Origin of the sequence: Methylobacterium sp. Leaf469, from assembly GCF_001424745.1 — a bacterium.
Taxonomy (GTDB): Bacteria; Pseudomonadota; Alphaproteobacteria; order Rhizobiales; family Beijerinckiaceae; genus Methylobacterium.
This window is the reverse complement of sequence record NZ_LMRE01000042.1, coordinates 1-54,684: the sequence shown is the minus strand read 5'-3', so window position 1 is coordinate 54,684 and position 54,684 is coordinate 1. Positions and strand designations below refer to the sequence as shown.

56 protein-coding genes, 3 tRNA genes and 1 pseudogene (1 of these 60 only partly in view) are annotated in these 54,684 nt (G+C 69.6%); 42 read left to right on the top strand and 18 right to left on the bottom strand.

The window, feature by feature from the left end:
• Positions 1-25: the beginning of an exodeoxyribonuclease III gene (locus tag ASG60_RS17150; protein WP_056175127.1), read on the bottom strand. It extends 785 nt beyond the left edge of the window; only the first 25 of its 810 coding nucleotides appear in the window; its start codon is at positions 23-25; its stop codon lies off the left edge, out of view.
• A 172-nt stretch (positions 26-197) separates the two neighbouring features.
• Between ASG60_RS17150 and ASG60_RS17145 the strand changes: the two genes are divergently transcribed.
• Together ASG60_RS17145 and ASG60_RS17140 are read left to right on the top strand one after the other, a co-directional pair.
• Entirely contained in the window at positions 198-953 is a 756-nt protein-coding gene (locus tag ASG60_RS17145) for a lysophospholipid acyltransferase family protein (protein WP_056386815.1), read from the top strand.
• Between the two features lie 159 nt (positions 954-1,112).
• Positions 1,113-2,180: a glycosyltransferase 61 family protein gene (locus ASG60_RS17140; RefSeq protein ID WP_162244807.1), complete on the top strand. Its 1,068-nt coding sequence runs from the start codon at positions 1,113-1,115 to the stop codon at positions 2,178-2,180.
• Positions 2,181-2,338: 158 nt separating this feature from the next.
• Here the strand turns inward: ASG60_RS17140 and ASG60_RS17135 are convergent, their stop codons facing one another.
• Together ASG60_RS17135 and ASG60_RS17130 are read right to left on the bottom strand one after the other, a co-directional pair.
• Positions 2,339-3,244: an outer-membrane lipoprotein carrier protein LolA gene (locus ASG60_RS17135; protein WP_056305198.1), complete on the bottom strand. Its 906-nt coding sequence runs from the start codon at positions 3,242-3,244 to the stop codon at positions 2,339-2,341.
• Positions 3,245-3,357: 113 nt separating this feature from the next.
• Positions 3,358-6,683, bottom strand: a pseudogene (locus ASG60_RS17130) (DNA translocase FtsK).
• A gap of 289 nt (positions 6,684-6,972) precedes the next feature.
• On the opposite strand from ASG60_RS17130, the gene ASG60_RS17125 reads away from it, so the two are divergent.
• From ASG60_RS17125 to ASG60_RS17115, 3 genes are all read left to right on the top strand, one after another.
• A complete protein-coding gene (locus ASG60_RS17125) occupies positions 6,973-9,057 on the top strand; it encodes an NAD(+) synthase (RefSeq protein ID WP_056386811.1) in 2,085 nt (694 codons plus the stop codon).
• Positions 9,058-9,155: 98 nt separating this feature from the next.
• Positions 9,156-9,383 carry a hypothetical protein gene (locus ASG60_RS17120; protein ID WP_056095294.1) on the top strand — a complete coding sequence of 76 codons (228 nt, stop codon included), beginning with the start codon at positions 9,156-9,158 and terminating at the stop codon, positions 9,381-9,383.
• Between the two features lie 91 nt (positions 9,384-9,474).
• A complete protein-coding gene (locus tag ASG60_RS17115; protein WP_056170772.1) occupies positions 9,475-9,882 on the top strand; it encodes a PilZ domain-containing protein in 408 nt (135 codons plus the stop codon).
• A 42-nt stretch (positions 9,883-9,924) separates the two neighbouring features.
• On the opposite strand, the gene ASG60_RS17110 is transcribed toward ASG60_RS17115, so the two are convergent.
• Entirely contained in the window at positions 9,925-10,356 is a 432-nt protein-coding gene (locus ASG60_RS17110) for an HIT family protein (RefSeq protein WP_056261349.1), read from the bottom strand.
• Positions 10,357-10,500: 144 nt separating this feature from the next.
• Between ASG60_RS17110 and ASG60_RS17105 the strand changes: the two genes are divergently transcribed.
• The gene (locus ASG60_RS17105; protein ID WP_056361320.1) at positions 10,501-11,475 is read left to right on the top strand and encodes a cation diffusion facilitator family transporter; all 975 of its coding nucleotides are present in this window, start codon (positions 10,501-10,503) and stop codon (positions 11,473-11,475) included.
• On the opposite strand, the gene ASG60_RS17100 is transcribed toward ASG60_RS17105, so the two are convergent.
• Positions 11,445-11,966 (bottom strand): glutathione peroxidase, encoded by a 522-nt coding sequence (locus ASG60_RS17100; protein WP_056386809.1) that lies wholly within the window; start codon positions 11,964-11,966, stop codon positions 11,445-11,447. The genes ASG60_RS17105 and ASG60_RS17100 overlap by 31 nt on opposite strands.
• Positions 11,967-12,018: 52 nt before the next feature.
• Positions 12,019-13,263, bottom strand: coding sequence for a GNAT family N-acetyltransferase (locus tag ASG60_RS17095; protein WP_056361314.1), 1,245 nt, complete (start codon positions 13,261-13,263; stop codon positions 12,019-12,021).
• 180 nt (positions 13,264-13,443) lie between these two features.
• On the opposite strand from ASG60_RS17095, the gene ASG60_RS17090 reads away from it, so the two are divergent.
• A complete protein-coding gene (locus ASG60_RS17090) occupies positions 13,444-13,851 on the top strand; it encodes a hypothetical protein (RefSeq protein ID WP_162239262.1) in 408 nt (135 codons plus the stop codon).
• Between the two features lie 51 nt (positions 13,852-13,902).
• Here the strand turns inward: ASG60_RS17090 and ASG60_RS17085 are convergent, their stop codons facing one another.
• Together ASG60_RS17085 and ASG60_RS17080 are read right to left on the bottom strand one after the other, a co-directional pair.
• A complete protein-coding gene (locus ASG60_RS17085) occupies positions 13,903-14,655 on the bottom strand; it encodes a glycerophosphodiester phosphodiesterase family protein (protein ID WP_056170797.1) in 753 nt (250 codons plus the stop codon).
• A gap of 9 nt (positions 14,656-14,664) precedes the next feature.
• The gene (locus ASG60_RS17080; RefSeq protein ID WP_056261335.1) at positions 14,665-15,138 is read right to left on the bottom strand and encodes a RidA family protein; all 474 of its coding nucleotides are present in this window, start codon (positions 15,136-15,138) and stop codon (positions 14,665-14,667) included.
• A gap of 236 nt (positions 15,139-15,374) precedes the next feature.
• Between ASG60_RS17080 and ASG60_RS17075 the strand changes: the two genes are divergently transcribed.
• From ASG60_RS17075 to ASG60_RS17065, 3 genes are all read left to right on the top strand, one after another.
• Positions 15,375-16,568 (top strand): aspartate aminotransferase family protein, encoded by a 1,194-nt coding sequence (locus tag ASG60_RS17075; RefSeq protein WP_056386807.1) that lies wholly within the window; start codon positions 15,375-15,377, stop codon positions 16,566-16,568.
• A gap of 41 nt (positions 16,569-16,609) precedes the next feature.
• On the top strand, positions 16,610-17,557 hold the full coding sequence (gene argF / locus ASG60_RS17070) for an ornithine carbamoyltransferase (RefSeq protein ID WP_056386805.1): 948 nt from the start codon (positions 16,610-16,612) through the stop codon (positions 17,555-17,557).
• A gap of 165 nt (positions 17,558-17,722) precedes the next feature.
• Positions 17,723-18,748 (top strand): Hsp33 family molecular chaperone, encoded by a 1,026-nt coding sequence (locus tag ASG60_RS17065; protein WP_056386803.1) that lies wholly within the window; start codon positions 17,723-17,725, stop codon positions 18,746-18,748.
• A 132-nt stretch (positions 18,749-18,880) separates the two neighbouring features.
• On the opposite strand, the gene ASG60_RS17060 is transcribed toward ASG60_RS17065, so the two are convergent.
• From ASG60_RS17060 to apaG, 4 genes are read right to left on the bottom strand one after another with little or no spacing between them, the layout of a single operon-like run.
• Positions 18,881-19,165, bottom strand: coding sequence for a YciI family protein (locus ASG60_RS17060; RefSeq protein WP_056170814.1), 285 nt, complete (start codon positions 19,163-19,165; stop codon positions 18,881-18,883).
• 23 nt (positions 19,166-19,188) lie between these two features.
• Positions 19,189-19,773 (bottom strand): spermidine N1-acetyltransferase, encoded by a 585-nt coding sequence (gene speG, locus ASG60_RS17055; protein ID WP_056170817.1) that lies wholly within the window; start codon positions 19,771-19,773, stop codon positions 19,189-19,191.
• A complete protein-coding gene (gene argE, locus ASG60_RS17050) occupies positions 19,770-20,936 on the bottom strand; it encodes an acetylornithine deacetylase (RefSeq protein ID WP_056386802.1) in 1,167 nt (388 codons plus the stop codon). Before argE ends, speG begins: the two co-directional genes overlap by 4 nt.
• Positions 20,937-20,940: 4 nt before the next feature.
• Positions 20,941-21,333: a Co2+/Mg2+ efflux protein ApaG gene (gene apaG, locus ASG60_RS17045; RefSeq protein WP_056170823.1), complete on the bottom strand. Its 393-nt coding sequence runs from the start codon at positions 21,331-21,333 to the stop codon at positions 20,941-20,943.
• Positions 21,334-21,478: 145 nt separating this feature from the next.
• Between apaG and ASG60_RS17040 the strand changes: the two genes are divergently transcribed.
• Together ASG60_RS17040 and ASG60_RS17035 are read left to right on the top strand one after the other, a co-directional pair.
• Positions 21,479-21,925 carry a hypothetical protein gene (locus ASG60_RS17040; protein ID WP_056261323.1) on the top strand — a complete coding sequence of 149 codons (447 nt, stop codon included), beginning with the start codon at positions 21,479-21,481 and terminating at the stop codon, positions 21,923-21,925.
• Positions 21,926-22,025: 100 nt separating this feature from the next.
• Positions 22,026-23,111: a 2'-deoxycytidine 5'-triphosphate deaminase gene (locus tag ASG60_RS17035; RefSeq protein WP_056170833.1), complete on the top strand. Its 1,086-nt coding sequence runs from the start codon at positions 22,026-22,028 to the stop codon at positions 23,109-23,111.
• A 5-nt stretch (positions 23,112-23,116) separates the two neighbouring features.
• Here ASG60_RS17035 and ASG60_RS17030 read toward each other — a convergent pair whose 3' ends face one another.
• Together ASG60_RS17030 and ASG60_RS17025 are read right to left on the bottom strand one after the other, a co-directional pair.
• Entirely contained in the window at positions 23,117-24,526 is a 1,410-nt protein-coding gene (locus ASG60_RS17030; protein ID WP_082531810.1) for a HAMP domain-containing sensor histidine kinase, read from the bottom strand.
• Positions 24,526-25,194 (bottom strand): response regulator transcription factor, encoded by a 669-nt coding sequence (locus ASG60_RS17025; protein ID WP_056386798.1) that lies wholly within the window; start codon positions 25,192-25,194, stop codon positions 24,526-24,528. Before ASG60_RS17025 ends, ASG60_RS17030 begins: the two co-directional genes overlap by 1 nt.
• A gap of 155 nt (positions 25,195-25,349) precedes the next feature.
• Between ASG60_RS17025 and ASG60_RS17020 the strand changes: the two genes are divergently transcribed.
• From ASG60_RS17020 to ASG60_RS16970, 11 genes are all read left to right on the top strand, one after another.
• Positions 25,350-26,003, top strand: a complete 654-nt coding sequence (locus ASG60_RS17020) for a hypothetical protein (protein WP_056386796.1) — start codon at positions 25,350-25,352, stop codon at positions 26,001-26,003.
• 68 nt (positions 26,004-26,071) lie between these two features.
• Entirely contained in the window at positions 26,072-26,422 is a 351-nt protein-coding gene (locus ASG60_RS17015; RefSeq protein ID WP_056305221.1) for a hypothetical protein, read from the top strand.
• Positions 26,423-26,599: 177 nt separating this feature from the next.
• Positions 26,600-27,013 (top strand): histidine kinase, encoded by a 414-nt coding sequence (locus tag ASG60_RS17010; RefSeq protein WP_056261319.1) that lies wholly within the window; start codon positions 26,600-26,602, stop codon positions 27,011-27,013.
• 224 nt (positions 27,014-27,237) lie between these two features.
• The gene (locus ASG60_RS17005) at positions 27,238-28,155 is read left to right on the top strand and encodes a branched-chain amino acid ABC transporter permease (RefSeq protein ID WP_056170850.1); all 918 of its coding nucleotides are present in this window, start codon (positions 27,238-27,240) and stop codon (positions 28,153-28,155) included.
• A gap of 72 nt (positions 28,156-28,227) precedes the next feature.
• On the top strand, positions 28,228-29,532 hold the full coding sequence (gene livM / locus ASG60_RS17000) for a high-affinity branched-chain amino acid ABC transporter permease LivM (protein WP_056170908.1): 1,305 nt from the start codon (positions 28,228-28,230) through the stop codon (positions 29,530-29,532).
• Positions 29,529-30,449 (top strand): ABC transporter ATP-binding protein, encoded by a 921-nt coding sequence (locus tag ASG60_RS16995; protein ID WP_082515252.1) that lies wholly within the window; start codon positions 29,529-29,531, stop codon positions 30,447-30,449. The genes livM and ASG60_RS16995 overlap by 4 nt, the downstream gene beginning before the upstream one ends.
• Entirely contained in the window at positions 30,446-31,228 is a 783-nt protein-coding gene (locus ASG60_RS16990; RefSeq protein WP_056170852.1) for an ABC transporter ATP-binding protein, read from the top strand. Before ASG60_RS16995 ends, ASG60_RS16990 begins: the two co-directional genes overlap by 4 nt.
• The gene (locus ASG60_RS16985) at positions 31,228-31,587 is read left to right on the top strand and encodes a DUF6867 family protein (RefSeq protein ID WP_056261316.1); all 360 of its coding nucleotides are present in this window, start codon (positions 31,228-31,230) and stop codon (positions 31,585-31,587) included. The genes ASG60_RS16990 and ASG60_RS16985 overlap by 1 nt, the downstream gene beginning before the upstream one ends.
• 69 nt (positions 31,588-31,656) lie before the next feature.
• Positions 31,657-32,775, top strand: a complete 1,119-nt coding sequence (locus tag ASG60_RS16980) for a branched-chain amino acid ABC transporter substrate-binding protein (protein WP_156398947.1) — start codon at positions 31,657-31,659, stop codon at positions 32,773-32,775.
• A gap of 50 nt (positions 32,776-32,825) precedes the next feature.
• Complete coding sequence (locus ASG60_RS16975) at positions 32,826-33,059, top strand: hypothetical protein (protein ID WP_056386794.1); 234 nt, start codon at positions 32,826-32,828, stop codon at positions 33,057-33,059.
• Positions 33,060-33,274: 215 nt separating this feature from the next.
• Entirely contained in the window at positions 33,275-33,478 is a 204-nt protein-coding gene (locus ASG60_RS16970) for a hypothetical protein (RefSeq protein ID WP_056095218.1), read from the top strand.
• Positions 33,479-33,746: 268 nt separating this feature from the next.
• On the opposite strand, the gene ASG60_RS16965 is transcribed toward ASG60_RS16970, so the two are convergent.
• Positions 33,747-33,822: transfer RNA gene (locus ASG60_RS16965), tRNA-Asn, on the bottom strand.
• Positions 33,823-33,986: 164 nt separating this feature from the next.
• Positions 33,987-34,062, bottom strand: a tRNA-Asn gene (locus tag ASG60_RS16960).
• A 325-nt stretch (positions 34,063-34,387) separates the two neighbouring features.
• On the opposite strand from ASG60_RS16960, the gene ASG60_RS16955 reads away from it, so the two are divergent.
• The 15 genes from ASG60_RS16955 (at position 34,388) to ASG60_RS16885 (ending at position 48,277) form a co-directional block, all read left to right on the top strand.
• Positions 34,388-34,461 (top strand) — tRNA-Cys (locus ASG60_RS16955).
• Between the two features lie 206 nt (positions 34,462-34,667).
• Positions 34,668-35,327 carry a protein-L-isoaspartate O-methyltransferase gene (locus ASG60_RS16950; RefSeq protein WP_056170857.1) on the top strand — a complete coding sequence of 220 codons (660 nt, stop codon included), beginning with the start codon at positions 34,668-34,670 and terminating at the stop codon, positions 35,325-35,327.
• Between the two features lie 227 nt (positions 35,328-35,554).
• Complete coding sequence (locus ASG60_RS16945; RefSeq protein ID WP_056170859.1) at positions 35,555-36,949, top strand: TolC family outer membrane protein; 1,395 nt, start codon at positions 35,555-35,557, stop codon at positions 36,947-36,949.
• 294 nt (positions 36,950-37,243) lie between these two features.
• Positions 37,244-37,873, top strand: coding sequence for a DUF2497 domain-containing protein (locus ASG60_RS16940; RefSeq protein ID WP_200918852.1), 630 nt, complete (start codon positions 37,244-37,246; stop codon positions 37,871-37,873).
• 111 nt (positions 37,874-37,984) lie between these two features.
• Positions 37,985-40,726 carry a valine--tRNA ligase gene (locus ASG60_RS16935; RefSeq protein ID WP_056386793.1) on the top strand — a complete coding sequence of 914 codons (2,742 nt, stop codon included), beginning with the start codon at positions 37,985-37,987 and terminating at the stop codon, positions 40,724-40,726.
• Positions 40,727-40,764: 38 nt separating this feature from the next.
• The gene (locus tag ASG60_RS16930) at positions 40,765-41,439 is read left to right on the top strand and encodes a DUF2459 domain-containing protein (protein WP_056386989.1); all 675 of its coding nucleotides are present in this window, start codon (positions 40,765-40,767) and stop codon (positions 41,437-41,439) included.
• A 106-nt stretch (positions 41,440-41,545) separates the two neighbouring features.
• Positions 41,546-43,096: a Do family serine endopeptidase gene (locus ASG60_RS16925; protein WP_056386791.1), complete on the top strand. Its 1,551-nt coding sequence runs from the start codon at positions 41,546-41,548 to the stop codon at positions 43,094-43,096.
• Positions 43,097-43,299: 203 nt separating this feature from the next.
• On the top strand, positions 43,300-44,595 hold the full coding sequence (locus tag ASG60_RS16920) for an aminotransferase class I/II-fold pyridoxal phosphate-dependent enzyme (RefSeq protein ID WP_056305234.1): 1,296 nt from the start codon (positions 43,300-43,302) through the stop codon (positions 44,593-44,595).
• A gap of 62 nt (positions 44,596-44,657) precedes the next feature.
• Positions 44,658-45,101, top strand: a complete 444-nt coding sequence (locus ASG60_RS16915) for a hypothetical protein (RefSeq protein ID WP_056386789.1) — start codon at positions 44,658-44,660, stop codon at positions 45,099-45,101.
• A gap of 54 nt (positions 45,102-45,155) precedes the next feature.
• Positions 45,156-45,428 (top strand): BrnT family toxin, encoded by a 273-nt coding sequence (locus tag ASG60_RS16910; protein WP_056361277.1) that lies wholly within the window; start codon positions 45,156-45,158, stop codon positions 45,426-45,428.
• Positions 45,415-45,741, top strand: a complete 327-nt coding sequence (locus ASG60_RS16905; protein WP_056170876.1) for a BrnA antitoxin family protein — start codon at positions 45,415-45,417, stop codon at positions 45,739-45,741. Before ASG60_RS16910 ends, ASG60_RS16905 begins: the two co-directional genes overlap by 14 nt.
• 41 nt (positions 45,742-45,782) lie before the next feature.
• Complete coding sequence (locus tag ASG60_RS16900) at positions 45,783-46,268, top strand: hypothetical protein (RefSeq protein ID WP_056386987.1); 486 nt, start codon at positions 45,783-45,785, stop codon at positions 46,266-46,268.
• Positions 46,269-46,277: 9 nt separating this feature from the next.
• On the top strand, positions 46,278-47,150 hold the full coding sequence (gene kdsA / locus ASG60_RS16895) for a 3-deoxy-8-phosphooctulonate synthase (protein WP_056261297.1): 873 nt from the start codon (positions 46,278-46,280) through the stop codon (positions 47,148-47,150).
• A 101-nt stretch (positions 47,151-47,251) separates the two neighbouring features.
• Entirely contained in the window at positions 47,252-47,575 is a 324-nt protein-coding gene (locus ASG60_RS16890; protein WP_056170882.1) for a hypothetical protein, read from the top strand.
• A gap of 213 nt (positions 47,576-47,788) precedes the next feature.
• On the top strand, positions 47,789-48,277 hold the full coding sequence (locus tag ASG60_RS16885; RefSeq protein WP_244476707.1) for a hypothetical protein: 489 nt from the start codon (positions 47,789-47,791) through the stop codon (positions 48,275-48,277).
• Between the two features lie 32 nt (positions 48,278-48,309).
• On the opposite strand, the gene queF is transcribed toward ASG60_RS16885, so the two are convergent.
• Positions 48,310-48,774: a preQ(1) synthase gene (gene queF, locus ASG60_RS16880; protein WP_056170890.1), complete on the bottom strand. Its 465-nt coding sequence runs from the start codon at positions 48,772-48,774 to the stop codon at positions 48,310-48,312.
• Positions 48,775-49,055: 281 nt separating this feature from the next.
• Here queF and eno point away from each other — a divergent pair, with 281 nt between their 5' ends.
• The 4 genes from eno to ASG60_RS16860 all read left to right on the top strand — a co-directional run bounded on the left by eno (position 49,056) and on the right by ASG60_RS16860 (position 53,087).
• Positions 49,056-50,345, top strand: coding sequence for a phosphopyruvate hydratase (gene eno, locus ASG60_RS16875; RefSeq protein WP_056261289.1), 1,290 nt, complete (start codon positions 49,056-49,058; stop codon positions 50,343-50,345).
• Positions 50,346-50,425: 80 nt separating this feature from the next.
• On the top strand, positions 50,426-50,836 hold the full coding sequence (locus ASG60_RS16870; RefSeq protein WP_056170896.1) for a DUF393 domain-containing protein: 411 nt from the start codon (positions 50,426-50,428) through the stop codon (positions 50,834-50,836).
• A gap of 125 nt (positions 50,837-50,961) precedes the next feature.
• On the top strand, positions 50,962-51,213 hold the full coding sequence (locus ASG60_RS16865; protein ID WP_056386788.1) for an acyl carrier protein: 252 nt from the start codon (positions 50,962-50,964) through the stop codon (positions 51,211-51,213).
• Positions 51,214-51,320: 107 nt separating this feature from the next.
• Positions 51,321-53,087 (top strand): HAD-IIIC family phosphatase, encoded by a 1,767-nt coding sequence (locus ASG60_RS16860; RefSeq protein ID WP_082531809.1) that lies wholly within the window; start codon positions 51,321-51,323, stop codon positions 53,085-53,087.
• Here ASG60_RS16860 and ASG60_RS16855 read toward each other — a convergent pair.
• Entirely contained in the window at positions 53,045-54,151 is a 1,107-nt protein-coding gene (locus ASG60_RS16855) for a hypothetical protein (RefSeq protein ID WP_056386786.1), read from the bottom strand. The genes ASG60_RS16860 and ASG60_RS16855 overlap by 43 nt on opposite strands.
• Positions 54,152-54,684 lie beyond the last annotated feature (533 nt).

The following is a 54,684-nucleotide window of genomic DNA, read 5'->3' as shown; positions in this document are numbered from 1 at the left end:
TCCAGGTGGTGACGGTGAGGCGCAACGATCGATCCGCTCGCGTGAGGCCGGAAAAGGTTTAAAGGAACCTGCGCGCGACGGCGCGGCGGCTTCGCCATAGCCCGAAACCGCCCCGGCCGTCGCCGTGGAAATGCCGCGCCCGGCCGCGATTCCCATCGGGATCGGGGAGGGCGCGCGATTCAGGGGTCGTCGTTACCGTGTCGCGCATCCGCTCCACGCTGTTCAATCTGTACTGGGCCGGCTGGACCGCGCTCTTCCTCGTGCCCCTGGTGGTGCTGGCCGCGCTCGGCTCGCCCACGGGCCCGATCCGTGCGGCGACGCGCCTGTGGTCGCGCGGGATCCTGTTCGGGTTGGCGCGCATCGTCCGCCTCACCTACGTGGAGGAGGGGCGCGCGCGCATCCCGGCCGAACCCTGCCTCATCGTCGCCAATCATCAGTCGGCCTGGGAAACCCTGGCCTTCCTCACCCTGGTGCCCAACGTGGCCATCGTGGCCAAGCGCGAGCTCGTGGCGATCCCCATCGTCGGTTGGTTCCTACGGCGCTCGCCGATGATCATCATCGACCGGGCCAACGGCACCCAGGCCCTGCGCGTGATGATCGACGAGAGCCGCGCGGCCATCGCGCAGGGGCGCTCGGTGCTGATGTTCCCCGAGGGCACCCGCGGGGGCATCGACGATCCGGTGCAGTTCAAGCGCGGCGTCGAGCTGCTCTACGCCAAGCTCGGCCTGCCCGTGCTGCCCGTGGCGGTGAATTCCGGCCTGTACTGGCCCCATGGCGGCTCACGCCACCATCCCGGGGCCATCACCGTGAGCTACCTCCCGGTCCTGTCCGCGGGACTTTCCGGTGCGGCGTTCATGGAGGGCACGCAAGGGGCGATCGATGCGGAGTTGAATCGCTGGAGGGAGGCGGACAGGTCGGTTGCCGAGAGCGACACAAGTCCTTCCGCAGGATAGGAGGAGCGGAGGCCGCGCATCGCTGTCCTCTAGGCAAGCGATCAAATGTCCTACGCCCTCAAAACTCCCTTGGTGTCTGCACCATCCGGTTCCCTAATCCGCCAAATTGAGTGCCCAACTGTCTACTACACTCCTCCTAAGATTATAGAGCTTGAGAAGATGCCACCAGACATCGCGAAGCTCATGGTCAATATTTGGCAAAATTCAGTTCACGCCGGAAGAAATATCGATATTTATGTTCTGAAAAACGTTTTTGTCTCGAACGAAGGATTGGTTTTCGACGAGAACGCACACCTTATTGCTTGCACGCGAACACTTCATTCCGACGAACAAATCGATTCCTCGGCCGAAGCGGTCCGGTCGATCCGAGATCGCGAAGGCGTCCGTGCCATCCGGAAAGCCGTCCTGGCGAAAAGCCGGGGTGCGGAGAACTACGGGCATTTCCTGATCGAGATGCTGACGCGGGCTTGGTTCGCGCGAACCTACCTCGCTCTGACAGATTGGCCCGTTCTCATTCACGAAAGCACAGCTGCAATCCGAAAGGTCGCGATTCAGGCGATTCAGCAGGCAGGATACGACCGAGATCAGATTCTGACCTGCGGTCAGGAACCAGTCTTTCTACAGGAATTGATCTACGTCGACGGCCTTGCTTCCCATTCTCAGTATATCTCGCCCTACGTCATGCAATGTCTCGATGCCGTTGCAGACGATGTCCAAGCGGGAACGGCCAGCATGATCTATGTGCCACGTAGACCCGCACCGACGCGGGATTTCGTCCACGAAAGGCAGATCTCAGCGGCCCTGGTCGCCGATGGTTTCTCTGAGGTCACGACGGCATCGCTCGATTTCCGTGATCAGATCGCCGCGTTCAAGGGCGCCAGCACCGTTGTGGGCTCCATGGGCGCGGCGTTGACGAACCTAGTCTTCTGCAGGCCCGGCACGGACGTGTTCGTGTTTATGCCGAGTAGCGCGGCGGAAGTCCTGTTCTGGATGATCTCCCAGATCAGGCGACTCAACTACTGCGAGATCCGAACCAAGGAGACTGGCCCTCAGACTGGGCCCCTCCCGTGGGACAGGGCGCTCGATATTCCTCCAAGGCAGCTCGCCAGAATTGTCGCCGGCAAGGACAGGGGCCTCCTCGAACGTTTCGGATGGCACCCGCCGCATGGCATAGGGGACGTCATGCGCCAGATCGTCCGTAGACGGTTCGTCGGTGGAGCAGCTTGAAACGCTGGCTCGACGCTGTTCAGCCACATCCGTCTCGGTTAGCGTTCCCTGGGATCGCTCGATTCGCGAACGCGACATCGTGGAGGAAGTGGCTTCCGCGTTCGCGACAGGGCGCCGGCTCGGGCACTTCATCGATGACGGCCGGCGATCTGCGCTCCTCACTGCGCCCGGATCTGCTTCTCCATCGCCTTGTCCTCGGACCGGCCGTAATTGATGAAGAACGCCGTGCCCTCGACGCTGCGGCCCTTCTGCAGATTCGAGAGCTGCACGATGGTCTGGTAGCCCTGGGGATCGGTGATCCGCCACTGGCTCAGGGTCTTCACCTCGGCATCGAAGAACAGCTGGATCTTCGAGGTGCCGCCGAGCGTCGAGCGGTCCTCCATCGAGATGCGGACGCCGCCCGGATCGTTCGAGACGTCCGAGACCGTGAGGTCGCGGGCGAGGTCGATCTTCTCCCGCAGGAGGAATTTCAGCGGGGTCTGCGAGATGAAGTACAGGTCCTGCGTGCCGAGCTTGCGGTCCTTCACGGCCACGGACGTGCCGTCGGCGACCACTTCCAGGGGGGAGGGCTGGTCGTAGTCGAAGCGCAGGCGGCCGGGCTTCGCCAGCGTCAGCTTGCCGCCGATGCGCCGCCCGTCGGCGCCGATCTGCACGAAGGTGCCGGTGAGGGTGGTAATGCCGTTGAAGTAGGCGTTGGCCTGCGCGAGCACGGCTGCGGCATCGGCCTCCTGCGCCAGCGGCGCACCGACGGCGGCCACCCTGGCGGGCTCGGAGGCCTTGAGGGGGAGCTTGGGGGTCACGATCTTGTCGCCCGCCACCGCCTTGGTGTCCTTCGTCGGCGTGTCCTTGGCTGGCTTTGCCGCCTGCGGTGCGGGCTTCTTCGGAGCGGCGGGGGCGGGAGCGGGCGGGGCCGGCGGCTCGACCGGCGCCGGGGCGGGCTCCTCCTTGCGGCCGAACAGGCCGTCGAGGAACGAGCCTTGGGCCGCGGCAGGCTGGGGCTGAACGAGGACAGCCGCCAGGACGAGCAGCGGGCCGGCGGCGAGGCGGTGACGGCGGCCGATCATCTGACGGTCTCCTGAAGGCGGTTCGAACGGGGAGGGCTCCGCTTAGAGTCCGCCCCTGTGGCGATTATGCGACGCATCCGGGCCGCGCTCCTCCCCAGAGGGAGGGGACGGACTCAGTCGTCGTAATCCATCATCGACGACGGACCGGGGCCGCCTTCCATGAGGATCTCGCGCTTGCCGGCATGGTTGGCCGGGCCGACGATGCCCTCGATCTCCATGCGCTCCATGATCGAGGCGGCGCGGTTGTAGCCGATCTGCAGGCGGCGCTGGATGTAGGACGTGGACGCCTTCTTGTCGCGCATCACCACCTGCACGGCCTGATCGTAGAGTTCGGCCCCCGGATCGATGCCGCCGGTGGCGGCGAAGGCGCCGCCGTCGAAGATCGGCACGTCGAGGTCCTCGGCCTCGAGGGCCTGGGATTTCTCGGCCTTGTCGGCTTTGGAGCCCTTGGCGGGCTTCTCGTCCGGGGGCGAATCGTCGGTGGTCACGGCCTCGAGGTAGGACGGCCGGCCCTGGCGCTTGAGATGAGCGACGACGCTCTCGACTTCCGAATCCGAGCAGAACGGCCCGTGCACGCGGGTGGTGCGGCCGCCGCCGGCCATGAACAGCATGTCGCCCTGGCCGAGCAGCTGCTCGGCGCCCATCTCGCCGAGGATCGTACGGCTGTCGATCTTGCTCGTCACCTGGAAGGAGATCCGGGTCGGGAAGTTCGCCTTGATGGTACCGGTGATGACGTCGACCGACGGGCGCTGCGTCGCCATGATGAGGTGGATGCCGGCTGCGCGTGCCATCTGGGCGAGGCGCTGGATCGCACCCTCGATGGGCGGTGATGACGTCGACCGACGGGCGCTGCGTCGCCATGATGAGGTGGATGCCGGCTGCGCGTGCCATCTGGGCGAGGCGCTGGATCGCACCCTCGATGTCTTTCCCCGCCACCATCATCAGGTCGGCCATCTCGTCGACGACGATGACGATGTAGGGCAGGGCCGAGAGGTCCATCTCCTCGGTCTCGTAGACGGCCTGTCCGGTCTCGCGGTTGAAGCCCGTGTGGATCTCGCGGGTGATGATCTCACCCTTGGCCCGCGCTTCGGCCATGCGGGCGTGACATCTTCTTGTAGCGCTCCTCCATCTCGCGCACGGCCCATTTGAGGGCGATGACCGCCTTCTTCGGGTCCGTGACCACGGGCGAGAGCAGGTGCGGAATACCGTCGTAGACCGACAGTTCGAGCATCTTCGGATCGACCATGATCAGGCGGCACTCCTCGGGCTTGAGCCGATAGAGCAGGCTGAGGATCATGGTGTTGATGGCCACCGACTTGCCGGAGCCGGTGGTGCCGGCCACCAGAAGGTGCGGCATCCGGGCGAGGTCGGCGATGATCGGCTCGCCGCCGATGTTCTTGCCGAGGCACAAGGCAAGCTTGTGCTTGCTCAGGCCGAAATCGGCCGAGGCGAGGAGCTCGCGCAGGTATACGGTCTCGCGGGTGTCGTTGGGCAGCTCGATGCCGATGACGTTGCGGCCGGGCACCACGGCGACGCGGGCCGAGACGGCGGACATGGACCGGGCGATGTCGTCCGAGAGCGAGATCACGCGGCTCGACTTGGTGCCGGGCGCGGGCTCCAATTCGTAGAGGGTCACGACGGGGCCGGGCCGTACGGCCAAAATGTCGCCGCGCACGCCGAAATCCTGCACGGTCTGCTGGAGGTTCAGGGCGTTCTGCTCCAGCACGTCGGCATCGACCTCCTCGGTCCCGCTCGGGTCGGGCTCGGCCAGGAGTTCGAGGGAGGGATGCTCGTAATCCTCGTTCTCCACGAGCGACAGGGAGATGTGCCGCCCGGCGGCGATGAGGGTCTGGCGCTCGGGCAGGATGGCGCGCGGGATGTTGAGGACCGGAACGGGAGGGGCGACCGCCGCGGCCAGTTCGGGCTCGGGCTGGGCCCGAAGCTCAGGCGCAACCTGCGCCTCAGGCGCAACCTGCGGCGCGAGGGTTCCTTCGGCTTCCGGCGTTTCGACCACGGGCTCGGGGGCAGGCGCGCCCTTGGGCGTGCGCAGCAGGACCGTCCGCGCCGGGATCGCCGCCGGAACGAAGGCCGACTCGGTGAAGATCACGGGTTCGGCGAAAGGCTTGGGGTCGGGGAAAGGCTTGGGATCGGGGAAGGGTTGGGATTCCGCGAAGGACCGGGGCAACGCCACTAGCTCGGCACGCGCGTCCGGCAGGGCCGGGACGATCGCGGCGAGCGGGAGCGGGGCAGGGGAGGGGGCCACCGGCGGGCGGGCCGAGCGAATGGCCGCGCGGGCGGCCATGGCGCTCAGCACGGGCGAACGCGGCGCGGCGGCGGCCACCCGCGCGACGGCGCACGCCGCATTGTCCTGACCGTCGGCGGGGGCGGGAGGCCTGTCGAACTGCAGCAGGCGGTCGAGGCCGTAGACCGGCGCCGGGCGCAGGAGCGCGAGATCGGCGGGCGCGGGGACGACGGTGTCCGGAGCCGGCGCGACCTCCGCCAGCGGCGGGACGACATCGGCAATCGGCGCGACGCCGGCCGAATCCGCCTGGATCTCCGACCACGCGTCGAGGGCCGCGGAATCGCGGTTGTCGAACCAGGCGTGCACCTCGGACCAGTCCGGAACCTCGGACCAGTCGCGATCCTCGGCCATGGGATCGGCCATGGGATCGGCCGCCGGGGCGTCGGCACGCGTCTCGGCGATGACCGACAGCTCCAAGACGGCCCCCTCCAAGCCGGGCCCCTCCAGAACGGGCGCCTCCAGAACGGGCGCCTCGACGGCGGGGCTGGCCTGCCGGCGGTCGGGGCTGCGGAAGAAACGGACGCCCTCCGGCACCACGAAGGGCTGGCGCCACAGGGGCTCGGCGGTGGCCGCCGCCGCCTCGCGGGTCGCCCGCTCGATGGCTTCGAGTTCGGCGGCCGCGCGCGCGGCGGCTTCGGCGGCGCGCTCGGCTTCGGCGCGGGTCCGGATCTCCTCGGCGGCGGCCTCGGCCTGGGCCAGGACGGCGCGCTCGGCATCCAGCGCGCGCTGGCGGCGCTCCTGCAGCACCGGATCGGGCGTGCGGGTGTAGCGCACGGCCGGGGCGGGGGCGGTGGTGGCCTGGACCGGGCGGGCCTCGTCGGCCTCCGGCACGATGGCGGCGGGCCGGCGCGGGGCGCGGATGAGGACGCGGGGTCCGGCCTCGCCGTCGCCGAGACCGTCCTCGGGCCGGGCGAAGGGGGCCGCGCGCGCCGGGATCATGTCGAGGGTGGCGCGGTCGTCGAAGACGTGGTCGGGCCAGCCCTGCACGGCGGGCGGGGTGCGGTAGGCCGCTTCCCGTCCGACGAGGGCGTGCGGACTCGTCATCCAGCTCGGCGCCGGCCGGGTCGCCGCCACGGTGTAGTCCGGGCGCTGCGGCGGCCCGGCGAGCCGGCGGGTGAGGGTGGCCCGCAGGTTCATGAGCCGATGCGCAAGGGCGCCTATGGACAGTCCGAGGCGGTCGCCGCCACGGACGGGGCGAGAGGGATCACGATGGGAGTAGGGGAGCCGTCCCGATGCGCGCATGATTGGCCGGATTTACTCGAAGCGGGTCCGCTGCCGGGAGGGGCGCGGTTCACCCACGAGTTAGGACCATCGTCGTTAACAGACGCTTGCGCCACCGGCCGACGGCCGTTGGAGGGACGGGGCGGATCGGACTAGGATGGCTCACCAGATCCCTACGGCCCCTCCCCTACGGACCCCCAGCCCCTTGACCGCTCCCCCGGCCCAGACCAGCCCCGCCCCGACTTGCGCCGCCCAGCCCTTCCGCTCGCTCTACACCCACGGCTTCGCCCGGGCCGCGGCCTGCACCGGGCGCAGCCACCCGGGCGATCCGGCGGCCAATGCCGCGGCCGTCCTGGCGCTCGCGCGGGACTGCGACGTTCACGGCGCGGCGCTGGCGGTGTTTCCCGAACTCTGCCTGTCCGGCTACGCCATCGAGGACCTGCTCCTGCAGGCCACGATCCAGGGGGCCGTGGAGGCGGCCGTGGAGGCGGTGCGGGCGGGCTCTGAGGGGCTGGCCACGGTACTGGTGGTCGGCGCCCCCCTGCGGGCCGGCCACCGGCTCTACAATTGCGCCCTCGCCATCCACCGGGGCCGGGTGCTCGGGGTGGTGCCGAAGAGCTACCTGCCGAACTATCGGGAATTCTACGAGAAGCGCCATTTCGCGTCCGGGGCCGGCATCACCGGGCAGACGATCCGGATCGGCGGCCAGACCGTTCCGTTCGGCACCGATCTGCTGTTCGAAGCCGACGACGTGCCGGGATTCGTGCTCGGCATCGAGGTGTGCGAGGACCTGTGGGTGCCCGCCTCCCCCGGCATGGATCTGGCGCTGGCCGGCGCCACGGTGCTGGCCAACCCATCGGGCAGCCCCATCACCGTGGGCCGCGCGGAATCCCGCGCGCTGCTGACGCGCGCCGCCTCCATGCGGGGCCTGTGCGCCTACGTCTACGCTGCGGCGGGGATGGGAGAATCCACCACAGACCTGTCGTGGGACGGCCAGACCAGCATCGACGAACTGGGCGAGCGCCTCGCCGAGGGCGCGCGCTTCGCCGACACCCCCGTCGTCACCCTCGCCGACATCGACCTCGACCGGCTCGCCCAGGAGCGGCTCCAGACCGGAAGCTTCGACGACAACGCCCGGGCCCGCGGGTCGGCCTGTCGCCGCGTCGGGTTCCGCCTCGATCCGCCCAGGGGCGACCTCGGCTTGAAGCGACGGGTCGAGCGATTTCCGTTCGTCCCGGCCGATCCGGCCCGCCTCGCCCAGGATTGCTACGAGGCCTACAACATCCAGGTCGCGGGCCTCGCCCAGCGCCTGGCGGCGACGGGCACGAAGCGCGCCGTCATCGGCGTCTCGGGCGGCCTCGATTCGACCCACGCCCTCATCGTCGTGGCCCAGGCCTTCGACCGCCTCGGCCTGCCGCGCTCGAACATCCTGGCCTATACCCTGCCGGGCTTCGCCACCTCGGACGAGACCAAGGCCAACGCCTACGCCCTGATGGCGGCCCTCGGCACCACCGCCCGGGAAATCGACATCCGCGACACGGCGACGAAGATGCTCGCCGACATGGACCACCCGTTCGGGCGCGGCGAGCCCGTCTACGACGTCACCTTCGAGAACGTGCAGGCGGGCCTGCGCACGGATTACCTGTTCCGGCTGGCCAACCAGCAGGGCGGCATCGTCATCGGCACGGGCGACCTGTCGGAACTGGCCCTCGGGTGGTGCACCTACGGCGTCGGCGACCAGATGAGCCATTACGGCGTCAATGCCGGCGTGCCCAAGACCCTGATCCAGCACCTGATCCGCTGGGTGGTCGGCACGGGACAGTTCGACGGAGACGTGGGCGCGACCCTGGAGGCGATCCTCGGCACCGAGATCTCGCCGGAACTCGTGCCGGTGGATGCGGGTGCCCGGCCGCAGAGCACGCAGGATGTGATCGGCCCCTACGCCCTGCAGGATTTCAACCTGTTCCATATCCTGCGGTACGGCTTCCGGCCCTCGAAGATCGCCTTCCTGGCGCTCCACGCCTGGGGCGACGCGCGCGCGGGGGCCTGGCCGCCGGACTTTCCGCGCGGCGAGCGCCGGGCCTACGCGCTGCCCGAGATCCGCGGCTGGCTCGCCTTGTTCCTGAAACGCTTCTTCGGCTTCAGCCAGTTCAAGCGCTCGGCCCTGCCGAACGGGCCGAAGGTCTCGGCCGGGGGCGCCCTGTCGCCGCGTGGCGACTGGCGGGCGCCCTCCGACGGCTCGGCCCGAGCGTGGCTGGACGAGTTGGAGCGCAACGTCCCCGAGCGCTGAGCCCGAGACCGAAAGGGCCGCCGGACCGGGAGCCGACACAAACCCGTCCGATTGTCCGGCTACGTCTCCCGGTGGGTGGGCGAATCGGAGGTTGACCGATGCAGAACTACAACGTTTTCTGCCTCAGGACCGTCGAGGGCCTCTGCTGCGCCGTGCCCGAGAGCCGCGCGGTGCCGCACTTCCTCGGCGGCGGGCACTGGTCGTTCGGGGGCAAGATCGCGGATCTCGGCGCGGCCCCCATCGAGTTCGACGACCGGGCGGCGGAGACGGCCGTGCGATTCAACGGATTCTACCTGTTCCAGACCATGGACAGCCGCTTCCACTGAGACGCGATCGAGTCGCCGATCCCGGCGATCATTCCTTAAGGGGCGCGTGTCAGGATCCGTCATCGCGAGCGGTGAACGGAGATCGCGCCCCATGTCGGAGCATCGCAGGGAAGTACGGCAGAGGACGTTCCTCAAGGGCCGGATCCTGTTTAACAAGGGTGCGTCGAGCATGGATTGCCTCGTGCGCGACATGTCGGCGTCCGGCGCGCGCCTGGCCCTCAGCGAAACCACCACCCTTCCCGAATCCTTCGACCTCTACATCCCGCAGAAGGACAGGACCTACCGCTCGACCTTGGCCTGGCGCCGGGCCGACGGCGTCGGCATCACCTTTCTGGACGAGGCCGTGCCGGCGCCCATGCCGGCTCCCGCCGAGGATCCGGGCTCCATGCTGATGCTGATGCGCCGGGTCGGCGAACTCGAAGCCGAGAACGCGGCCCTGCGCCGCCTGCTCATGGGCGCGGCGGCCGCTCCGGCCGAGGGCACCGTCAACGCCGGCTGAGGCCGGCCCGAGCGGTCCCCCGGAATCCGGGGTGTGCAAGCGCTACGCCGTCTCCAACGCCGCCCGGATGCGCGCCGCGTGATCGGCCAGAACACCTTGATCGGCCATGCCGCCCGAGTGGCGCCCGAGCGCCACGCCGTCGAAGCGCGGCAGGATGTGGACGTGGAGGTGGAACACCGTCTGGCCGCCGGCCGGTTCGTTGTACTGGAACACGGTCAGACCGTCGGCGGCGAAGGCCGCCTTCACCGCGCGGGCGACGCGCTGGACCGTCGCCGCCACCGCCGCCAGCGAAGCCGGGTCGGCATCGAGCAGGCCACGGGCCGGGGCTTTCGGGATCACCAGGGTGTGGCCGTCGCCCTGGGGCATCACGTCCATGAAGGCGAGGGTGTGGTCGTCCTCGTAGACCTTCTGCGCCGGGATCTCCCCGCGCAGGATCTTGGCGAAGATGTTCTGGGGGTCATAGGCTGCGGTCACGGTCGCTCGCTCCGGTCGGGTCGTTTCGGGCGCCACGATGCACAGGCGTCCCCCGCGCGTCTACCGACCGAACCTTGGCCTTGCCCCATGCGTTGCAGGGTTCGACGCCTGGGCTTTCCCCGGCTTTTTCCGGACGAGACCCACATGGCCCACGAAAGCACGAGCGCCATCTACACCGCCGCCGGCGCCAACCTCGCCATCGCGGCGGCGAAGTTCGTCGGCGCGTTCTTCACCGGCTCTTCGGCGATGCTGGCCGAGGGCGTCCATTCGATGGTGGACACCACCAACCAGATCCTGCTCCTCGTCGGGATGAAGCGGGCCAAGCGCCCGGCCGATGCCCTGCATCCGTTCGGCTACGGCCGCGAGATCTACTTCTACGCCTTCATCGTCGCGCTGTTCATCTTCCTCGGCGGCGGCGCCTTCGCGGTCTACGAGGGCATCCACAAGCTGCACTATCCCGAGCCGGTCTCGGACGCGCACGTGTTCGGACACACGATCCCGGGCCTGTGGGTCAATGTCGGCATCCTGGGCTTCGCGGTTCTGGCCGAGGGCTATTCCTGCGCCGTCGCCCTGAAGTCGTTCTGGGCCGAGAAGGGCAGCCGCCCGCCGCTCACGGCCATCCGCCGCAGCAAGGACCCGGCCCTGTTCACGGTGCTCGTCGAGGATGTCGCCGCTCTCATGGGCCTCGTGGTGGCCCTCTCGGGCGTGATCCTGGCGCACGTGCTCGAGATGCCCGACCTCGACGGTTGGGCCTCCATCGCCATCGGGGCGATCCTCATCGGCATGGCGGGCTTCCTGATGATCGAGACCCATGGCCTGCTCATCGGCGAGGCGGCGGACCCCGCCCTCGTCGCGGCCATCCGCGAGGTGGTGCGCACGGAGCCGGGCGTCCACAACGTCAACGCCGTACTGACCCAGCACATGGGGCCGTCCGACATCCTGGTGAACGTCAGCCTCGACATGGACGACACCCTGAGCGCCGGCAACATCGAGGCGATGGTCGGCCGCCTGGAAGGCAAGCTGAAGGCGCGGAGCCCCGACGTCACCCGGGTGTTCATCGAGATCCAGTCGAAGGACACGGCGCCGGCCTACCCGGCGGCGGCACCCGCCGGGGCCTGAGGCGCCGGCGCGGCGAGCGCCTGCGCGATCGCCCCATCGAGATCGGCAGGCTTGGTCTTCGGGGCGTAGCGGGCGATCACGCGCCCGTCGCGCCCGACGAGGAACTTCGTGAAGTTCCACTTGATGCCGGTGAGCCCGAGGAGGCCCGGCTTCTCCCGCTTCAGATGGGCGAAGACCGGATCGGTGGTAGAGCCGTTGACCGCCACCTTGGCGAGAACCGGAAACGTGACGTCGTAGGTCAGGCTGCAGAACCGGGCGATCTCGGCGGCGTCCCCGGGCTCCTGGGCGCCGAACTGGTTGCAGGGAAATCCCAGCACCACGAGGCCGGCGTCGCGGTGCCGGCGCCACATCTCCTCCAGCCCTGCATACTGCCCGGTGAAACCGCATTGCGAGGCGGTGTTGACGACGAGGAGCACCCGGCCGCGATGCCGCGCCAGCGGATACGGCGTGCCGTCGGCGGCGCGTGGAACGAGATCGTACAGGCTGGTCATCGGGTCCCCTCGGGGGTGGATCTGGCGCCGGCGGGTCTGATCCCCGTCGGGCTCACGCGGGCTCCTCGGGCGGCCGCTCCGCCCCGTCGCGCCGGAACGGCGTCAGGGTGTCGAGGACGTCGGCCGCCTCGACCACGTGCGCGCGCTCGCGCGCGAGATAGTCGGCCACGGCGCGGCGCAGGGCCGGGTCGGCGATGTCGTGGGCCGAGTGCATGAGCACCGGTCGATAGCCGCGCGCAAGCTTGTGCTCGCCCTGCGCCCCGGCCTCGACCCGTTTCAGGCCATGGGCGATGGCGTAGTCGATGGCCTGATAGTAGCAGACCTCGAAATGCAGGAACGGATGATCCTCGACGCAGCCCCAGTTGCGGCCGTAGAGGGCGACGTCGCCGATGAAGTTGATGGCGCCCGCGATGATCTCCCCCTCGCGGCGGGCGAGGATCAGCAGCACTCGCTCGGGCATCCGTTCACCGACGAGATCGAAGAACTTCCGGTTGAGGTAGGGCCGGCCCCATTTGCGTGCACCGGTGTCGGAATAGAAGGCGTAGAACGCGTCCCAGTGCTCCGCCTTCAGATCGGCCCCGGTGACGTGCTCGATGGTGATGCCGCGGCTCAGGGCATCCCGGCGCTCCCGCCGGATCGCCTTGCGCTTGCGGGACGCCAGAGCCCCGAGGAAATCCTCGAAGCTCGCATACCCGGCATTGTCCCAGTGGAATTGCTGGTCGACGCGCTGGAGGAAGCCGAGCTCCCCGGCCTGCGCCCATTCCCGCTCCTGCATGAAGGTGACGTGGATCGAGGACGCCTTGGTCTCCGCCCGCAGGGCGCGCAGGCCGGCCACCAGAGCCGAGGCCGCCTCGTTCACGTCCTGCCCCGGAGCGATGAGGAAGCGCGCGCCGGTCACCGGCGTGAACGGCACGCTGACCTGAAGCTTCGGGTAGTAGGCGCCCCCGGCCCGCTCGTAGGCGTCGGCCCAGCCGTGATCGAACACGTACTCGCCCTGGCTGTGGGATTTCAGGTAGCACGGCGCCACCCCGACGAGGCGCCCTTCGCGCTCGACCGCCACGTGGAGCGGCAGCCAGCCGGTGTGGCGCGAGACGCAGCCCGAATCCTCCAGGGCCGACAGGAAGGCGTGGGAGGTGAACGGGTTGTGGGTCTCGTCGCCGGCCGACAGGGTCTCGGGCGAGGTCGCGCACGCATCCCACTCGGCCGCCGCGATCTGGCCGAGGCCCTGGACCGCACGCACCTGCAACGTGGTCACGGTTTCGGCCGGGGCGTCGGGTGCTGCGTCGGGCGTGTCCATGAGGAGGCAATCTAGGCCCCGCCGGCGGAGGGGCCAAGGGCGAGCGGAGCCGCGCACCGTCGCAGGGATGTCCGTCGTCACCGACGTCCGGCGTTGGTCGCTCGCAAGGTTGGTGGGGCTTGCAAGGACGGATCCGCAAGCTCAAGATGACGCGGTACGTGCCTTCGGAAGGGGCAGACGATGGGATTGATGGACGTTCATGCCGGGCAGACGCATCCGTCCCGCACGCCGCCGGACGATTTCGCCCAAGACGTCCTGATCGAGATGGCCAATCTCGACGAACAGGACACCAACATTCCTGGCACGATCTTCATCTCGACGGCACTGGGCGCGCATGGCCCTCGGGTGAAGTGGTATCCCGATCGCGCGGGCAGAACTCTGCCCTGCCTCATCGTCTCCATCGGCCCGGACCCGCAGCCCCGCGACGACTTTTTACCCGGCACCCTTTCGCGTGCTGCGCTTCCGCGCGTGATCGCATGGGTGCGCCTCAACCACGTTGCCCTGCTCAACTTCTGGAACAACGGTGCGTCGTGGAATCGCCGCGAGGTTTCCGCCTTCCTGGATGGGCTGAAGCCGCTGGCGCGGTAGTCCGCCGACGAGGACTTCTCGGGGCGGGAGTCTTCCCAGGGCAGACGCCGCTCAGGGCAGAAACCCCTCGAACACCATCTGGTCGGCATGCGCTTGCGCGTGACGCCGCTGGTCGGGTGTCCGCACGGTCCAGGTCATCACCGGGCGTCCGCCGAGCAGCCGGCAGAGATGGGTCGGCGCGCAGGGGAGGTCGTCCACCCGCCAGGACAGGAAGTCCGGCTCGGTCTCGCCGAAATGCAGCAGGTCCGACAGGGCGCGGCGCAGGCTCGGGGGCAGGGCGGCGTAGGCCGGGTCGTCCTGGCGGGTCTCGCCGACGATGCCACGCGGGATGCCGGGCGCGCGGTCGCGCAGGGCCGCCACGAGCTGCGGATCGAACGACTTGACCGCCACGGGGCCCGCATAGGCGGCTGCGAGTTCGGCGACGCGCTCGAGGAGGCGCATGTCGCCGTCGTAGCGCGACTTCACCTCGATCACGAGGGGCGTACGCCCGGCGATGGCGGCGAGGAAGTCGGGCAGGGTCGGGATGCGTTCGGACGAGCCGGCGACCGCGAGATCGCGCAAAGCCGCGGCCGACAGGCTCGCAACCGGGTCCGGAATCCCGGTCAGGCGGCCGAGCCCGGCATCGTGAAAAACCATCGCCTCGCCGTCGGCGCTGCGCTGCACGTCGCACTCGATGGCGTAGCCGCCGTGAATCGCGGCGCTCGCCGCCGCGATCGTGTTCTCCGGCACACCGGCCCCCCGGTCGTGCAGGCCGCGATGGGCGATGGGCCGGGCGGTGAGCCAGGCCGGTGCGTTGACGCTCAACTCAAACGCTCACTTGACCTCGAACATCGCCTCGACCTCGACGGCCGCGTCGAGGGGGAGTTCGGCGACGCCTACGGTGGCGCGGGCGTGGCGGCCCCGGTCGCCCAGCACCTCGACCATGAGATCGGAGGCGCCGTTCATGATGCCGGCGAGGCCGGAAAAGCTCGGCACCGCGTTGATGAAGCCGCCGAGCCGCACGCATTGCACCACGCCGTGGTCGAGGTCGCCCACGGCCGCCTGGACCTGGGCCAGGACGTTGATGGCGCACAGGCGCGCGGCCGCGATGCCGTTCTCAACCGAGACCTCGGCGCCGAGCTTGCCGAGATGGGCCGGGTCGAGCTTGCCGTCGGGCCCGAAGCAGATCTGCCCCGAGATCACCACGAGGTTGCCGGTGCGGACGAACGGCACGTAGTTCGCCACGGGGGCCGCCGCCTTCGGCAGGGTGAGGCCCATGGCCTCCAGGCGTTCCTTGGCCGTGCTCATGCGCGTCGCATCTCCTGAGAAACCGTTCCGAGGGGCTCTGACCATGTCCGCGCGTGGCACGCAAGGCACCTCCGCGAACGGCGTAGCGGGCCGTCATGTCGGAGGTGTGAACCCCTCCCGTCATTGACAGAATTGGGCTTTTCTCTAGTAATCGCGCGCGTGCCGCCCCCTTGCCGAGGCGGCACTTTCATTTGGTGCGGTCGCCTTCGGACGCCGCGAGACACGGAGTCGGGATCGTGACATCCGCTCTTCTGCCGACCTATGCCCGCGCCCCCATCGCCTTCGAGCGTGGCGAGGGCGCCTGGCTCGTGGCGCGCGACGGCGAGCGATACCTCGATTTCGGCGCCGGGATCGCGGTGAACGCCCTCGGCCACGCCCATCCCCACCTCGTGGACGCCCTGACCAATCAGGCGCAAAAGCTCTGGCACACCTCGAACCTGTTCGAGATTCCCGACGGCGAGCGGCTGGGCCGGCGCCTCGTGGACGCGACCTTCGCCGACGTGGCGTTCTTCGCCAATTCGGGCGCCGAGGCCAACGAGGCCGCCATCAAGATGGCGCGCAAGTACCATGCGGTCGGCGGCCACCCCGAGCGGTTCCGGATCATCACCTTCGAGGGCGCGTTCCACGGGCGGACGCTCGCCACCATCGCGGCCGGCGGCCAGGCCAAGTACATCGAGGGCTTCGGCCCGAAGGTAGACGGATTCGATCAGGTTCCGACGGGGGATCTCGCGGCGCTGGAGGCCGCCATCGGCCCGGAGACCGCCGCCCTGATGATCGAGCCGATCCAGGGCGAGGGCGGCGTCAGGGTGATTCCGCACGAGCACCTGCGCGCCCTGCGCGCCCTGTGCGACGCGCATGGCCTCCTCCTGATCATGGACGAGGTCCAGACTGGGGTCGGTCGCACGGGCCGGCTGTTCGCACACGAATGGTCCGGCGTGACGCCCGACATCATGAGCGCCGCCAAGGGCATCGGCGGCGGCTTCCCGCTGGGTGTCTGCCTCGCCACGGCCGAGGCCGCGCGCGGCATGACCGCCGGCACCCACGGCACCACCTTCGGCGGCAACCCGCTGGCCATGGCGGTGGGCAACGCCGTCCTCGACGTGGTGCTGGCCGACGGCTTCCTCGACCGGGTCGGACAGGTTGGCCTGCTGCTCAAGCAGCGTCTGGCCGCCCTGCAGGACCGCCACCCCGGGGTGATCCAGGAGATCCGCGGCGACGGGCTGATGCTCGGGCTCAAGCTCGGCGTGCCCAACACCGAATTCGCCGCGACGGCACGGGACATGCACCTCCTCGTCATCCCGGCGGGCGACAACGTCGTGCGCCTGCTGCCGCCGCTCATCATCACCGATGCCGACGTGACTGAGGCCGTGGCGCGCCTCGACGCGACGGCCACCGCACTCAAGACCCCGGCACAAGGGGCGGCCGCGTGATGGCCGGTCCCACGACGAACCGTCAGACGAAGAACGGATCCATGACCACCACCCTCAACGGGACCGGGCCCGGCCCGCGCCACTTCCTCGACCTCAAGGACTTCTCGGCGCAGGAGCTGCGCACGGTGCTGGACGCCGCGGCCGCCATCAAGGGTCGTCGGCGCAAGGGCGAGATCGCGGCCGAACGGCCGCTGATCGGCAAGACCCTCGCGATGGTGTTCGACCGGCCGTCCACCCGCACGCGGGTCTCGTTCGATGTCGGCATGCGCGAACTCGGGGGCGAGACCCTGATGCTGACGGGCGGCGAGATGCAGCTCGGCCGGGGCGAAACCGTGGGCGACACCGCCCGGGTGCTGTCGCGCTACGTCGACGCGATCATGATCCGCATCCTCGACCACGACCTGATGCTGGAACTGGCCGAGCACGCCGAGGTGCCGGTGATCAACGCGCTCACCAAGGTCTCGCATCCCTGCCAGATCATGGCCGACGTGCTTACCTTCGAGGAGCATCGCGGGCCGATCAAGGGCCGCACCGTCGCGTGGTCGGGCGACGCCAACAACGTGCTGGCGAGCTGGGTGCACGCCGCCGCGCGGTTCGACTTCACCCTGAACGTCGCCGCTCCGCCGGAGCTCTCGACGCCGCAGCCGCTCCTCGACTGGGCCCGCGCGCAGGGCGCCGCCGTCAACTGCACCACCGATGCCTACGCGGCCGTCGACGGCGCCGACGCCGTGGTGACCGATTGCTGGGTCTCCATGGGCGACGAGGACGACCATCACCGCCACAACCTGCTCTCGCCTTATCAGGTGAACGCCAAGCTCATGGCGGCGGCGGCCAAGGACGCGCTGTTCATGCACTGCCTGCCGGCCCATCGCGGCGAGGAGGTCACGGCCGAGGTCATCGACGGCCCGCAATCGGTGATCTTCGACGAGGCCGAGAACCGCCTGCATGCCCAGAAGGGCATCCTGGCCTGGTGCCTGCACGCCCTCTGACGGGACGCCCCGAGGCATCGTGTCCCCCGTCGCGCGAGCGGCGGTCGCGTCCTATATGAACGGCTCGAGCCGGACGACGGAGGGGCTGGAGCGCCGAGTGCCGAGGCAACGCCCCGCTCGGCGCTTCGGACGGCCCACGTTCGCCCGCCCCCGAAGGGAGATGCCATGACTGCCGGATACGAACGCCCCGCCGGACCCGACCCCGTCGCCCCGGCCCTCGTCATCGAGGGCGACGACGACGTGGTGCTGCCCTTCGCCGTCGAGGGGCTGGACGTGCGCGGCCGGGTGGTGCGCCTCGGTCCGTCCGTCGACACCATCCTGCGCCGGCACGGCTACCCGGACCCCGTGGCGCGGTTGCTCGGCGAGGCGGCGGCCCTCACCGTTCTCCTTGGCTCGTCCCTGAAGTTCGAGGGCCGGTTCCAGCTCCAGACCAAGACCGATGGCCCGGTCGAGATGATCGTCGTCGATTTCGAGGCCCCCGACCGGGTGCGGGCCACGGCGCGCTTCGATGCCGGTCGTGTCCAGGCCCTGGGAAGCTCCCCGTTGAAAAGTCACGACCTGATTGGGCAGGGGCACCTCGCCATGACCATCGACCAGGGGCCGCAGAGCAGCCGCTACCAGGGCGTCGTCGCCCTGGAGGGTCAGAGCCTGGAGGAGGCGGCCCACCAGTATTTCCGTCAATCCGAGCAGATTCCGACCCAGGTCCGCCTCGCCGTGGCGGAGGAATACGCGAACGGGACCACCACCTACCGGGCGGGTGGCCTCCTTGTGCAGTTCCTGCCGCAATCCATCGACCGGGCGCGGCTCGCCGACCTGCCCCCCGGCGACATCCCGGAGGGCCACGCCCATTTCGACGCCCAGGGCGTCTCCGAGGACGACGCCTGGGTCGAGGCCCGCAGCCTCGTCTCGACCATCGAGGACCACGAACTGGTGGATCCGGCGGTGTCGTCCGAGACCCTGCTCTACCGCCTGTTCCACGAGCGCGGCGTGCGGGTGTTCGAGGCGCAGGGGGTGCGCGAACAATGCCGGTGTTCGCCCGAGCGGGTCATGGCGATGATCGTGTCGTTCTCGCCCCAGGAGCGCCGGGACATGGTCGCCGACGACGGCCGCATCGGCATCACCTGCGAGTTCTGCTCGCGACGCTACGACCTCGATCCGGCCGAGGTGGAGGCGCAGGTCGCGGCCGACTGATACGGTGTCCGCCTGATCACTTCGGATCGAGCGGGCGCGACGGGCTCCCTCTCCTGGAAGGAGAGGGAGCCCGCATTATACCGCGTCACCGAACTGATCAGCCGGAAACCGTATGAGAACCGAGGACTGGGCTCAGCCTTTCAAGGCCTCCAGTCCCTCGATCGCCGTGGTCACGTCGATCTCGGTGATCTCGAAGTCGGCGATGCCGTGCTGGCGGAAAGGATCGGTCTCGATGAAGGCCTCGATCTCCGCGCGTGGGCCGCGGGCGAGGATTACCCCGCCGGTGCGCGGCACCTTGCGGCCGGAGGCGAGGAAGCCGTGCTCGGCATAGCCCCGCTTCACCCACGCCAGATGGTCCGCCATGTGGCGGTCGGCCTCCTCGGTGCTTTTGACGTAGGTGAGCGAGACGACGATCATACGCATATCCCTTGGCGGCGTCGTCAGGCCTTCAGCACCGGCTCGGCGATCTCGCCGCTGCCCCGGCGCGCCAGATATTCCGGCTGGAACAGGCACATCCGCACGGCGTCGCGGTACTTGCCGTTGACGAAGAACTCGTCCTTGAGAATGCCTTCGGGGACGAAGCCGCAGCGCTCGTAGATGCGCACGGCCCGGGCGTTGTCCTTGTCCACGTGCAGGTAGAGCTTGTGGATGTTGAGCACGCTGAAGGCGTAGTCCATGGCGATGCGGGTAGCGCGGGGGGCGTAGCCCTGGCCCTGGAACATCGGGTGGATCGCGATCTGGAACTCGCAGCGCCGGTGGAGGTGGTTGATCTCCACGAGCTCCACGAGACCGGCGGGCTCGCCGTCGGCATTGGCGATGATGAAGCGCCGCTCGGTCTGGTTGTGGATATTGCGCTCGTAGAGCTGCGCCAACTCGGCGAAGGACTCGTAGGCCTCCTCGAACCAGTAGCGCATGATGCTGTCGTTGTTGTTGAGCTGATGCACGAACATCAGATCCTCGCGCTCCAGCGGGCGGAGCTTGACCGGGCCGTCGGCGGCGATGGTGCGGGCCGTGACGGTTCTCATGGGACGCGGCATTCGTCGATCAGGCGGCGCATGAACGCCTCGCCGGCCTCCATGGCCGCGAGGGTGATGTACTCGTCGGGCTGATGGGCCTGGTCGATGGAGCCGGGGCCGCACACCACGGTCGGGATACCCGCCACCTGGAACCGTCCGGCCTCCGTGGCGTAGGGCACCGAGACCGTGTGGTTGCGCCCCGCCACCCGCAGGGCGAGGTGCTCGGCCGCCGAGCCGGGCTCGGGTGCGAGCCCGGGCACCGCCACCTCCTCCAGGGTCTCGATGCGCCCGTAATCGCCGTAGCGGTTGAGCCGCTCCCTCAGCACGCTGTCCACCTTCGCCTGGAACAGGGCCGGGATCTCGCTCATGTCGAGGTCGGGCAGGCCCCGGAACTCCCAGTGGAAGGTGCAGAGCTTCGGCAGGATGTTGCGGGCCGTGCCGCCGGAAATCGTGCCGACATGCACGGTGGTGGCGGGCGGATCGAACCGGCCCGACGCGTCGCCGCGCGCGATCATCGCATCGGCGATGCGGTTCAATTCGGAGACGAGGTCGGCCGCCGCCATCACGGCGTTGGCGCCGAGCATCGGCTTGGCCGAATGCGCCTCGTGGCCGTGCACCGTGGTCATATAGGTGACGATGCTCTTGTGGGCGTCGGCGACCTCGAGGTCGGTGGGCTCGCCGACGATGACGGCGCCGGGGCGCGGCAGGTCGGCGCCGAAGCGCGCGATGGTGTCGGCGACGCCGAGGCAGGTGGTCTCCTCGTCGTAGGACAGGAGGATGTGGATCGGGCGCTTGAGGTCGGCGGCGCGGAAATCCGGGACCGCCGCCAGCGCCAGGGCGCAGAAGCCCTTCATGTCGACGGCGCCGCGCCCGTAGGCCCGCCCGTCCGCCACGCGCAGGGTGAAGGGGTCGGTGCTCCAGGCCTGCCCCGTCACCGGCACCACGTCGGTGTGGCCGGAGAGCACGATGCCGCCGTCGATCATCGGGCCGATGGTGGCGAAGACCGCAGCCTTGCTGCCGGTCGCGTCGGGAATGCGCACGTGCGGGACGCCGAGATCGGCGAGGTAGCCGCAGACGAAGTCGATGAGCGCGAGGTTCGACTTCGAACTCTCGGTGTCGAAGGCCACGAGCCGCGCCAGCAGGTCGAGGGTCTCGGGGCGCGGGCCGGGCATGAGCTTAATGGACGCTGCGGCGGACGTGGGGCGAGTCGAGGGAGAAGGCGGGGATCTCGGCCTCGAAGCTCTCGCCGGCATTCGTCGCCATGGTGTAGCTGCCGGCCATGAGGCCGTCGGGCGTGGAGAGCGGGCAGCCGCTGGTGTAGCTGAACGACTCGCCCGGTTCGAGCACGGGCTGCTTGCCGACGACGCCGGCGCCCCGCACCTCCTGGGTCGAGCCGCGCCCGTCGACGATCCGCCAGTGGCGCGAGCGCAGTTGCACCTGCTCGGAGCCGTTGTTCACGATCTCCACGGTGTAGGCGAAGAAGTAGCGGCTTTCGTCCGGCGAGGATTCCTCCTCGACGAAGCGGGGCATCACCGTCACGCTGATCCCACGCGTCTGAGCCTTGTACATCGCCTTCAACGCCTCCGTGGCCGGGCCTGACCCGGGCGCGACCCAGGATCGCGACAAGCTCAGGGCGTCGTGGTACGGCCCGGCGAAAACCGCGTCAATCGTGGTGAATGCGGGGACACCCGCGGAAAAATGAGGACCAGCCTGCGTGGTCGACGAGACGGTTTCGCGGGGTTCTCCGCCGCTTCCGGGGGGAACCCCGACGCGGGGGCTTCTCGCCAGCCTCGCCATGGCCGGGCTCGCCGCCGCCTTCGCGTGGCACGCCCCGGATGCCAACACCTGGGCCGCCGCGGCGCTCGTTGCCGCCCTCGCCCTCGACGGGCTGTCGCGGATGGCCGGCGCCCGGGTCGCGCGGCGGACCGGGCCGTCGCCCCGCATGGTGGGCATGCCCTCGGTGGTGCTCGCCGTCGGGCCGGGCGCGGGCCTCGGCGCGGTGCTGTTCGGCTTCGGCCTGATCGTCTGGCCGGCGGGCTTTCCCGTCCTGGCGAGCGCGCTGGCCGGCCTCGTCACCATGGGGGCTCTCGCCCGCCTCGCCCTCGCGCGGATCGTGCTCGCGCAGATCGTGCTCGCGACTCCCGAGGAGCCGGAAGCTTAACGCGGCCTTAGGCCGTCGCCGCGACACTGCCGCGAATTCGGCGATCCTCATCGACACGAGGCGCCCGATCGAGTGCGGGCGAAGCGAAGGGCCGGACGTGATGCAGACAGAGGCGCGCACCGGCATCCTGGCGGCGCAGGGGATCGCGGCCCTGACGCAGGCCGGGGCGATCCGGCCGGACACGTCCTACGCCCCGGACCAGATCCAGCCCGCGAGCCTCGATCTGCGCCTCGGCGCCCGGGTGTTTCGCGTCCGCACGAGCTTCCTGCCCGGCGCCCGCACGGTCGCGGCCTGCATCGAGGCCTTCGTGCTGCACGAGATGGACCTGACCCAGGGCGCCGTGCTGGAAACGGGGTGCGTCTACATCGCCGAGTTGCAGGAGCACCTCGCCCTGCCGGCCGATCTCGCCGCCAGCGCCAACCCCAAGAGTTCGACGGGGCGCATCGACGTGTTCACCCGGGTCATCACCGATCGGGGTACGGCGTTCGATCAGGTCGAGGCCGGCTATCACGGCCCGCTCTACGCCGAGATCTCCCCACGCACCTTCCCGGTCAAGGTGCGCACGGGCTCGCGCCTGTCGCAGATACGCTTCCGCCGGGGCGATCCGCGCCTCACCGACGCTGCGCTCGCGGCGCTTCACGCCCACACGCCCTTGGTCGATGCGGGCCAGCCGTCGTTCCAGGGCGGCATCGCCGTCTCCATCGATCTCTCCGGCTTCGACGGGCTCATCGGCTACCGGGCCAAGCGCCACACCGGCCTCGTCGATGTCGACAGACCCGGCGCGCACCGGACGGCCGAGTTCTGGGAGCCGCTGGCCGCCGACGGCTCGGGCGCCCTGATCCTCGATCCGGGCCAGTTCTACATCCTGGCCTCGAAGGAATCCGTGCAGGTGCCGCCGGACCACGCCGCCGAGATGGTGCCGTTCGATCCCCTCGTGGGCGAGTTCCGGGTGCATTACGCCGGCTTCTTCGATCCGGGCTTCGGCTTTGCCGCGGCCGGCGGGGCCGGCGCCCGGGCCGTGCTGGAGGTACGCTCGCGCGACGTGCCGTTCCTGCTCGAGGACGGCCAGATCGTCGGCCGCCTCGTCTACGAGCGCATGGCCGAGGTGCCGGCGACCCTCTACGGGGCCGGGGCCGGTTCGAACTATCAGGCGCAAGGGCTGAAGCTCTCGAAGCACTTCGCCTGAGGGCGTCACACCGGCAGGGTCAGGGCCGCGCGGAGTCCCCCGAGGCCGGAGCGGTCGAGGCGGAGGCCGCCGCCGTAGAGTTCGGCCAATTCCTGGGTGATGGACAGGCCGAAGCCGTTGCCCGGCACGGTCTCGTCGAGGCGCCGCCCGGGCCGGACCGCTTCGGCGGCGGCCTCGGCAGCGAGGCCCGGCCCGTCATCCTCCACGGTGATCACCAGGCCGGATGCGGTGCTGACCGCACCAACGCGCACGTAGCCGCGGCACCATTGGCAGGCGTTGTCGATGAGGTTGCCGAGCATCTCGTCGAGGTCCTGGGCGTCGCAGGCGACGGCCGCGCCGGCCGGAAGGGTGACGTCGATGACGAGCCCTTTCTCGGCATAGAGCCGCGCGAAGGTGGTGCGCAGATCCGCGACGGGTCCGGCGAGGGGCGTGCGGGCGCGGGTGGCTCCACCGAGGGCCGCCGCACGCGCGCGGCGCAGATGGTGTCGGACCTGGGAATCCATCGAACCGACGAGGCTGGCCAGGGTCCCGTCGGGGTCGCGGGACCGGTCGGACAAGGCGAGGGACAGGGTCGCGAGCGGCGTCTTCAACCCGTGGGCGAGGTTGGCCACATGGGTGCGGGCGCGCTCGAGGTTGACCGCGTTCTGGTCGAGGAGCGCGTTGACCTCCGCCACCAGGGGGCGGATCTCGGCCGGCTGCTTGCCCGGCACGCGGGCACGGCCCCCGGCGCGAACCTCCGCGAGGTCGCGGCGGAGGCGCTCCAGGGGCCTGAGGCCGAGGCGGATCTGCGCGAGGGCTCCGGCCAGAAGACCGACACCGAGGAGGCCCAGGATGAGCGCCAGGGCGCCGGCCGCCTCGCGCAAGGGGCCGCGCAGGGCGGCGGACGGCGCCGAGGCCACGAGGATCGCGGGCGGCACGCCAGGCGCGGGCGGCAGGGTGAGGACGCGCAGGATCAGGCTCTCGCCCCACGGGCCGGTGCCGTCGGCCGGGCGCGGCCGATCCGTGTCGTCCCGCTCCGGGCGTCCCGCCTCGACGGCGAGGTCGCGGCCCTCCAGGGCGCCGGAGCGCAGGACGGTGCCGCCCTGGCGCACCTGCCAGTACCAGCCGGCCCGGTCCCGGTCGAAGGGCGGCCCGTCGAGGTTGCGCGCGAGCCGCAAGCGGTCGCCGGGGCCGCGTTCCAGGCCGGCCGCGAGGGCGACGAGCTGGCTGTCGAGCCGGCTGTCGAGCTGGCCCCGGACGAAGCGGTACAGAACGAGCCCGATGGCGACGCCCGCCACCACGAGGGCGACGGTGACGAGGACCAGGGCGGCGGCGAGCAGCCGGCGCTGAAGCGAACCGAGATGGAACGGCCCGGCCACGCCCTCGGCTTTCGGAGCGGGCGGGGCAGGGGGCTCCGACTCGCGCGGCGGCGGCATCAGGCCGCCTCGCCCGGCATCAGGCGATACCCGTGGCCGCGCACGCCCTCGATGCGGGCCGGGGCGATCTTGCGGCGCAGGCGGGTGATGATGACTTCGACGGAGTTCGAATCGACGTCGGCGTCGCCGTCATAGACTCGCTCGATGAGCTGGCCGCGCGGCACCACCCCGTCCTTGCGCAGCATCAGGCAGGACAGCACCCGCCATTCGAGGCCCGTGAGTTTCAGGGGCAGGCCGTCGCGCTCGAAGGTGCCGAGCCCTGAATCGTATGTCAGGGGTCCGCAGACGACGCGGTTCGCCCCGTGCGCGGTGGCGCGCCGCACCAGCGCCCGCAGGCGGATCACGAGTTCCTCGACCCGGAACGGCTTGACCAGGAAGTCGTCGGCGCCGGCCTTGAAGCCCGCCACCTTGTCGCTCCAGCCGTCGCGCGCCGTGAGGATGAGCACCGGGACCGTCCGACCGGCTCCGCGCCAGGCCTGGAGCACCCCAATGCCGTCGCGCTTGGGCAGGCCGAGATCGAGCACCACGGCGTCGTAGGTCTCGGTCTCGCCGAGGTGCTGGCCGTCCTCGCCGTTCACGGCGTGGTCGAGGGCGAAGTTCTCCGCCCGCAACGTCTTGGCGATCTCGGCGGCCAGCGGCGCGTCGTCCTCCACGAGCAGGATCTTCATCGGGCGCGGAATCCGTGGGCGGCGGCGGATGGGAAGGGGCGGGCTACGCCGTTGGGTTTAACCGGGGCTGAACCGCGCGGTTCAGATTGGATTGGCGGGGCTTCCCTAGAACGGCGTCAACCCGAAAGGGCAACGCCGACAGGAACACCGACACCATGAATACCGACACCATCGACCGGACCGCCACCGACCTGACCCCGAAGAAGGCCAAGCGTTCCAGGAAGCGTACCCTCGTGGCCGGCGCCATCGCCGCCCCCCTCGCCTTCGGCGCCGTCGGCCTGTCGCTGGCGCAGAACGACACCGCGACCCTCACGCCGGTGGAGCCCGTCGCGGTCTCGGACTTGAAGCCCTCCGCCGCCATCGCCGCGAAGGGGACGGTCGCCGAGATCTACGGCAACAAGTTCGTGGTGCAGGACGGCACCGGCAAAGCCCTGGTGGAGACGGGCAAGCGCGGCGAGGGCGGCACCCTGGTGACGACCGGCGAGGCCGTCACCGTCCAGGGCCGGTTCGAGAACGGCTTCCTCCATGCCGCGCTGATCACCCGCGCCGACGGCACCAAGGTCGTGGTCGGCCCCGCCGGCGGCCCGCCCCCCGGCACCCTCGACTGGGCCAAGGACAAGGTGGGCCTCGGCCCGAAGGCCGACGTGCCCGCCCTGACGGCCCAGGTGGAGGCCGCCGGCTATTCCGACATCCGCGTCACGGGCCGGGGACCACGCCACCTCGACGTCGCGGCCAAGGGCGCGGATGGCCGCGAGCGCCACCTCCATGTCGGCTTCGACGGTCAGGTGCGCGAGAAGCGCGTCTTCTGAACCCCGGCCTTCCGGTCCGCGTTCCTAGCCTCGGTGCCTCACGGGCACCCTCACCGAGAGTTCCACCCATGACCAAGACCCTCGCCCTGCTGAGCGCGGCCGCGATCCTGTGCGCGTCCGCCGCCGTGGCCCAGCCCGCTCCGCCGCCGCCCGGTGGTCCGAAAACCGGACCCGAAGCCGGCGCGCCGCCGCCTCCACCGCCCCATGGCGGCCCGCGCGGCCCCCGTGGCGGCCCCGACGCCCCGCCTCCGCCGCCGAAGGCCGCGCAGTTCCGCCTGGAGCGGGGCGACACCGCCCTCGACGTGAAATGCGCCGCCGACGAACCGATGAAGGCCTGCGCCGAGATTGCCCTGCAGATGCTCGACAAGCTCGCGGCGATGCCGGCACCGGCCGGTCCCGCTCCGAAACCCCGCGACTGACCGGGCGCGGGACGGGCGGCCCACCGCGCCGCCCGTCCCGAAGGTCGCCGAACCGGCAGGATTCTACCGGTTCACCCCGGGGCGGGGGTTGAAATATTGCACTGCGGCATGAAATAGATTTTCGACCGTTCGCCCGTGATGAAGTGGCAATGGCGATTGCCCGAGAGAGGTTCTTCCATGTCCAAACTGTTCCGTCTGACCGCCGCCCTCGGCGCCGTGGCGCTCACGCTCCCCCTGACGTTGCCGGCCTCGGCGAAGGAGCCGAGCGCGCAGAAGGTGCTCTCGATGGTCGACACCGACAACGACGGCACGGTCGATCTTAAGGAAGTCCAGGCCGTGGCCGCCGCGCGGTTCGACAAGCTGGAAGCCGACAAGGACGGCACCCTCGACGCCAAGGAGCTCAAGGGCCGCGTCAGCAAGAAGGCCCTGACGGCCGCCGATCCGGACAGCGACGGCACCCTCGACAAGACCGAGTACCTCGCCCTCGTGGAAGCCCGCTTCAAGGCCGCCGATCCGGACAACGACGGCACCCTCGACGCCAAGGAACTAAAGACCCCGGCCGGCAAGGCCCTGGTCTCCCTCCTGAAGTAAGCCTCCACCGCGAGCGGCTCTCGCGTCTCACTGCGAGGACGGCCCGGCACCCCTGTGCCGGGCCGTTCGTGTTTCAGGAGCCGGCGACCGTGCACGGAGGATGGGCACCGAGGATTGACCGTTGCCCCCCGTTCGGAACATGCCAAGCTGGCACGTCATTCGCGAGGCCTGTCCGCTCAAGCTGATCGGTCCCGCGATGGCGCCCGGTTCTGGAAAAGGCGCCCATGGAATTCTTCGCCCAGCAGTTCATCAACGGGCTGACCCTCGGGTCGATCTACGGTCTGATCGCGCTCGGCTACACCATGGTGTTCGGCATCATCGGCATGGTGAACTTCGCCCATGGCGACGTGTTCATGCTGTCGTCCTTCATCGCGCTGATCTTCTTCCTCATCCTCACGACCTGGCTCGGGCTGACCTCCGTCGCCCTCGTCTTCCTGATCGTGCTGATCCTCGCCATGGTGCTGACCGCCCTGTGGGGCTGGGCCATCGAGCGGGCGGCCTACAGACCGTTGCGCGGCTCGTTCCGCCTGGCGCCGCTGATCTCCGCCATCGGCGTGTCGATCTTCCTGTCGAACTTCGTCCAGGTGGTGCAGGGCGCCCGCAACAAGCCGGTGCCGCCCCTCGTGCGCGACGTGATCGTCCTCTACGAGAACGCGCAGTACACCGTGACCCTGTCCTACAAGCAGGCGATCATCATGACGACGACGGCGCTCCTGCTCGCCGGCTTCTGGTACCTCGTCCAGCGCACCTCCTTCGGCCGGGCCCAGCGCGCCTGCGAGCAGGACCGGCGCATGGCGGCCCTGCTCGGCATCAACGTCGACCGCACCATCTCGCTGACCTTCGTGCTCGGCGCCGCACTCGCCGCCGTCGCCGGCACCCTCTACCTCCTGTATTACGGCGTGGTCTCGTTCTCGGACGGGTTCGTGCCCGGCGTGAAGGCGTTCACGGCGGCCGTGCTCGGCGGCATCGGCTCCCTGCCGGGCGCCGTCCTCGGCGGCCTGATCATCGGCCTCATCGAGACGTTCTGGTCGGCCTACTTCTCCATCGAGTACAAGGACGTCGCCGCGTTCCTGATCCTGATCGTGGTGCTCATCTTCAAGCCGTCCGGCATCCTCGGGCGCCCCGAAGTGGAGAAGGTCTAGGTGGCTCAAGGTACGACGATCGGCCGGGTGGCCCCGACCGTGGCGCGCCGCTCCGGCGCCGCCTTGCCCGAAATGATCAAGGATGCCGCGCTCTTTGCCCTGGTGACCCTGGGCCTCGCCATCCCGGTGGTGGCCTACCGCACGGATCTCGGCCAGGGCACCGGCCTCGAACTCACCGGCCGCTGGGGCCTCGTCGCCGGCCTGTGCGCGGCGGTGTTCGTCCTGCGGCTCGCCCAGCGCCTCGTGCTCGGCGAGGTCTCGCGCCGCCGCGATATCCGGACCCTGGCGGAGGCGGAGTCGACGGCCCCCGCCCGCGTCGCACGTCCCGGCCGGATCATCGGGCCCCTCACCCTCGTGGTCGCCCTCACCCTGCCGCTGCTCGCCGCCCTCGGGTCGGGCGGCCTGTCGGAGGGGCGCTACTGGATCGATCTCGGCATCCTCATCCTCACCTACGTGATGCTCGGCTGGGGCCTCAACATCGTGGTGGGCCTCGCCGGCCTCCTCGACCTCGGCTACGTCGCCTTCTACGCCGTCGGTGCCTATTCCTATGCCCTGCTCTCGACGGTGTTCGGCCTGTCGTTCTGGGTCTGCCTGCCGCTGGCCGGACTGTTCGCGGCGGGTTTCGGCGTGCTGCTGGGCTTTCCCGTCCTGCGCCTGCGCGGCGATTACCTCGCCATCGTCACCCTGGCCTTCGGGGAGATCATCCGCCTCGTGCTCATCAACTGGGTCGACTTCTCGGGCGGGTCCGCCGGCCTGTCGTCGATCCCGCGGGCGAGCTTCTTCGGGATTCCGTTCACGGCCGGGGAGGGCGGGTTCGCCAACGTCTTCGGCCTCGCCTTCAACCCGATGCACCGGGTGGTCTTCCTCTATTACCTCATCCTCGTGCTCGCGCTCGTCACCAACCTCGTCACCCTGCGGATGCGCCGGCTGCCGCTCGGCCGCGCCTGGGAGGCGCTCCGCGAGGACGAGATCGCCTGCCGGTCGCTCGGCATCGACACCACCATCACCAAGCTCTCGGCCTTCGCGCTCGGCGCCATGTTCGCCGGGTTCGCCGGCTCGTTCTTCGCCGTGCGGCAGGGCTTCGTCTCGCCGGAAAGCTTCAACTTCCTCGAGAGCGCCATCATCCTCGCCATCGTCGTGCTCGGCGGCATGGGCAGCCAACTCGGGGTGGCCGTCGCCGCCATCGCCATGGTGGGGGCGCCCGAATTGCTGCGCAACCTCGGCTTCCTCAAGGCGGTGTTCGGCGAGGGCTTCGACCCCAACGAGTACCGCCTGCTGCTGTTCGGCCTCGCCATGGTGGCGATGATGGTCTGGCGTCCGCGCGGCCTCATCTCCGAGCGCACGCCCTCCGTGCGCCTGGGAGCGCGCGCCCGATGAGCGACGCCACCGGTCTCACCCGCCTCGCCACCCTGAAGGACGAGCCCCCGGCCGCCGTTCCCGGGGGCCCGGCCGATCCGATCCTCGTGGTCGATCACCTCACCATGCGCTTCGGCGGCCTCACCGCCGTCGGCGACGTCTCGTTCAAGGTCGGGCGCGGCGACATCACCGCCCTCATCGGCCCGAACGGCGCCGGCAAGACCACGGTCTTCAACTGCATCACGGGCTTCTACAAACCCACCGAAGGGATGATCCGGCTGCGTCAGTCGGGCGGCGAGACCCACCTGCTGGAGCGCCTGCCGGGACACGACGTCAATCGCCTCGCCCGCGTCGCCCGCACCTTCCAGAACATCCGCCTGTTCCCGCAGATGACCGTGCTGGAGAACCTGCTGGTCGCCATGCACAAGCCCCTGATGAAGGCCTCCGCCTTCAGCCTGGCGGGCATCCTCGGCCTGCCGAGCTACCGCAGGGCGCAAGAGGAAGCGATCGCGAAGGCCGCTGCCTGGATCGAACGCATCGGCCTCACCCGCCGGGCCGACGAGCCGGCCGGCGACCTGCCCTACGGAGATCAGCGCCGCCTCGAGATCGCCCGGGCCATGTGCACGGACCCGGTCCTGCTCTGCCTCGACGAGCCGGCCGCCGGCCTGAACCCGCGGGAATCGGCGGACCTCAACACTCTGTTGCGCCTCATCCGCGACGAGTTCGGCACTTCGGTGCTCCTCATCGAGCACGACATGTCGGTGGTGATGCAGATCTCCGACCGGATCGTGGTGCTCGATTACGGCATCAAGATCGCCGACGGCACGCCCGACGCGATCCGCAACGACACGCGGGTCATCGCCGCCTATCTCGGCGTCGACGACGAGGAAGTCGCCGCCGTCGAGGCCGAAGTCGGCCTTGCAGGAACCCATGCATGAGCGTCGCCGGCATCAACGTCCTCGTGGACGAGACCCGCGCCCAGGCGGCGGAAGCGAAGGCGCCGCTGCTCAGCGTGCGCGGCGTGTCGGCCTATTACGGCAGCATCCGCGCCCTGAAAGGCGTCGACATCGACGTGAACGAGGGTGAGATCGTCGCCCTCATCGGCGCCAACGGGGCCGGCAAATCCACCCTGATGATGACGATCTTCGGCCAGCCCCAGGCGCGCGAGGGCACCATCACCTTCGCGGGTCAGGACATCACGAAGCTGCCGACCCACGAGATCGCGCGCCTCAACCTCGCCCAGTCGCCGGAGGGCCGGCGCATCTTCTCGCGCATGACGGTCCGCGAGAACCTGCAGATGGGCGCGGCCGTCAACGGCGGAAAGCATTTCGCGGAAGATCTCGAGCGAATGTGCACCCTGTTCCCGCGGCTGAAGGAGCGCATCGACCAGCGCGGCGGCACCATGTCGGGCGGCGAGCAGCAGATGCTCGCCATCGCCCGCGCCCTCATGAGCCGGCCGCGCCTGCTCATGCTCGACGAGCCGTCGCTCGGCCTCGCCCCCCTGGTGGTCAAGCAGATCTTCTCCACCGTGCGCGAACTGAACCGCACGGAGGGTCTGACCGTGTTCATCGTCGAACAGAACGCCTACCATGCGCTCAAGCTGGCGCATCGCGGCTACGTCATGGTCACGGGCACCGTCACCATGAGCGGGACGGGCCAAGCGCTCCTCGACGATCCTCAGGTGAAGGCCGCCTACCTCGAAGGGGGACAGCATTGATGCCGGAGACCTTCGCGCTGACCGGCGCGACATTGGGCATCTTCCTCCTCGTCACCGTGGCGATGGGGGGCTCGGCCGCCTGGATGACCGGGAGTGGCATGGCACGCGGCTGGCGCCCGTTCTGGCACTGCGCCCTCGCGCTCCTGCTGATCGCGGCCGTGACGCGGTTCCTGCATTACGCCCTGTTCGAGGGGACGCTCCTGTCCGCGCCGGCCTACGCCGTCGATGCCGTGTTCGCGCTCGCCGTCGGGGCCTTCGCCTATCGCTTCACCCGCGCGGGTCAGATGACCCGACAATACGCCTGGCTCTACGAGCGCACCGGCCCGTTGAGCTGGCGCGACCGGCCGGCCGCGCCGTGACCTGAATTCCACGCGATCGTGCCGTCACGGGATGCCGGGCGGTACGACGCTTCGAGAGGGGAAACCAGCATGAAGTCAGTGTTGTCAGTGGGCGTCGCTCTGGGCCTGATGGTTACGGCGGCGCATGCGGAGATCAAGATAGGCGTGGTCGTCCCCGTCACCGGGCCGAACGCCGCCTTCGGCGCGCAGATCAAGACCGGGGCGCAACAGGCCATCGCCGACATCAACAAGGCCGGCGGCGTCAACGGCGAGAAGCTCGTGATGACGGTGGGCGACGACGCCTCCGATCCGAAGCAGGGCGTGTCGGTGGCCAACAAGTTCGCCTCCGAGGGCGTGAAGGCCGTGGTCGGCGCGTTCAATTCCGGCGTCTCGATCCCGGTCTCGGACGTGCTCGCCGAATCCGGCATCATCGAGATCAGCCCGGCCTCGACGGCGATCAAGTACACCGAGCGTGGCAATTGGAACACGTTCCGCACCTGCGGCCGCGACGACCAGCAGGGCGCGGTGGCGGGCGCCTACCTCGCGGACAAGTTCAAGGGCAAGAAGATCGCGTTCGTGCACGACAAGACGCCCTACGGCCGGGGCCTCGCCGACGAGACCCTGAAGGCGTTGAAGGCCAAGGGCGGCACCAACGTGATCTTCGAGGGCATCAACCCCGGCGAGAAGGACTTCTCGTCCCTCGTGTCGAAGCTCAAGCAGGCGGGCATCGACGTGATCTATTTCGGCGGCCTCTACACCGAGGCCGGCCTGCTGATCCGCCAGATGCGCGACCAGGGCCTCGCCGCCCCGCTCATGGGCGGCGACGGCATCGCCGACCGCGAGTTCGCGCAGGTCGGCGGCCCCGGCTCCGACGGCACCCTGATGACGTTCTCGCCCGACGCTCGCAAGAACCCGAAATCCAAGGCGACCGTGGACGCCTTCAAGGCGATCAACTTCGATCCCGAGGGCTACACCCTCTACTCCTACGCCGCCGTCCAGATCCTGAAGCAGGCCATGGAGATCGCGAAATCCTCCGACGGCCAGAAGGTCGCGGCCGTCCTGCACCAGGGCAAGCCGTTCGACACGGTGATCGGCGACATCGCCTACGACAAGAAGGGCGACATCACCCGGCCGGACTACGTCATGTACGTCTGGAAGAAGGGCGCCGACGGTTCCATCAACTACGCCGGCAACGAAGTGGCCCAATAAGGTCCCGCGGCGCCGGCCCCCGGGCCGGCGCCGGCATCGAGGAACAGATCATGGGAACGCCGAGGGACCTCAAGGTCCAGATGGCGGCCGAGACCCGGGCGCGCGAACGGGCACAGGCCCTGGCCAAGCTGGAGACGACCCGGGCCGACAGGGCGGAGGCCGCCCTGGCCGAAGCTCTGGCCGAGCGCGACGCCTGGCGTGCCCGGGCCTTGGCCGCACGGACGTCCGACGACGCCCGAATCACCGACGTGCGATCGTTAGCCGAACAGCCCCCGTCCGACTGAAGACCGCATCCGCCGGGATCGACCTCCCGGGAGACGATCACGCCCGACCGACCGCGAATCACCTGGGAGCGCGATCGCAGAACCCGCGCCGTGCATGGCCGGGGCGGGTGAAAAGGCCTGTCTCCGCGTGAGAAAATGCACCGAAGGGCCGTTTATCGATTTCTTGAACGCTCCGGTGTCTGGCGAGCGGCGCTCCCGCATGGCATAGTGCGCGGATGAGCGAGACAACCATCAACACCCATCCCTACACCCTCGAGATCGTGCCGCCGAAGGCGGAAGGCGCGCCTTACCAGTGGGCCATTCGCAAGAACGGCAAGCTGGTGCAGCGGTCCGACCGCAGCCTGCCCACCGAGGCCAAGGCCTACGGCAACGGCATGGAGCAGATCGAGAAGCTCCTTTCGGGAGCCGGCGACCGGTAGGTCCAACCGACCGACATCGCCACCCACCTCCTTCGACGCCGCGGACCCCAGGGTCTGCGGCGTTTTTCATGAGATCATCGATGGCTCGGCAGGGTGGGTGGCAGAACACAGCCGCACGCAGCCCGGCTCCGCGTCACGGCGGAACCCCGGAGGGGCCATTTCGGGCGGCCCGGCCGGGCAGGCGAGCATGAGGATGGCGGGGTGTGTCAGTCTCGGCACTCGGCGCCCCCAGGCACTTGGCCCGAGACACCCGGCATGGACGAAGGATTGGCTCCCCGAGCAGGACTCGAACCTGCGACAAAGCGATTAACAGTCGCTTGCTCTACCAACTGAGCTATCGGGGATCACCGCCACGGCTCCGCGCGAACCCGATGGGATGCGCAAGAGAGCGGCATGACCACCTGGATCGCGCCAAGGATTGCGCCGACCCAGGATGAAACGAAGGTCCGGAGGACCATGATCCTAACCTTGCACCACGAAGGCACAGCGCAAGATCGAGAGAAGAATTTGGCTCCCCGAGCAGGACTCGAACCTGCGACAAAGCGATTAACAGTCGCTTGCTCTACCAACTGAGCTATCGGGGACCGCGATCGGGTCTCTACACAGGGCCGCCGCCGGACGCAAGGCCCCGGGGACCGGCGTTTGACAAATCCGTCGCATTTCCCGAGCGCCACCCGCCTCGGCCGGACCGGATCGCGAGCGCCGGCTTGGAAGGGCCGGATTCACCACATCGCCCCCCCCGCGCGACTTCTCATAGGTGGACCGGGGAAACATGGGTGGACCGGGGAAACATGGATTGGCCGGCGAAACACCGTTGCCGATCGGCCCACCCCTCTGCTAGAGACCGCTCACCCCGGACGGACCGCCCGGCCGGGGGCGCCGCCCCGCTCGTTCGGGGCAGAGCGGGAAGGCCTCGTGGCGGAGTGGTTACGCAGAGGACTGCAAATCCTTGCACCCCGGTTCGATTCCGGGCGAGGCCTCCAAATCCTTCCCATTTCCCATCCCTTTCCGTCGCTGTCCCCGATATTCTCGCACGGGGACCGGCGAACGCGCGCCGGCGTGCCGGAACCTTGCGTTTTCAACGCCCATCCCCGACAACCCGCGGGCTTCGCGCGTCACCGAACGGCCTCCCACGAGAGGGGGTCCGGACCGGACGCCGGAACCGCCGTCGAAGGAAGAGACCGCATTCATGCTCGATTACGCGCAGGCGCGACGCCTCATGGTCGATTGTCAGTTGCGGACCTTCGACGTGAACAGCGTCCCCGTCCTCGACGCGTTCGAGGACGTGGCGCGCGAGCGGTTCGTCCCGCCCGGACGCGAGGACTTCGCCTATATCGACCAGACCCTGACCCTCGACGGCGGCGGTGGCGATGTTCGCGCGATGCCGGCCCCGATGCTGCTCGCCCGGATGATTCAGGCCCTGGACCTCAAGGCAGGCGCCAAGGCGCTCGATGTCGGCACTGGCTACGGCTACGCGGCCGCAATCCTGCACCACCTCGGTGCCGAGGTGGTCGCCCTCGAATCCTCCGCCACCCTGGCGGCCGGTGCGCGTGAGCGCCTCGGCGGTCTCGCGGGTACCGAGCTCGTCGAAGCCCCGCTGGAGGCCGGTGCTCCGGCGAGCGGGCCGTATGACGGGATCCTCGTCAACGGTCGCGTCGAGGTGCGGCCGCAGGCGCTCCTGGAACAGCTGAAGGAGGGCGGACGCCTCGTCTGCGTCATCGGGCAACCGCGCGCCGCCAAGGCGACGCTGTTCGTCCGGACCGGCGACGCCTATGGCGCCCGCCCGCTCTTCGACGCGACGCTTCCGGTGCTCGGTCCCTTCGCGGCCGCGAACGACTTCGCCTTCTAGGACGCGTCGCGCCGCCTTCCTTCCGGGGCGACCACGCCCCGTCGACGACCGGCCGGTGTCGCTTTTTTGTGGCACTGCCGTCCATTCAACACCCGGCCAGTCCCCACCCCGATGCCCGCGACGCCAAGTTCGGCTAGACTTGCCCATGGGCGGGCAACCCGGATTGCGCGAATGCGCGGCGCCGCAGGATAGCGGCCGACCGGTTCATCGTGAAACCGCAAGGGCTGATGAACGTGAGAGAACGGAAACCAGCGATGCGCCATGGGCTTCGATGCGCTGGCATCGTCGCAGTGACGCTGGCGGTAGGGCATCCGGCCAAGGCCGAGACGCTGGAGAGCGCGCTGTCGCGCGCCTATGCGGCGAACCCGACCCTGAACTCGAACCGCGCCGCCTTGCGTGGCGTCGACGAGAACGTCGCGCAGGCGAAATCCGGCTATCGCCCGACGGTGAGCGGATCGGCCGATATCGGTCTCGCTCGGACCGAGGGACGGGTCCAGACACTGGACATCAACAACGTGACACGGCCGGGCGGCGCATCCCTGACCGTCAACCAGACGCTGTTCAACGGATTTCAGACGGACAACCAGACCCGCCGGGCGGAATCGAACGTGCTCAGCACGCGCGAAACCCTGCGCGCCGTCGAGATGAACACCCTGTTCAGCGCGGCGCAGGCCTACATGTTCGTGCTCAGCGACACGGCGAACCTCGAACTTCGCCGCAACAACGTCGAGGTCCTGGAAGAGCAGCTGCGCCAGACCCGCGACCGCTTCAACGTCGGCGAGGTCACCCGCACCGACGTCGCCCAGGCCGAGGCGCGCCTCGCCGGCGCCCGCTCCGAAGTCAGCGGCGCCGAGGCGACCCTGCGCGCCAGCATCGGCACCTACCGCCGCTTCATCGGTGTCGAGCCGCGCCAGCTCGCCCCCGGCCGCCCCCTCGACCGCTACGTCCCGGCCAATCTCGACGCCGCCGTGACGATCGGCCTGAAAGAGCACCCCCAGATCCTGGCATCGATGCATGCGGTCGACGTGGCCGAGGCCAGCGTCAAGGTGCTCGAAGGCCAGCTCTACCCCACGGCGGGCCTGTCCGGCACGGTCCAGCAGCGCTTCGACAGCCAGTTCCCCGGCGACCGCAGCCTCAACGCCCAGATCGTCGGCCGCATCTCCGTGCCGCTCTACGAGGGTGGCCTGACCTATTCGCAGATCCGCCAGGCCAAGGAGCTCGTGGGCCAGCGCCGGATCGAGGTCGAGGACGTCCGCGACCAGATCCGCTCGGCCATCGTCACCTCCTGGGGCCGGCTCGAAGCCTCCAAGGCCCAGGTCATCGCCTCGCAGGCGCAGGTGCAGGCCAACGAGGTCGCCCTCAATGGCGTACGCGAGGAAGCCCGCGTCGGTCAGCGCACGACTCTCGACGTGCTGAACGCGCAGCAGGAACTGCTCAACTCCCGCGTCAACCTCATCCTGGCCCAGCGCGACCGGGTGGTGAACTCCTACGGCGTGGTCCAGACCATCGGCCGCCTCACCGTGCGCTTCACCGCCCTCCCTGTGGCGGCCTATAGCCCCAAGGAGCATTTCGACCAGGTCAAGGATCTATGGTTCGGCGTCCGCACCCCCGATGGGCGCTGATCGGGCGTCCGGTCTTAGGGGATCCGGCGCTGCACCGATGCAGTCCGGTTTAACCTAGATTGGTTAACCGACCGTTGCTCGGGCCGTCGCGTGGGTCTCCCGCGGGGGCGTGCGCTTCGGAAGGGGCGGCGCCGGGCGATCCCGGGGGTCGCCCTCCGGCCACACGGGCCAAGGGAATCGCGGCGGCGGACTTTATCCCGTACCCCGTTCCGCCGGGCGCTTGTGTCGGGATGGGAGCGTGAAATAGTGGCGGATAGCGTGAACCGTTATCCTTGAGAGCCGAGCGTCGTCCGGATGAGTGCAGCCAGCCCCAAGGTGCCGGACAAGGCGCAGGAACCCTCGATGGAGGAGATCCTCGCCTCCATCCGCCGGATCATCGCCGACGACCAGAACGCCAAGGCCGAGGTGGTGGAGCCCGTGCGCGCCGCTCCGCCGCTCCCTGAGAACGACGACATCCTTGACCTCGCCGAGGTGGCGCAGCCCGTCCGCAAGGCCCCGGCGCCCGCGACCTTCGAGGAGCCCGATATCGGGTTCACCAACGAAACCCTCGATTTCGACGCGATCTCGTTCGACGACGATCCCGAGCCGGAGCCCGAACCGGTTCGCATGGCCGCCCCGGAGCCGCCGCGTCCGGCGCCGCAGCCGGCCTACGAAGCGCCCCGCACGGAGTATCGCGAGCCGCAGCCGGCGTATCGCGAGCCCGAGGCGGCCGAGCGCCTGACCTCGTCGGTGACCGATGCCAGCGTCGGCCAAGCGTTCCACATGCTGGCCAATACGGTACTGTCCAACAATCCCCGCACCCTGGAAGACCTCGTGCAGGACATGCTCCGGCCGATGCTGAAGGGCTGGCTCGACGAGAACCTGCCGCCCCTGGTCGAGCGCCTCGTGCGGGCCGAGATCGAGCGCGTCGCACGCGGGCGTTGAGGGATCGCGGGCGGGGAATATCCGCCCTCGTGTTGACGCGGCGGGCCTGACGGGTTGAAAGCGGGCCAACCCGCATAGACCCGCAATGCTCGAACTGGCCCGACCCCGCCCATGATGGACAAGACCTTCGACCCCGCCGCCGTCGAGGCGCGCGTCAGTGCCGCCTGGGAGGCGGGCGACGCGTTCAAGGCCGGACGGCCCGACCGGGCGGACGCCCGGCCCTTCACCATCGTGATCCCGCCGCCGAACGTCACCGGCAGCCTTCACATGGGCCACGCCCTCAACAACACCCTGCAGGACATCCTGGCCCGGTTCGAGCGCATGCGCGGCCGCGACGTCCTGTGGCAGCCCGGCACCGACCACGCCGGCATCGCCACCCAGATGGTGGTGGAGCGCCGCTTGGCCGAAGCTAAGGAGCCGGGCCGGCGCGAGATCGGCCGCGCCGCCTTCGTCGAGAAGGTCTGGGCCTGGAAGGCGGAATCCGGCGGAGCCATCGTCAATCAGCTGAAGCGGCTCGGCGCCTCCTGCGACTGGTCGCGCGAGCGCTTCACCATGGGGCTGAACGGCGCCCCCGACGACCAGATGGTCCGGGCGGTCACCAAGACCTTCGTGGATCTCCACGCCCAGGGCCTGATCTACCGCGACAAGCGCCTCGTGAACTGGGACCCGAAGTTCCAGACGGCGATCTCGGACCTCGAAGTGCTTCAGGTCGAGGTGAAGGGCCATCTCTGGCACTTCGACTACCCCCTGGTGGATGCGGACGGCGCCGAGACCGGCGAGGTCATCACGGTGGCGACCACCCGCCCCGAGACCATGCTGGGCGACACGGCGGTGGCGGTCCACCCGGACGACGAGCGCTACACCCACCTCGTCGGGAAGTTCGTGCGCCTGCCGCTCGTGGGGCGCCTCATCCCCATCGTCGCCGACACCTATTCCGACCCAGAGAAGGGCACGGGCGCGGTCAAGATCACCCCGGCCCACGACTTCAACGACTTCGAGGTCGGCCGCCGCGCCGGCTGCACGCCCATCAACATCCTCGACGCGGAAGCCCGGATCAGCCTCGAGGGCAACGCCGCCTTCCTGGCCGGTGCGACTCCGGATCCCGAGGCCCTCGCCCTGCACGGTCTCGACCGGTTCGCGGCGCGCAAGCAGGTCGTCGCCCTCATGGAGGCGCGCGAGCGGCTGCGCCTCGTCGAGCCCAACACCCACGCCGTGCCCCATGGCGACCGCTCCAACGTGGTCATCGAGCCCTACCTCACGGACCAGTGGTACGTGAACGTGAAGCCGCTCGCCGAACGCGCCCTCCAGGCCGTGCGCGACGGCCAGACCCGGTTCGTGCCCGACAACTACGAGAAGACGTTCTTCCAGTGGCTGGAGAACATCGAGCCGTGGTGCATCTCGCGCCAGCTGTGGTGGGGGCACCAGATTCCGGTCTGGTACGACGAGGAGGGCGGATTCTTCGTCGCCGCGAGCGAGGCCGAGGCGCAAGCTCAGGCCGATGCGAAGCACGGCCGGCCGGTCGCCTTGACCCGCGACGAGGACGTCCTCGACACGTGGTTCTCCTCGGCCCTGTGGCCGTTCTCGACGCTCGGCTGGCCCGACGCCACGCCCGAACTCGCGCGCCACTACCCCACCGACACCCTGGTGACGGGCAAGGACATCATCTTCTTCTGGGTCGCCCGGATGATGATGCTGGGCTTGCACGTCACCGACCGGGTGCCGTTCTCCACGGTCTACCTCCACACCCTGGTCCGCGACGCTGCCGGCGCCAAGATGTCGAAGTCGAAGGGCAACGTCGTCGATCCCCTCGGTCTCATCGAGCTCTACGGCGCCGATGCCCTGCGCTTCACCCTCGCGGCCATGGCGGCGCAGGGGCGCGACATCAAGCTCGCGGTGAACCGCGTCGAGGGCTATCGCAACTTCGCGACCAAACTCTGGAACGCCTCGCGCTTCGCCGAGATCAACGGCTGCACCCTGCGCGCCGATTACCGCCCCGAAACCGCCACCGATCCCCTGAACCGCTGGGCGCTCGGCGAGGCGGCCCGGGCCGTGGCCGAGGTCACGACGGCGCTGGACGCCTACCGCTTCAACGACGCGGCGGCGGCGGCCTACCGCTTCGTGTGGAACATCTTCTGCGATTGGTACGTGGAGTTGGCGAAGCCCGTGTTGCAGGGCGAAAACGTCGATGCGGGCGTGCGGGCGGAGACGCAAGGAACCGTCGCCTTCCTCATCGATCAGATCGCCAAGCTGCTTCACCCGTTCATGCCGTTCCTCACGGAGGAATTGTGGGGGATCAAGGGTGAGGACGTCCCGGACCGGGGGCTCCTCGCCCTGGCATCCTGGCCCGATCTCGCCGCCCTGAACGACGCCGCGTCCGAGACCGAGGTCGGCTGGCTCGTGGACCTCGTCTCCGAGATCCGTTCGGCCCGCTCGGAGACCGGCGTGCCGGCGGGCGCGCAGATCCCCCTCGTGGTGATCGGCGCCGACGACGCCCTGAGGGCCCGCGCCACCCGCTGGAGCGACACCCTCCTGCGCCTCGCCCGCCTGTCCGAGATCGGTTTCGCGGATGCGGCCCCGCGCAATGCGGTGCAGCTCCTCGTGCGCGGCTCCGTGGCGGCCCTGCCCCTCGAGGGCATCGTCGATCTCGGGGCCGAGGTCGCGCGGCTCACGAAGGAAGCCGCCAAGGCCGCGACGGAGATCGAGAAGATCGACGCCAAGCTCGCCAACGCCGATTTCATGGCCCGCGCGCCCGACGAGATCGTGGACGAGCAGCACGAGCGCCGCGCCGCCCAGGCCTCCCGCCTGGAGAAGATCACCGAGGCCCTGACCCGGCTCACCGACCAGACCCCGTGACCCGACGCAGGCTGGCTTTCGGGTTCGCCGGCCTGCTCATGCTCCTCGGGCTCGCGGTGGTTCTCACGGCGAGCCCCGGCGACCCGGTGCTCTATCCTGCGACGGGAAGCGACACCCGGACCCTCTATCTCGTCAATCACGGCTGGCATTCCGGCCTCGTGATCCCACGCGAGGCCCTGACGGGGGAGGGCGCCGGCCCGGCCCTGCGGGCCATCGCCCTGCGATTCCAGGCCTATCCGGACCTCGAATTCGGTTGGGGCGAGGCCCGCTTCTACCGCACGACGCCGACGCTCGCCGAGTTCGACGCCCGCCTCGCCCTGGAGGCCCTGTTCACCCCCGGCGGTCGCGCCGGCGTGGTGCAGGTGGTCGGCCTTGAGCGGACCGCGCGGGCGAGCTTTCCGCTCTCCGACCTCGTGGCCGTGCGGGTCTCCGGCGCCGGACTGGCGCGGCTCCTCGCGCGCCTCGACGCGAGTTTTCGCCTCGTCGACGGGCATCCCGTCGCCGGCGGCCCGGGACTCTACGGGCCGAGCCTGTTCTACGAGGGGGAGGGGCGCTTCTCCTACGCCAATGTCTGCAACCATTGGGCCGCCCGGCTCCTCAATGCGGCGGGCGTGCCGGTGACGCTCCTGCTCGACACCCACCCGCAGGGGCTTCTCCTCGACCTGCGCTGGCGCGCCGGACTGATACCCGAGCCGAACCTGTCCAAACCGTAATGTCGCCGCCACGGCGGGGTCACCCGGCCGGCCCTACACCCTGGATCACGGCCCGCCGCTCCCCACGGGGAATGTGTGGCGGCGTCCCCCGATCCGGAGATCTCTGATGCCCGTCCAGCCGAACCGCCTGCGCCGCAACGCCCTCGCCTCCGTCGCCGTGGCCGCCCTCTTGGCGACGGGCGCCGTCGGCGTCGTCACCCAGCCCGTGACCCCGGTCCAGGCCCAGGCCCTGTCGAAGAACCCCATCGAGACGCCGGACCACCCGCCGGGCTCCTTCGCCACCGTCGTCGACAAGGTGAAGCCCGGCGTCGTCGCCGTGAAGGTGAAGCTCGACGACAGCGCGACCTCGGACGACGAGGACGGCCCGGGCAACCAGGGCCAGCAGAACGTGCCGCCGCAGCTGCGCGAGTTCTTCAAGCGCTTCGGCCAGGGCGGTCCCGGCGGGCAGGGTGGGCAGGGCGGCCCCGGCTTCGGCGGCCAGGGTCCCAAGCGCCAGGGTCAGCGCGGCGCCATGGGCTCGGGCTTCATCATCTCGGCCGACGGCTACGTGGTCACCAACAACCACGTGGTCGACAAGGCCAAGAGCGTGCAGGTGACCCTCGACGACAACCGCACCCTCGACGCCAAGGTGATCGGCAAGGACCCGAAGACCGATCTGGCGCTCCTCAAGATCACCGAGGGCGGCCCCTTTCCGTACGTCTCGCTCAGCAAGTCGGCGCCGCGCGTTGGTGACTGGGTGGTGGCCATCGGCAATCCGTTCGGCCTCGGCGGGACCGTGACCGCCGGCATCGTCTCGGCCCGCGGCCGCGACATCGGCGCCGGGCCGTACGACGACTTCCTGCAGATCGACGCCCCCATCAACAAGGGCAATTCGGGCGGCCCGACCTTCAACGTCGGTGGCGAAGTGGTGGGCGTGAACACCGCCATCGCGTCGCCCTCCGGCGGCAGCGTCGGCCTTGCCTTCGCGATTCCCGCCGAGACCGTGCAGGCGGTGGTCGATCAGCTCCGGGCCGACGGCAAGGTGGCGCGCGGCTACCTCGGCGTGCAGGTCCAGCCGGTGACGAAGGACATCGCCGACGGCCTCGGCCTCGACAAGGCCAAGGGCGCACTGGTCGACCATGCCGAGGCCGGAACCCCCGCCGCAAAGGCGGGTCTCAAGTCCGGCGACGTCATCGAATCGGTCAACGGCACCCCGGTCAACGACGCCAAGGAACTGTCCCGCCGCATCGCCGGCTTGAAGCCCGGCGCCAAGGTCGAACTCGCCTACCTCCGAGGCGGCAAGTCCGACACCGCCACGGTGGAACTCGGGGCGCTTCCGAACGACCCGAAATCGGCCACGGGCGGCGGTCGCGGTGGATCGTCGTCGGACGGTCAGCCCCGCCTCGGTCTCAGCCTCGCCCCGGCCTCCGAGGTCGGCGCCGGCGACGAGGGCGTGGCGGTGATGGAGGTCGATCCCGAAGGCCCGGCCGCGGCCAAGGGCATCGAGCAGGGCGACATCATCCTCGATGTCGCCGGTGCCAGCGTCTCCCGGCCCTCCGAGGTCGCCGAGCGCATCCGCTCCGCCGAATCGAGCGGCCGCAAGGCGGTGCTCATGCGGGTGAAGAGTTCCAAGGGCACCACCCGCTTCGTCGCCGTCGCCCTCAACAAGGCCGGCTGATCCGCTCCGGGCGGCCGACCGGCCGCCCCTCCCTCACGCCTCCCTCCTCGACTCGAAGCCGGCCCCGCGTGGCCGGCTTCCTTTTGTCCGGAGCGCAGGGCAGGGCGTCGAGGAACGCGTTCCCGCCAGGGTGACGCGCGCCCCGCGAGCGGTCATGGTGCATCGCGTTTGATTGCAGCACCCCAACCATCCGGAACCGACCCATGACCACCATCGCCGATCGGAATCCTGCCGATCTCGCGGACCTGCACGCCCGCGCCCGCGACGCCTACGCGGCGTTCAAGGCCCGGGGACTGAAGCTCGACATGACCCGGGGCAAGCCCTCGCCCGAGCAGCTCGACCTCGCCGCCGGCATGCTCGGCCTCGCCGGCAACGGCGACTACGTCACGCAAGCCGGCGAGGATGCGCGCAATTACGGCGGCCAACAGGGCATCGCCGAGGTCCGTGCCCTGTTCACCCACCTCCTCGACGCACCGGCCGATGGGATCGTGGTCGGCGACAATTCGAGCCTCGCGATGATGCACGACAGCATCGCCTGGGCCCTGCTCACGGGCGTGCCCGGGTCCGTGAAGCCCTGGTCGAAGGAGAGCGACATCGCCTTCCTGTGTCCGGTGCCGGGCTACGACCGGCACTTCGCCCTGTGCGAGGCCTACGGCATCCGCATGATCCCCGTGCCGATGACGGGCCACGGCCCCGACATGGACGTGGTCGAGGCCGCCGTCGCCGACCCCGCCGTGCGTGGCATGTGGTGCGTGCCGAAATACTCCAATCCCTCGGGCGAGACCTATTCCGACGAGACCGTCCGGCGCCTCGCCGCCATGAAGACCGCCGCCCCCGATTTCCGCCTGTTCTGGGACAACGCCTACGCGGTCCACCACCTGACCCCCGAGCGCGTGGCCGTCGCCGACATCCTCAGCCTGTGCGCCGAGGCCGGGAACCCGGACCGCGCCTTCGTCTTCGCCTCGACCTCGAAGATCACCCTGGCCGGCGCCGGCCTCGCCTTCTTCGCGGGCTCGCCCGAGAACGTGCGCTGGTACCTCGCCCGCGCGTCGAAGCGCACCATCGGGCCGGACAAGCTCAACCAGCTCCGCCACGTCCGCTTCCTGCGCGACGCGGCCGGTCTCGACGCCCACATGGACGCGCACCGCGCCCTGCTGGCGCCGAAATTCGCCGCCGTGGAGGAAGCCCTGTCCCGCCACCTCGCCGGCACGGGCGCGGCCCGGTGGACGAAGCCGGAGGGCGGCTACTTCATCACCGTCGAGGCGCGCGACGGCACCGCCACCGAGGTGGTGCGTCTGGCCAAGGAAGCCGGCCTCGCCCTGACCCCGGCCGGCGCGACCTCGCCCTACGGCCGCGATCCGCGCGACAGCGTCCTGCGCCTCGCGCCCTCCTATCCGAGCCTGAAGGACGTCACCGCCGCCGCCGAAGGCATCGCCGTGTGCATCCTTCTTGCATCGGTCGAGGCGGAGCGCCGGGTGCGTGAACGCGACGCCGCGTAGGCTGCCCGACGCGATCTGGAAACCGACGCGCCCCGGGGCGCGTCGGAGACAGGGAGGCGGCGATGGGCGGGATCGCGACACGGACCCTCGGCCTCGCCATCGCCTTGTGGGCGGCGGCCGGCGCGGCCCAGGCCCGGACCTCGTGGGCGTCCGGCACCGCCGTCTATGCCGATCTGTGCCTGACGGCGGACCACGAGCCCGTCGGCCACCGGGTGACCCTGCGCCGCTCGCCGATGGGGGATACGCTGATCTACGAGGCCGCCCTGGCGGGCCCCGTCCAGGCGGGGACCGTCCGGGTCGACGCCGCCTCCAAGGCCCTGGCCTTCACGGTGGATTCGGACGGGCACACGCTTCGCTTCACGGGGACGCTCACGGTGGAGGCCCTCACGGGCGTGCTGGAGGATGACACCGGCACGCGCCCGGTCCGCCTGTCGCGCATCCTGCGCGCGCACCCCGACGCCGCCTGCCCGGACGAACGGACGGGGTCGCTCGAGGTGGGGCGTTAAGCGTTCGTTTCCCCGCCGTAGACGGTCAGGCAGCTCTCATCGTACAGATGGTCGATGATTGTATGGGATGAGCCGAAGCGCTTGGCGAATCTCGTCAAACACGATCTGGACTTCGCGGATTTCGAGGCCGGTTTTAATTTCGCGACCGCCTTGGAAGTTCCGGCCAAATCCAGCCAGACCGGTCGCCCGCGGAGTGAGCTGATCGGATCGTTCAACGGCCGCATCGTCGTCGCTGCGATCGTATCCCCACTCGGCACGGAGGCCTTGACCCTCATCAGTCTTCGGCCGGCGAGTGCATTGGAAAGGATGTTGTATGGCCGCCACTAAGATCGCGTCCGATTACGTCCCCAATCCGGGCTATTCCCAGGCCGATTGGAACGCGGTCACCGACAACCCGGAATGGACCGCGGACGATTTCCGAACTGCACGTCCGTTCGCCGAGGCGTTCCCGACGCTGGGCGAAAAGCTCCGCCAATCACGTGGTTCCGAAAAGGAGCGCGTCAAGGTTCCGGTGACGATCCGGCTCGATGCCGCCATCATCGACGCGTTCAAGGCGACGGGCGAGGGCTGGCAGACTCGGATGAACGACGTTCTGCGGGACGCCGCCGCCAAACTTGGTCCCGTGGAGACGAAGGGGTGAGCACCTCGCGCAAGCCAACTCGCGCGGTCCATGCCCTTTGGATGACGAGCGGTCTGCTCGTTGCTCTCGTCGGTGGCACGGCCCACGCCGCGGACGCCTGCGACGCCCTCACGGCCAAGGTCATCCGCGCCACGGGCGCGTCCCTCGCCGGGCGCGCCGGGTCCGGCGCGGTGTTCCGAGCGGCCGATGCCGAGCGGATGAGCCTCGCCTGTCGGACGCCGCGCCGGATGGTGTTCGGATCCCAGGCGCGCGAACCCGAACGGCCTTTCTTCGTGCTCGTCGGACGCGCGGCCGAGGCGCTCGCGGGGGCGAAGGCCGAGGCCGTCGAGGTCCTGGCCCTGACGCTCCACCAGGATTCGCTGCTGACGGGCCTGCCGCGCGAGGGCATCGTCGGCAAGGCGGCCTTGCGCTGCGAGACCGGGCCGCGCGACGACACCCTGTCCGGCAGCCTCACGGTCTGCATCGTGACGCCGGCCGCCCCCCTGCGCCGCCGGGCCGGCCTTTTCGCGGAGCGCCGGCCGGGCTAGACCGCTCCCATGTTCGAGATTGCCCCCAATACCGCCGGTTCCGTCGTCCAGGCCGGCCGCGTCGCCTTCGCCAACCACCTGCCCTTCGCCCTCATCGCCGGCCCCTGCCAACTCGAGAGCCGCGACCACGCCGTGGAGATCGCCGATGCCCTCAAGGGCATGACGGACACGCTCGGCATCGGCCTCGTGTTCAAGGCCTCGTTCGACAAGGCCAACCGCACCTCCGGCGGCACTGCCCGGGGCCTCGGCCTCGCGGGCGCACTGCCGATCTTCGCCGAGATCAAGGAGCGGTTCGGCCTGCCGGTCCTCACGGATGTGCACGAGGCCGGGCAGTGCGCTGTCGCGGCGCAGGTGATCGACGTGCTCCAGATCCCGGCCTTCCTGTGCCGGCAGACCGACCTGCTCCTCGCCGCCGCCGCGACGGGCCGGGTGGTCAACGTGAAGAAGGGCCAGTTCCTCGCCCCCTGGGATATGGCCCACGTCGCCGCCAAGGTGACGGGTGCCGGCAACCCCAACGTCCTGGTGACCGAGCGCGGCGCCTCCTTCGGCTACAACACCCTCGTGTCCGACATGCGCAGCCTGCCGATCATGGCGCGCGTCACCCACGGCGCCCCCGTGGTGTTCGATGCCACCCATTCGGTGCAGCAGCCGGGCGGGCAGGGCGCCACCTCAGGCGGTCAGCGGGAATTCGTATCGGTGCTTGCCCGGGCGGCCGTGGCCGTCGGTGTCGCCGGCCTCTTCATCGAGACGCATCCCGACCCCGATCACGCCCCGTCGGACGGTCCCAACATGGTGGCGTTGAAGGACATGCCCGCACTCCTGGCCGAATTGCAGGCATTCGACCGCCTCGCCAAGGCGATCGACAAATCCCCGCGCGGGTGAATCCCAATCTTCGGGCTTTCGCCGCGAATGGCCGATCGGGGAACCCTCCCGCTTCGAGACCGTTGCTATTCTCAAGAGATGCAACGTTTCGAGGAACCTTCATGCGTAAGCTTGCGATGATCACGGCCGTCACCCTGTCCCTCGGCGCCATGGCGGCAACGACGGCGGCCGAGGCACGCCCGGGCGGTCATGGCTACGGCTACGGTCGGGGCGGCTACAATCACGGTGGGTACGGCCATCGCGGTCATGCCTATCGGGGCGGCGGTCGCCGGGGCATCGGTACGGGCGCGGCTGTCGGCCTGGGGATCGCCGGACTCGCGGCGGGTGCCATCGCGGCCGGTGCAGCCCGCGATTCCTACTATCGCGGCGGCTACGACCGTCCGGCCTACGGCTACGGTGCCCCCGCCTACGGTTACGGCTACTGAGGCACCTTTCACGGGTGCGAACGACGGGGCGGTTGGCGCGAGCCGGCCGCCTTTCGCATGCACGGCGAGGGCAGACCACGCAACAGGGGGACGGCCCCGTTCGACCATCGGCGACGATTGCCAAACACACGCCTAGATTGCATGAGGTGACCGCGCGAACGGGCGCGGAGACGATTTCGAATGCCGATCCTCATCGCTCTGGCAGGGGCCCTCGTGACCGGCCTGATCTACTGGGTCAGGTACGGGAACGGCATGCAACACATCGATCACGCCGTACGGGACTGGCGGACCGCCCGGCGCCGACGGGCGAGCGAGCGCCAGATCCGTTCGGCGCCGCTGCGATCCCTGCTTAATCCCGCCGATGCGGCCGGCGTGTTGATGGCGCTGGTGGCCCGACAGCGCGGCGTCCGGACGCCCGAGCAGGAGAGCGAGATCCTGACCCAAATGCGCGACGTGACCGACCCGAGCGACGATCTGGCAACCCGTATGGTGGTGATCCGCCATGCGGCCGATCAGGCGGCACCCGATCCCGATCTGGCGATCCGGTCCCTCGCGCCGCTCCTGCGCGACCGGCTGACCCAGGGCGAGCGGGATGACCTGTGCCGGATGTTGACGGCGGTGGCCACGGTCCATCAGGGCCCGACGGAGTCGCAGAGCAGGTTCGTCGAGCAGGTTCGGCGCGCGATCTACGAAGACCGCTAGGACCGCCGAGGGGCGTGCAGGCCCGGTGCGCCTCAGCGTGCCCGGTAGGGCGGCACACCCTGTTCGGGCAGCCAGACCGACTTCAGCGGCTCACCGCTCTGCCAGAACACGTCGATGGGAATGCCGCCGCGCGGATACCAGTAGCCGCCGATGCGCAGGTAGCGCGGGGCCAGCAGTTCCGTCAGGGTCAAGCCGATGCCGACGGTGCAATCCTCGTGGAAGGCCCCATGGTTGCGGAAAGCCGTGAGGTACAGCTTGAGCGACTTCGATTCGACCAGCCACTGACCCGGCACGTAGTCGATCACCAAGATGGCGAAATCCGGCTGGCCCGTGACGGGGCAGAGCGACGTGAATTCCGGAACCGTGAAGCGGGCGAGGTAATCCGTACCCGGATGCGGATTCGGCACCCGATCGAGACGGGCCTCCTCGGGGGAGCCGGGAAGGGGCGTGGCCTGCCCCAATTGGAGCGTTTCGGGGTTCAGGGGCGCGTGCGTCATGCCCCTCGCTATAACGTGCGATGCAGGGGCGCGCATCTGTCGGTTCGTCGCTGTCGCGTGGAGCACAGGGCGACGACAAGATTTTCTTGAGGGGCGGGCGAACATTCTTGGGAGCCTTCCCACCCTCCGCAGGGGCCGGACGCTTGCCCGATGCGTGACGTTGGCGGATAAGCCTCGACTGAATCGCGATCTCGACCCGATGCCCCGGTCGGCAGGGATTGAGGACCGGGCCTCGTGTCGGGCTCGCCCCAGGGATCGCAACGACGCAAGAAGGCTCCTGCATGACCGCGATCACCAACATCGCCGCCCGCGAGATCCTCGACAGCCGGGGCAACCCGACCATCGAGGTCGACGTCCTCCTCGAGGATGGCTCCTTCGGCCGGGCGGCCGTGCCCTCGGGTGCCTCCACGGGCGCCCACGAGGCCGTGGAGCTGCGTGACGGCGACAAGGGTCGATTCGGCGGCAAAGGCGTGCGCAAGGCGGTCAACGCCGTGCAGTCCGACATCCTCGACGCCATCGGGGGCATGGACGCCGAGGACCAGATCGCCATCGACGAGGCGATGATCGAACTCGACGGCACGCCGAACAAGGCGCGGCTGGGTGCCAACGCCATCCTGGGCGTCTCCCTCGCCGTCGCCAAGGCGGCGGCCGAAACCGCCGGCCTGCCGCTCTACCGCTACATCGGCGGAACGCAGGGCCGGGTGTTGCCGGTGCCGATGATGAACATCATCAACGGCGGCGCGCATGCCGACAATCCCATCGATTTCCAGGAATTCATGATCATGCCGGTGGGCGCGTCCTCGCTCGCCGAGGCCGTGCGCATGGGTGCCGAGGTGTTCCACACCCTGAAGGGCGCCCTCAAGAAGGCCGGCCACAACACCAATGTGGGCGACGAGGGCGGTTTCGCCCCGAACCTGCCTTCGGCCGAGGCCGCCCTCGACTTCGTCATGCAATCGATCCAGGCCGCCGGCTTCAAGCCCGGCACCGACATGGTGCTGGCCCTCGACTGCGCCGCCACCGAGTTCTTCAAGGACGGCGCCTACCGCTACGAGGGCGAGGGCCAGACCCGGGACATCGAGGCGCAGGTGAGCTACCTCGCCAAGCTCGTCGACAGCTACCCGATTCTGTCCATCGAGGACGGCATGTCTGAGGACGACTGGGCGGGCTGGAAGCTGCTGACCGAGCGCGTCGGCGACCGCTGCCAGCTCGTCGGCGACGACCTGTTCGTCACCAACGTGACCCGCCTGTCGCGCGGCATCGTCGAGGGGACGGCGAACTCGATCCTGGTGAAGGTGAACCAGATCGGCACGCTCACCGAGACCTTGGCCGCCGTCGATATGGCCCAGCGCGCCGGCTACACCGCGGTGATGTCCCACCGCTCCGGCGAGACCGAGGATTCGACCATCGCGGACCTCGCCGTCGCGACGAATTGCGGGCAGATCAAGACCGGTTCGTTGGCCCGCTCCGACCGGTTGGCGAAGTACAACCAGCTCATCCGCATCGAGGAGGGCCTCGGCTCGCAGGCCCGCTATGCCGGCCGCGAGGCCCTGAAGATCCGCTCCGCGCACTGAGCCCTACGTTCATCGAACACCCGGCGGCCGCGGCATCTGTCGCGGCCGCTTTTTCGTGCGTACCGCCCTATCTCACGGGGATGGACACGACCTCCGACGCCCCGCTCACCGTCTATTACGACGGCGCCTGCCCCCTCTGTGCGGCCGAGATCCGAACCTATCGCCGGTGCCGGGGTGCCGATGCCCTCGCCTGGGTGGATGTGAGCCGGGATGGTCCGGCCGATCTCGGCGGCCTCAGCCGCGCCGACGCCCGAGCCCGCTTCCATGTGCGCGACCGCGACGGACGCCTCGCCTCGGGGGCCGCGGGCTTCTTCACCCTGTGGGCGCATCTGCCCGGATGGCATCGCCTCGCCTGGATACGCCACGTCCCGGGCGTGCCGTGGCTTGCCGAGGTCGCCTACCGCCTGTTCCTCCCCCTGCGGCCCCGGATCGCCCGCATCCTCGGGGGCCGGACACCCTGCGACGGGGCGTGCGGACCGCGCTCCCCGTGAGCTCGGGGGAGATCGCCGGGACAGCCCCGGGGCAAGCGAAAGAGGTGGCTGACCGGGCGGCGTCTTGATATGCGGGCGCCGAGATCGGCCCGGATCGTAGCTCGGGCGAACGAGGCGAGGGCGGCATGCACACCGACGCGGTCCAGGCACGATTGACCACCCTGTTTCGCGAGGTGTTCGGCGATCCCGCCCTGATCATCCATCCCGAAACCACCGCGAACGACATCGAGGGCTGGGATTCGGGACGCATGATCGAGCTCATCGTCGCGGCGGAGGCGGAATTCGGCATCCGCTTCACCACGCGCGAGGTCGACGGCATGGCGCGGGTGGCGGATTTCATCGCCATCATCGCGGCGAAGACGGCGGACCGGCCCTGAGCCTCCCCCTCGCCTGGCTCCCCGAACCGAAGGATTGGGCGGGCGCGACCGCGCGTGCCCGATCCTGGGACGCGTTCGTCGCCCTGGCCAACACACGCCTCGACCCGATGCGGACGAACGGCCTCGACCGGATGGTGCGCAAGGCGTTTCCGGCGGGACCGCCCGGCGATCTGGCGACGCGTCCGCTGCGCCTCGCCGTGCTGTCCTCGTCCACGGTCTCGCACCTCCTGCCGGCGATCCGCATCGGCGGCCTGCGCCGGGGCCTGTGGGTGGAGACCTACGAGGCGCCCTTCGGTGCCTACGCGCAGGATCTGGCCGATCCCGCCTCCGGCCTGCACGCGTTCGGACCGGACGCGATCCTGTTCGCCCTCGATACCCCGCACCTCACCGGCGGTCTGAACCCCGCGGCCGGCCCGGAGGAGGCGCAGGCGGCCCAGGCGCAAGCCCTTCGCCGCCTGCGCGAGACCTGGCGCCGCGCGCGAGACGGCTTCCGCTGCCCGGTGATCCAGCAGACGCTTCTTCCCGTGGCACTGCCCCTCATGGGCTCCAACGAGCATCGCCTACCCGGCTCGCGCCGCCACGCCGTGACGCGCCTCAACGCCGGCATCCGCGCGGCGGCGGAGTCCGACGGCGTCGACATCCTCGCCCTCGACGAGGCGGCGGCCCAGGACGGACTCGCCGCCTGGCACGATCCGGTCTGGTGGCTGCGCGCCAAGCAGGCGATCGCACCGTCCGCGGCCCCCCTCTACGGCGACCACGTCGCCCGGCTGCTCGCAGCGGGGCAGGGCCTCTCGAAAAAGTGCCTCGTGCTCGACCTCGACAACACCCTGTGGGGCGGCGTGGTGGGCGACGACGGCACCGCCGGTCTCGTCCTGGGGCAGGGCAGCGCGGAGGGCGAGGCCTATCTCGGCCTCCAGGCGTATGCGCACGATCTCGCCGCGCGCGGGGTGATCCTTGCCGTCGTCTCGAAGAACGACGCGGCCAACGCCCTCGACGTGTTCGAGAATCATCCCGAGATGCTGCTGCGCCGGGGCGACATCGCCGCCTTCCTGGCGAACTGGGACGACAAGGCCACGAACCTGCGCCGGGTCGCCGAGACCCTCGGCATCGGCCTCGACGCCCTCGTCTTCGTCGACGACAATCCGTTCGAGCGCGAATGGGTGCGGGCCGAGCTGCCCATGGTGGCCGTGCCCGAACTGCCCGAGGACCCCGCCCTCTACGCCGGCCGCCTCGCCGAAGCGGGCTATTTCGAAGCCCTCCGCGTCACCGACGAGGACCGGGCGCGCGGGGCCCATTACGCCGCCAACGCCGCGCGGGTGGCGGCCGTCTCGGAAGGGGGCGACCTCGCCGCCTACCTCGCCGGCCTCGGCATGCGCCTGGTCTGGCGGCGGTTCGACCCCGTCGGGTTGCCGCGCATCGTCCAGTTGATCAACAAGACCAACCAGTTCAACCTCACCACCCGGCGCACCACAGAGGACGAGATCCGTGCCCTGATCGCCGATCCGCACGCCCTCGGCCTGCAGTTCCGGCTCGTCGACCGCCTCGGCGACAACGGCATGATCGGCGTGGTGGTGGCGCGGGAGACCGAGCCGGAAACCCATGCCATCGAGACCTGGCTGATGAGCTGCCGGGTCCTCGGCCGAGGGGTGGAGGCGGCGGTTCTGAGGGTTCTGGCGGAGGTCGTCGCTGAGGCGGGCGGCCGCCACCTCGTCGGCCGCTACCGGCCGAGCCCGAAGAACGGCATGGTGCGCGGCCATTACCCCGGGCTCGGGTTCACGCCCCTCGCCGCGGAGGCCGACGGCAGCGAGACCTTCCGCCTGGCGCTCGCCGATTACAGGCCGGGGCCGAGCCCCATCGTCATCGCCCACGGCTGAGGCGCCGGGCCGGGGAGGGGGGCCGCTTCGAGTCGCCGCCCGGCCGACCACAGGCGGTCGCCCACCGGCCCGACGACGACGAGCCCCATCATCAGATCGCGATAGCTGTCGGGCATGCGTGCCGCGACCCAGACCCGCTGCCAGCATTCCCGCAAGTCGAGGTCGGCATCGCGCCAGCCGAGGCGAAAATGCCCGATGGCCGCCCCGACCCGCTCGCCGCGAAAGCTCGCTGGAACCCAGACCCAGGCGGAAAAGACGTGGACCGCGTTCGGATCGAGGCGGTCCGTGCGTTGGCGCGCACCGAACACGCAGACGCCGTCCGTGGGCGTTCCGAGCACGTGCGCGACGGCCCGGCCCGACGCACCGGTCAGGAGATTCGGCAGGACCGGAGCGGGAGCCGCGAGGCCCCGCGCCCGAACGAGGCGGTCTGCATCGGTCATGAGATCGAACCAGGATTCGAGGTCGATCTCGTAGGCGGTCTCGTACGGTGCGAAGCGCCGGACATGTCCGGCCAGCCAGCCGTCGCGCGCCTCCGCCCGTCCTGACGGGTCCCCCGGCTGCGCCGCACGCACGTTGAGAAGAGGCGCGGGTCCGTGGCGCCGGATCGCCCGGGCCAGGGCATCGGCCTGCCCATCGGTATCGCCCTTGCGCACCAAGATCTTCTCGCCGCACGCGAGATCCTCCAAGAGACGGCGCTTGAGATAGGCGATCTTGCCGATCTCGCGCCGATGGATCGTCTCCGGAGCGGTGGTTTCGATGAAATCGGACGTGTTGTAGGCGAACCCGTAGCGCCGGCTGCGGACATAGAGCCGCCCCGTAAAGCTCGCCAGGATCTCGAGATCGTCGGCCGCGCCATAGTGCCGGAAATCAGTCTCGAGGGCGTCGATCAGCGCCGCGTGTTCGACGGACGAGAATCGAAACAGGCCCAGGGGTTCGACGCCGCAATAGCGTTGCACCAACCCGAATTCGCAATTGTCGCCGAGGCTCTCGAAACGCGTCGCCAGAGCCCCGATGGCACGGCCGGCGGGAGGAGCGATGCGGCGCCAGGGGAGGGCGAACCTCATCGGGCTCGCCCCTGTCGGGGCTGCGCAGTGTCTCGGTGCGTCATGCCACGACGCATACCGCGCGCGCCGACCGCATCTCAAGTCGCTCGGAACGGCAGGATCCTGGGCCGAATGCGGACGGAGGGAGCGTCGGAACTGGCGTTCCAGATCGCGTCAGGGGGCCGTGTGAGGCGGGATGACGCTTTCGTCGCGAAAATTTCGTTTCCCCGTCATTTGGCCGTTGACGGTTGGGCTGTGGGCCCGTAGAAGCCTGTTCATCGGCGGCGGCCAGCGGGACTTAGGTCTTGGCGGCGGCGCCGGTTCTCTTGGAGGCGTTATCGGATGGATGATCCGGCTTTGGCTGGATGGTCCACTGTTTTTGTCTTTGGGGTGGTGTTTTGTGTTGGTTGGGTGGTCTGGCTTGCTGGATTGCTTGGGTTGACAGGGGCACGACGGGGCTCTAGACGCTCCGGACCGCTGGGAAGGCCGACGATGGTTTGGTCGGTACCACGGTTTCTCCAGTCTGTGGTCGGTACCACGGTTTCTCCAGTCTG

Excerpts from the sequence above, each read along its gene's own strand:
- ASG60_RS16945 (WP_056170859.1), top strand. The coding sequence starts at position 35,555 with ATGAACGTGAGAGAACGGAAACCAGCGATGCGCCATGGGCTTCGATGC.
- ASG60_RS16925 (WP_056386791.1), top strand. The coding sequence starts at position 41,546 with ATGCCCGTCCAGCCGAACCGCCTGCGCCGCAACGCCCTCGCCTCCGTC.
- kdsA (WP_056261297.1), top strand. The coding sequence starts at position 46,278 with ATGTTCGAGATTGCCCCCAATACCGCCGGTTCCGTCGTCCAGGCCGGC.
- ASG60_RS16865 (WP_056386788.1), top strand. The coding sequence starts at position 50,962 with ATGCACACCGACGCGGTCCAGGCACGATTGACCACCCTGTTTCGCGAG.
- ASG60_RS17115 (WP_056170772.1), top strand. The coding sequence starts at position 9,475 with ATGTCGGAGCATCGCAGGGAAGTACGGCAGAGGACGTTCCTCAAGGGC.
- queF (WP_056170890.1), bottom strand. The coding sequence starts at position 48,774 with ATGACGCACGCGCCCCTGAACCCCGAAACGCTCCAATTGGGGCAGGCC.
- ASG60_RS17030 (WP_082531810.1), bottom strand. The coding sequence starts at position 24,526 with ATGCCGCCGCCGCGCGAGTCGGAGCCCCCTGCCCCGCCCGCTCCGAAA.
- ASG60_RS16990 (WP_056170852.1), top strand. The coding sequence starts at position 30,446 with ATGAGCGTCGCCGGCATCAACGTCCTCGTGGACGAGACCCGCGCCCAG.
- ASG60_RS16975 (WP_056386794.1), top strand. The coding sequence starts at position 32,826 with ATGGGAACGCCGAGGGACCTCAAGGTCCAGATGGCGGCCGAGACCCGG.
- ASG60_RS16935 (WP_056386793.1), top strand. The coding sequence starts at position 37,985 with ATGATGGACAAGACCTTCGACCCCGCCGCCGTCGAGGCGCGCGTCAGT.
- ASG60_RS17065 (WP_056386803.1), top strand. The coding sequence starts at position 17,723 with ATGACTGCCGGATACGAACGCCCCGCCGGACCCGACCCCGTCGCCCCG.
- ASG60_RS16900 (WP_056386987.1), top strand. The coding sequence starts at position 45,783 with ATGACGAGCGGTCTGCTCGTTGCTCTCGTCGGTGGCACGGCCCACGCC.
- ASG60_RS17095 (WP_056361314.1), bottom strand. The coding sequence starts at position 13,263 with ATGGACACGCCCGACGCAGCACCCGACGCCCCGGCCGAAACCGTGACC.
- ASG60_RS16905 (WP_056170876.1), top strand. The coding sequence starts at position 45,415 with ATGGCCGCCACTAAGATCGCGTCCGATTACGTCCCCAATCCGGGCTAT.
- ASG60_RS16915 (WP_056386789.1), top strand. The coding sequence starts at position 44,658 with ATGGGCGGGATCGCGACACGGACCCTCGGCCTCGCCATCGCCTTGTGG.
- ASG60_RS17090 (WP_162239262.1), top strand. The coding sequence starts at position 13,444 with ATGGGATTGATGGACGTTCATGCCGGGCAGACGCATCCGTCCCGCACG.
- ASG60_RS16985 (WP_056261316.1), top strand. The coding sequence starts at position 31,228 with ATGCCGGAGACCTTCGCGCTGACCGGCGCGACATTGGGCATCTTCCTC.
- ASG60_RS16970 (WP_056095218.1), top strand. The coding sequence starts at position 33,275 with ATGAGCGAGACAACCATCAACACCCATCCCTACACCCTCGAGATCGTG.
- ASG60_RS16870 (WP_056170896.1), top strand. The coding sequence starts at position 50,426 with ATGGACACGACCTCCGACGCCCCGCTCACCGTCTATTACGACGGCGCC.
- ASG60_RS17010 (WP_056261319.1), top strand. The coding sequence starts at position 26,600 with ATGTCCAAACTGTTCCGTCTGACCGCCGCCCTCGGCGCCGTGGCGCTC.
- ASG60_RS16940 (WP_200918852.1), top strand. The coding sequence starts at position 37,244 with ATGAGTGCAGCCAGCCCCAAGGTGCCGGACAAGGCGCAGGAACCCTCG.
- ASG60_RS16890 (WP_056170882.1), top strand. The coding sequence starts at position 47,252 with ATGCGTAAGCTTGCGATGATCACGGCCGTCACCCTGTCCCTCGGCGCC.
- ASG60_RS17060 (WP_056170814.1), bottom strand. The coding sequence starts at position 19,165 with ATGATCGTCGTCTCGCTCACCTACGTCAAAAGCACCGAGGAGGCCGAC.
- ASG60_RS17025 (WP_056386798.1), bottom strand. The coding sequence starts at position 25,194 with ATGAAGATCCTGCTCGTGGAGGACGACGCGCCGCTGGCCGCCGAGATC.
- ASG60_RS17100 (WP_056386809.1), bottom strand. The coding sequence starts at position 11,966 with ATGACCAGCCTGTACGATCTCGTTCCACGCGCCGCCGACGGCACGCCG.
- ASG60_RS17005 (WP_056170850.1), top strand. The coding sequence starts at position 27,238 with ATGGAATTCTTCGCCCAGCAGTTCATCAACGGGCTGACCCTCGGGTCG.
- ASG60_RS16995 (WP_082515252.1), top strand. The coding sequence starts at position 29,529 with ATGAGCGACGCCACCGGTCTCACCCGCCTCGCCACCCTGAAGGACGAG.
- ASG60_RS17140 (WP_162244807.1), top strand. The coding sequence starts at position 1,113 with ATGCCACCAGACATCGCGAAGCTCATGGTCAATATTTGGCAAAATTCA.
- ASG60_RS16980 (WP_156398947.1), top strand. The coding sequence starts at position 31,657 with ATGAAGTCAGTGTTGTCAGTGGGCGTCGCTCTGGGCCTGATGGTTACG.
- ASG60_RS16930 (WP_056386989.1), top strand. The coding sequence starts at position 40,765 with ATGCTCCTCGGGCTCGCGGTGGTTCTCACGGCGAGCCCCGGCGACCCG.
- ASG60_RS17080 (WP_056261335.1), bottom strand. The coding sequence starts at position 15,138 with ATGAGCACGGCCAAGGAACGCCTGGAGGCCATGGGCCTCACCCTGCCG.
- ASG60_RS16950 (WP_056170857.1), top strand. The coding sequence starts at position 34,668 with ATGCTCGATTACGCGCAGGCGCGACGCCTCATGGTCGATTGTCAGTTG.
- ASG60_RS16910 (WP_056361277.1), top strand. The coding sequence starts at position 45,156 with ATGATTGTATGGGATGAGCCGAAGCGCTTGGCGAATCTCGTCAAACAC.
- ASG60_RS17105 (WP_056361320.1), top strand. The coding sequence starts at position 10,501 with ATGGCCCACGAAAGCACGAGCGCCATCTACACCGCCGCCGGCGCCAAC.
- apaG (WP_056170823.1), bottom strand. The coding sequence starts at position 21,333 with ATGTACAAGGCTCAGACGCGTGGGATCAGCGTGACGGTGATGCCCCGC.
- ASG60_RS17015 (WP_056305221.1), top strand. The coding sequence starts at position 26,072 with ATGACCAAGACCCTCGCCCTGCTGAGCGCGGCCGCGATCCTGTGCGCG.
- ASG60_RS17135 (WP_056305198.1), bottom strand. The coding sequence starts at position 3,244 with ATGATCGGCCGCCGTCACCGCCTCGCCGCCGGCCCGCTGCTCGTCCTG.
- speG (WP_056170817.1), bottom strand. The coding sequence starts at position 19,773 with ATGAGAACCGTCACGGCCCGCACCATCGCCGCCGACGGCCCGGTCAAG.
- ASG60_RS17020 (WP_056386796.1), top strand. The coding sequence starts at position 25,350 with ATGAATACCGACACCATCGACCGGACCGCCACCGACCTGACCCCGAAG.
- livM (WP_056170908.1), top strand. The coding sequence starts at position 28,228 with ATGATCAAGGATGCCGCGCTCTTTGCCCTGGTGACCCTGGGCCTCGCC.
- ASG60_RS16860 (WP_082531809.1), top strand. The coding sequence starts at position 51,321 with ATGCGGACGAACGGCCTCGACCGGATGGTGCGCAAGGCGTTTCCGGCG.
- ASG60_RS16920 (WP_056305234.1), top strand. The coding sequence starts at position 43,300 with ATGACCACCATCGCCGATCGGAATCCTGCCGATCTCGCGGACCTGCAC.
- ASG60_RS17120 (WP_056095294.1), top strand. The coding sequence starts at position 9,156 with ATGCAGAACTACAACGTTTTCTGCCTCAGGACCGTCGAGGGCCTCTGC.
- argE (WP_056386802.1), bottom strand. The coding sequence starts at position 20,936 with ATGCCCGGCCCGCGCCCCGAGACCCTCGACCTGCTGGCGCGGCTCGTG.
- argF (WP_056386805.1), top strand. The coding sequence starts at position 16,610 with ATGACCACCACCCTCAACGGGACCGGGCCCGGCCCGCGCCACTTCCTC.
- ASG60_RS17035 (WP_056170833.1), top strand. The coding sequence starts at position 22,026 with ATGCAGACAGAGGCGCGCACCGGCATCCTGGCGGCGCAGGGGATCGCG.
- ASG60_RS16855 (WP_056386786.1), bottom strand. The coding sequence starts at position 54,151 with ATGAGGTTCGCCCTCCCCTGGCGCCGCATCGCTCCTCCCGCCGGCCGT.
- eno (WP_056261289.1), top strand. The coding sequence starts at position 49,056 with ATGACCGCGATCACCAACATCGCCGCCCGCGAGATCCTCGACAGCCGG.